This window comes from Mesorhizobium sp. M1143, assembly GCF_040318435.1.
Classification (GTDB): Bacteria; Pseudomonadota; Alphaproteobacteria; order Rhizobiales; family Rhizobiaceae; genus Mesorhizobium.
This window is the reverse complement of record NZ_JAMYMJ010000024.1, coordinates 1-55765: the sequence shown is the minus strand read 5'-3', so window position 1 is coordinate 55765 and position 55765 is coordinate 1. Positions and strand designations below refer to the sequence as shown.

At 62.7% G+C, this 55765-nt stretch carries 56 protein-coding genes and 1 tRNA gene (1 of these 57 cut by a window edge); 28 read left to right on the top strand and 29 right to left on the bottom strand.

What is annotated here, in order from left to right; all coding sequences use genetic code 11:
- From NKH35_RS17665 to NKH35_RS17630, 8 genes are all read right to left on the bottom strand, one after another.
- Window positions 1–14, bottom strand: the start of a protein-coding gene (locus NKH35_RS17665) for a DUF3303 domain-containing protein (RefSeq protein ID WP_352915573.1). It extends 259 nt beyond the left edge of the window; 14 of the gene's 273 nt are visible here — the first part of the coding sequence; the start codon lies at window positions 12–14; its stop codon lies off the left edge, out of view.
- Window positions 15–52: 38 nt separating this feature from the next.
- A complete protein-coding gene (locus NKH35_RS17660; RefSeq protein ID WP_023692866.1) occupies window positions 53–1516 on the bottom strand; it encodes a RimK family ATP-grasp domain-containing protein in 1464 nt (487 codons plus the stop codon).
- Between the two features lie 5 nt (window positions 1517–1521).
- Window positions 1522–2619: a peptidase C39 family protein gene (locus NKH35_RS17655; RefSeq protein ID WP_023692865.1), complete on the bottom strand. Its 1098-nt coding sequence runs from the start codon at window positions 2617–2619 to the stop codon at window positions 1522–1524.
- 159 nt (window positions 2620–2778) lie between these two features.
- Complete coding sequence (locus NKH35_RS17650) at window positions 2779–3570, bottom strand: anti-sigma factor family protein (RefSeq protein WP_023709777.1); 792 nt, start codon at window positions 3568–3570, stop codon at window positions 2779–2781.
- Window positions 3567–4085: an RNA polymerase sigma factor gene (locus NKH35_RS17645; protein WP_023670250.1), complete on the bottom strand. Its 519-nt coding sequence runs from the start codon at window positions 4083–4085 to the stop codon at window positions 3567–3569. The genes NKH35_RS17650 and NKH35_RS17645 overlap by 4 nt, the downstream gene beginning before the upstream one ends.
- A 162-nt stretch (window positions 4086–4247) precedes the next feature.
- Window positions 4248–4664 (bottom strand): type II toxin-antitoxin system VapC family toxin, encoded by a 417-nt coding sequence (locus tag NKH35_RS17640; RefSeq protein ID WP_023692861.1) that lies wholly within the window; start codon window positions 4662–4664, stop codon window positions 4248–4250.
- Window positions 4664–4906, bottom strand: coding sequence for a type II toxin-antitoxin system VapB family antitoxin (locus tag NKH35_RS17635; protein ID WP_023687289.1), 243 nt, complete (start codon window positions 4904–4906; stop codon window positions 4664–4666). The genes NKH35_RS17640 and NKH35_RS17635 overlap by 1 nt, the downstream gene beginning before the upstream one ends.
- 47 nt (window positions 4907–4953) lie before the next feature.
- On the bottom strand, window positions 4954–7728 hold the full coding sequence (locus NKH35_RS17630; RefSeq protein WP_352915569.1) for a DUF2339 domain-containing protein: 2775 nt from the start codon (window positions 7726–7728) through the stop codon (window positions 4954–4956).
- A 247-nt stretch (window positions 7729–7975) separates the two neighbouring features.
- Here NKH35_RS17630 and NKH35_RS17625 point away from each other — a divergent pair, with 247 nt between their 5' ends.
- Window positions 7976–8440, top strand: a complete 465-nt coding sequence (locus NKH35_RS17625; protein ID WP_023670246.1) for an NUDIX hydrolase — start codon at window positions 7976–7978, stop codon at window positions 8438–8440.
- 101 nt (window positions 8441–8541) lie between these two features.
- On the opposite strand, the gene recO is transcribed toward NKH35_RS17625, so the two are convergent.
- The 11 genes from recO to rpoZ all read right to left on the bottom strand — a co-directional run bounded on the left by recO (window position 8542) and on the right by rpoZ (window position 17937).
- Window positions 8542–9333 (bottom strand): DNA repair protein RecO, encoded by a 792-nt coding sequence (gene recO / locus NKH35_RS17620; protein WP_352915567.1) that lies wholly within the window; start codon window positions 9331–9333, stop codon window positions 8542–8544.
- 102 nt (window positions 9334–9435) lie between these two features.
- A complete protein-coding gene (locus tag NKH35_RS17615; protein WP_352915564.1) occupies window positions 9436–10329 on the bottom strand; it encodes an aminoglycoside phosphotransferase family protein in 894 nt (297 codons plus the stop codon).
- A gap of 44 nt (window positions 10330–10373) precedes the next feature.
- Window positions 10374–11300 (bottom strand): GTPase Era, encoded by a 927-nt coding sequence (gene era / locus NKH35_RS17610; RefSeq protein ID WP_023670243.1) that lies wholly within the window; start codon window positions 11298–11300, stop codon window positions 10374–10376.
- Window positions 11297–12013 carry a ribonuclease III gene (gene rnc, locus NKH35_RS17605; RefSeq protein ID WP_023684493.1) on the bottom strand — a complete coding sequence of 239 codons (717 nt, stop codon included), beginning with the start codon at window positions 12011–12013 and terminating at the stop codon, window positions 11297–11299. Before rnc ends, era begins: the two co-directional genes overlap by 4 nt.
- Window positions 12013–12762 carry a signal peptidase I gene (gene lepB / locus NKH35_RS17600; protein WP_023670241.1) on the bottom strand — a complete coding sequence of 250 codons (750 nt, stop codon included), beginning with the start codon at window positions 12760–12762 and terminating at the stop codon, window positions 12013–12015. Before lepB ends, rnc begins: the two co-directional genes overlap by 1 nt.
- A 90-nt stretch (window positions 12763–12852) precedes the next feature.
- Window positions 12853–13266 (bottom strand): holo-ACP synthase, encoded by a 414-nt coding sequence (gene acpS, locus NKH35_RS17595; protein ID WP_023670240.1) that lies wholly within the window; start codon window positions 13264–13266, stop codon window positions 12853–12855.
- Window positions 13263–13847: a DUF2062 domain-containing protein gene (locus NKH35_RS17590; RefSeq protein WP_023670239.1), complete on the bottom strand. Its 585-nt coding sequence runs from the start codon at window positions 13845–13847 to the stop codon at window positions 13263–13265. Before NKH35_RS17590 ends, acpS begins: the two co-directional genes overlap by 4 nt.
- A gap of 264 nt (window positions 13848–14111) precedes the next feature.
- Window positions 14112–14492: a VOC family protein gene (locus tag NKH35_RS17585; RefSeq protein ID WP_352915561.1), complete on the bottom strand. Its 381-nt coding sequence runs from the start codon at window positions 14490–14492 to the stop codon at window positions 14112–14114.
- Window positions 14493–14503: 11 nt separating this feature from the next.
- A complete protein-coding gene (pyrE, locus tag NKH35_RS17580; protein WP_023687283.1) occupies window positions 14504–15082 on the bottom strand; it encodes an orotate phosphoribosyltransferase in 579 nt (192 codons plus the stop codon).
- Between the two features lie 94 nt (window positions 15083–15176).
- Window positions 15177–17408: a RelA/SpoT family protein gene (locus tag NKH35_RS17575; protein WP_023670236.1), complete on the bottom strand. Its 2232-nt coding sequence runs from the start codon at window positions 17406–17408 to the stop codon at window positions 15177–15179.
- Window positions 17409–17535: 127 nt separating this feature from the next.
- Window positions 17536–17937: a DNA-directed RNA polymerase subunit omega gene (gene rpoZ, locus NKH35_RS17570; RefSeq protein ID WP_023670235.1), complete on the bottom strand. Its 402-nt coding sequence runs from the start codon at window positions 17935–17937 to the stop codon at window positions 17536–17538.
- Between the two features lie 330 nt (window positions 17938–18267).
- Here rpoZ and NKH35_RS17565 point away from each other — a divergent pair, with 330 nt between their 5' ends.
- From NKH35_RS17565 to NKH35_RS17555, 3 genes are all read left to right on the top strand, one after another.
- The gene (locus NKH35_RS17565) at window positions 18268–18849 is read left to right on the top strand and encodes a LabA-like NYN domain-containing protein (RefSeq protein ID WP_023670234.1); all 582 of its coding nucleotides are present in this window, start codon (window positions 18268–18270) and stop codon (window positions 18847–18849) included.
- The gene (locus NKH35_RS17560; protein WP_352915558.1) at window positions 18846–19511 is read left to right on the top strand and encodes a uracil-DNA glycosylase; all 666 of its coding nucleotides are present in this window, start codon (window positions 18846–18848) and stop codon (window positions 19509–19511) included. The genes NKH35_RS17565 and NKH35_RS17560 overlap by 4 nt, the downstream gene beginning before the upstream one ends.
- Before the next feature lie 82 nt (window positions 19512–19593).
- A complete protein-coding gene (locus NKH35_RS17555) occupies window positions 19594–19728 on the top strand; it encodes a helix-turn-helix domain-containing protein (RefSeq protein ID WP_156935552.1) in 135 nt (44 codons plus the stop codon).
- Between the two features lie 56 nt (window positions 19729–19784).
- On the opposite strand, the gene NKH35_RS17550 is transcribed toward NKH35_RS17555, so the two are convergent.
- From NKH35_RS17550 to dapA, 3 genes are all read right to left on the bottom strand, one after another.
- Window positions 19785–20492 carry a glycoside hydrolase family 25 protein gene (locus NKH35_RS17550; protein WP_352915555.1) on the bottom strand — a complete coding sequence of 236 codons (708 nt, stop codon included), beginning with the start codon at window positions 20490–20492 and terminating at the stop codon, window positions 19785–19787.
- A gap of 82 nt (window positions 20493–20574) precedes the next feature.
- The gene (gene smpB / locus NKH35_RS17545; protein ID WP_023687280.1) at window positions 20575–21054 is read right to left on the bottom strand and encodes an SsrA-binding protein SmpB; all 480 of its coding nucleotides are present in this window, start codon (window positions 21052–21054) and stop codon (window positions 20575–20577) included.
- A 25-nt stretch (window positions 21055–21079) separates the two neighbouring features.
- Window positions 21080–21961: a 4-hydroxy-tetrahydrodipicolinate synthase gene (dapA, locus tag NKH35_RS17540; protein WP_023687279.1), complete on the bottom strand. Its 882-nt coding sequence runs from the start codon at window positions 21959–21961 to the stop codon at window positions 21080–21082.
- A 277-nt stretch (window positions 21962–22238) separates the two neighbouring features.
- On the opposite strand from dapA, the gene NKH35_RS17535 reads away from it, so the two are divergent.
- On the top strand, window positions 22239–24272 hold the full coding sequence (locus NKH35_RS17535; RefSeq protein WP_352915552.1) for a lytic transglycosylase domain-containing protein: 2034 nt from the start codon (window positions 22239–22241) through the stop codon (window positions 24270–24272).
- Between the two features lie 300 nt (window positions 24273–24572).
- Window positions 24573–25493 (top strand): alpha/beta fold hydrolase, encoded by a 921-nt coding sequence (locus NKH35_RS17530; RefSeq protein WP_352522268.1) that lies wholly within the window; start codon window positions 24573–24575, stop codon window positions 25491–25493.
- 40 nt (window positions 25494–25533) lie between these two features.
- Here the strand turns inward: NKH35_RS17530 and NKH35_RS17525 are convergent, their stop codons facing one another.
- Complete coding sequence (locus NKH35_RS17525) at window positions 25534–26610, bottom strand: tyrosine-type recombinase/integrase (RefSeq protein ID WP_352522269.1); 1077 nt, start codon at window positions 26608–26610, stop codon at window positions 25534–25536.
- 241 nt (window positions 26611–26851) lie between these two features.
- Window positions 26852–28066, bottom strand: coding sequence for a porin (locus NKH35_RS17520; protein ID WP_023731410.1), 1215 nt, complete (start codon window positions 28064–28066; stop codon window positions 26852–26854).
- A 464-nt stretch (window positions 28067–28530) separates the two neighbouring features.
- Between NKH35_RS17520 and NKH35_RS17515 the strand changes: the two genes are divergently transcribed.
- The 13 genes from NKH35_RS17515 to NKH35_RS17455 all read left to right on the top strand — a co-directional run bounded on the left by NKH35_RS17515 (window position 28531) and on the right by NKH35_RS17455 (window position 40079).
- Window positions 28531–28621 (top strand) — tRNA-Ser (locus NKH35_RS17515).
- Between the two features lie 271 nt (window positions 28622–28892).
- Window positions 28893–29135, top strand: a complete 243-nt coding sequence (locus NKH35_RS17510; protein ID WP_352521909.1) for a GIY-YIG nuclease family protein — start codon at window positions 28893–28895, stop codon at window positions 29133–29135.
- Between the two features lie 121 nt (window positions 29136–29256).
- On the top strand, window positions 29257–30429 hold the full coding sequence (locus tag NKH35_RS17505) for a porin (RefSeq protein ID WP_023684506.1): 1173 nt from the start codon (window positions 29257–29259) through the stop codon (window positions 30427–30429).
- Between the two features lie 260 nt (window positions 30430–30689).
- A complete protein-coding gene (locus NKH35_RS17500; RefSeq protein WP_352744926.1) occupies window positions 30690–31802 on the top strand; it encodes a pyridoxal phosphate-dependent aminotransferase in 1113 nt (370 codons plus the stop codon).
- 156 nt (window positions 31803–31958) lie between these two features.
- Complete coding sequence (locus NKH35_RS17495) at window positions 31959–32243, top strand: acylphosphatase (protein WP_352915547.1); 285 nt, start codon at window positions 31959–31961, stop codon at window positions 32241–32243.
- Between the two features lie 67 nt (window positions 32244–32310).
- Complete coding sequence (locus NKH35_RS17490) at window positions 32311–32955, top strand: TetR/AcrR family transcriptional regulator (RefSeq protein WP_023702168.1); 645 nt, start codon at window positions 32311–32313, stop codon at window positions 32953–32955.
- Entirely contained in the window at window positions 32924–34087 is a 1164-nt protein-coding gene (locus NKH35_RS17485; protein WP_352744932.1) for an isovaleryl-CoA dehydrogenase, read from the top strand. The genes NKH35_RS17490 and NKH35_RS17485 overlap by 32 nt, the downstream gene beginning before the upstream one ends.
- A gap of 9 nt (window positions 34088–34096) precedes the next feature.
- Window positions 34097–35002 (top strand): hypothetical protein, encoded by a 906-nt coding sequence (locus NKH35_RS17480; protein WP_155922473.1) that lies wholly within the window; start codon window positions 34097–34099, stop codon window positions 35000–35002.
- A gap of 8 nt (window positions 35003–35010) precedes the next feature.
- A complete protein-coding gene (locus NKH35_RS17475) occupies window positions 35011–36618 on the top strand; it encodes a carboxyl transferase domain-containing protein (RefSeq protein ID WP_352741773.1) in 1608 nt (535 codons plus the stop codon).
- A gap of 1 nt (window position 36619) precedes the next feature.
- Entirely contained in the window at window positions 36620–37150 is a 531-nt protein-coding gene (locus NKH35_RS17470) for an O-acetyl-ADP-ribose deacetylase (protein WP_023670208.1), read from the top strand.
- A gap of 120 nt (window positions 37151–37270) precedes the next feature.
- Window positions 37271–37645 (top strand): hypothetical protein, encoded by a 375-nt coding sequence (locus NKH35_RS17465; RefSeq protein WP_023670207.1) that lies wholly within the window; start codon window positions 37271–37273, stop codon window positions 37643–37645.
- Window positions 37646–37690: 45 nt separating this feature from the next.
- Window positions 37691–38068 carry a hypothetical protein gene (locus NKH35_RS17460; protein WP_023684512.1) on the top strand — a complete coding sequence of 126 codons (378 nt, stop codon included), beginning with the start codon at window positions 37691–37693 and terminating at the stop codon, window positions 38066–38068.
- Window positions 38069–38117: 49 nt separating this feature from the next.
- Window positions 38118–40079 (top strand): acetyl/propionyl/methylcrotonyl-CoA carboxylase subunit alpha, encoded by a 1962-nt coding sequence (locus NKH35_RS17455; RefSeq protein ID WP_352915541.1) that lies wholly within the window; start codon window positions 38118–38120, stop codon window positions 40077–40079.
- Window positions 40080–40145: 66 nt separating this feature from the next.
- On the opposite strand, the gene NKH35_RS17450 is transcribed toward NKH35_RS17455, so the two are convergent.
- Together NKH35_RS17450 and NKH35_RS17445 are read right to left on the bottom strand one after the other, a co-directional pair.
- A complete protein-coding gene (locus tag NKH35_RS17450; RefSeq protein ID WP_023670204.1) occupies window positions 40146–41267 on the bottom strand; it encodes an ABC transporter substrate-binding protein in 1122 nt (373 codons plus the stop codon).
- A 386-nt stretch (window positions 41268–41653) separates the two neighbouring features.
- Window positions 41654–41920: an SEL1-like repeat protein gene (locus NKH35_RS17445; RefSeq protein WP_006199745.1), complete on the bottom strand. Its 267-nt coding sequence runs from the start codon at window positions 41918–41920 to the stop codon at window positions 41654–41656.
- Window positions 41921–42357: 437 nt separating this feature from the next.
- On the opposite strand from NKH35_RS17445, the gene NKH35_RS17440 reads away from it, so the two are divergent.
- The 5 genes from NKH35_RS17440 (at window position 42358) to NKH35_RS17420 (ending at window position 46205) form a co-directional block, all read left to right on the top strand.
- On the top strand, window positions 42358–42699 hold the full coding sequence (locus NKH35_RS17440) for a DUF2147 domain-containing protein (RefSeq protein WP_023687258.1): 342 nt from the start codon (window positions 42358–42360) through the stop codon (window positions 42697–42699).
- A 226-nt stretch (window positions 42700–42925) separates the two neighbouring features.
- Entirely contained in the window at window positions 42926–43078 is a 153-nt protein-coding gene (locus NKH35_RS17435) for a hypothetical protein (RefSeq protein WP_023692826.1), read from the top strand.
- Between the two features lie 39 nt (window positions 43079–43117).
- The gene (locus NKH35_RS17430; RefSeq protein WP_352915537.1) at window positions 43118–43312 is read left to right on the top strand and encodes a hypothetical protein; all 195 of its coding nucleotides are present in this window, start codon (window positions 43118–43120) and stop codon (window positions 43310–43312) included.
- A gap of 278 nt (window positions 43313–43590) precedes the next feature.
- Entirely contained in the window at window positions 43591–45051 is a 1461-nt protein-coding gene (locus NKH35_RS17425) for an AMP nucleosidase (RefSeq protein WP_023731828.1), read from the top strand.
- Between the two features lie 152 nt (window positions 45052–45203).
- Complete coding sequence (locus NKH35_RS17420) at window positions 45204–46205, top strand: endonuclease/exonuclease/phosphatase family protein (RefSeq protein ID WP_245262529.1); 1002 nt, start codon at window positions 45204–45206, stop codon at window positions 46203–46205.
- 25 nt (window positions 46206–46230) lie between these two features.
- On the opposite strand, the gene NKH35_RS17415 is transcribed toward NKH35_RS17420, so the two are convergent.
- Together NKH35_RS17415 and NKH35_RS17410 are read right to left on the bottom strand one after the other, a co-directional pair.
- Window positions 46231–46977, bottom strand: a complete 747-nt coding sequence (locus NKH35_RS17415) for a DUF922 domain-containing protein (protein ID WP_348524273.1) — start codon at window positions 46975–46977, stop codon at window positions 46231–46233.
- Window positions 46974–48653 (bottom strand): electron transfer flavoprotein-ubiquinone oxidoreductase, encoded by a 1680-nt coding sequence (locus NKH35_RS17410; protein ID WP_023687254.1) that lies wholly within the window; start codon window positions 48651–48653, stop codon window positions 46974–46976. Before NKH35_RS17410 ends, NKH35_RS17415 begins: the two co-directional genes overlap by 4 nt.
- 302 nt (window positions 48654–48955) lie before the next feature.
- Between NKH35_RS17410 and NKH35_RS17405 the strand changes: the two genes are divergently transcribed.
- The 3 genes from NKH35_RS17405 to NKH35_RS17395 all read left to right on the top strand — a co-directional run bounded on the left by NKH35_RS17405 (window position 48956) and on the right by NKH35_RS17395 (window position 51574).
- Window positions 48956–49510 carry a hypothetical protein gene (locus NKH35_RS17405; RefSeq protein ID WP_023698594.1) on the top strand — a complete coding sequence of 185 codons (555 nt, stop codon included), beginning with the start codon at window positions 48956–48958 and terminating at the stop codon, window positions 49508–49510.
- Between the two features lie 141 nt (window positions 49511–49651).
- Entirely contained in the window at window positions 49652–50530 is an 879-nt protein-coding gene (locus NKH35_RS17400; RefSeq protein WP_352915532.1) for a uracil-DNA glycosylase, read from the top strand.
- Window positions 50531–50761: 231 nt separating this feature from the next.
- Window positions 50762–51574, top strand: coding sequence for a helix-turn-helix domain-containing protein (locus tag NKH35_RS17395; protein WP_023731034.1), 813 nt, complete (start codon window positions 50762–50764; stop codon window positions 51572–51574).
- Window positions 51575–51593: 19 nt separating this feature from the next.
- Here the strand turns inward: NKH35_RS17395 and NKH35_RS17390 are convergent, their stop codons facing one another.
- Window positions 51594–52496: a DMT family transporter gene (locus tag NKH35_RS17390; RefSeq protein ID WP_352915607.1), complete on the bottom strand. Its 903-nt coding sequence runs from the start codon at window positions 52494–52496 to the stop codon at window positions 51594–51596.
- Window positions 52497–52915: 419 nt separating this feature from the next.
- On the opposite strand from NKH35_RS17390, the gene pepN reads away from it, so the two are divergent.
- A complete protein-coding gene (gene pepN / locus NKH35_RS17385) occupies window positions 52916–55555 on the top strand; it encodes an aminopeptidase N (RefSeq protein ID WP_352915529.1) in 2640 nt (879 codons plus the stop codon).
- Window positions 55556–55765 lie beyond the last annotated feature (210 nt).

Below are 55765 nucleotides of genomic sequence, written 5' to 3'. Positions count from 1 at the left end.
ACGATGAACTGCATTTTTCCCCCTCGGTTGAATTACCGCCCGGGACCGCAAACTAACGCCCGGGACGGTCCAGCCGCTCCAGGAACCATTGCGTCAGCCGCACCCAGACTTCGTCCTTTTCGCCGGAATCCTCCCAGCCATGGTCGAGGTTCGGGTTGTCGTTGACCTCGATGACGAAGACGCCATCCTTGGTTTCCTTGAGATCGACGCCGTAAAGCCCGTCGCCGATGCAGCGCGCCGCCTTCACCGCGGTGTCGACGACATGCGGCGGCGTCTCTTTCAGCGTGAAGGTCTTGATGCCGCCCTGGTCGGGCTTGCCGCTGGCCTTGTGGTTGACGATCTGCCAGTGTTTTTTCGCCATCAGATAATGCACGGCAAACAGCGGCTGCCCACCGAGCACGCCGACGCGCCAGTCATATTCGGTCGGGATGAATTTCTGCGCGATCAGGAGATCGGAATCCTCCAGCCACTCGGTGGCGAGCGTCTTCAGTTCTTCGAAGTTGCCGCATTTCTTGACGCCGCGCGAGAACGATGAATCCGGGATCTTCAGCACCAGCGGAAAGCCCAGCGTCTGCGCCGCCAGTTCGAGGTCCGAGGTGCCGGCTATCATCACCGTCGGCGGCACCGGCACCTTGTTGTAGGCCATCAGTTCGTTGAGATAGACCTTGTTGGTGCAGCGGATCATCGACAGCGGGTCGTCGATCACCGGCATGCCTTCCTGCTGGGCGCGGCGCGCGAAGCGGTAGGTGTGGTTTGAGATCGAGGTGGTCTCGCGGATGAACAGCGCGTCGTAATTGGCGAGCTTGGCCAGGTCCTTCCTGGTGATCGGCTCGATTTCGACGCCCATCTTTTCGGCGATCTTGGCCCAGTAACGCAGCGAGGAAATCTCCGACGGCGGCAGTTCCTCATGCGGATCGACCAGCGTGGCGAAGGTGTACCGTGCCGGGGTGCGGCCCTTGGTGTCGCGCCACTCGCGGTTGGTGTACGTCTCGAGCGCCTGCACGAATAAGGCTTCTTCCTCCTCGGCCATCCTGGCCAGCGGCAGGAATCCGATCTTGCGGATCGAAGCCCATTCGGCGCTGTCCTTGATGTGAACCTCAAGCGCCGGAGCGCGGAACCAGTCGAACAACAGCTTGGCGAAGCGGTCCCAGACCTTCGACGGTCCGATGCCGAAGAAGATGCAGATTTTTTGCGGGAAAACGCCTCCGAGATCCTTGCGGCATTTGTTGAGCGCCAGCTCCAGTTCCGGCAGCGCGTGCTCGTAGAGCTTGCGCTCGGACAGGTCGATCATCGTCTCGACCGTCGGGATGACCTTGTGGCCGCGCGAACCGGCGAGCAGAGAGGCATAATAGCCGCGGCTCTGGTAGGCGTAATTGTTCGACAGGTTGATGACCTTCGGCTGCTGGCCGCGAAACAGCGCCGGATGCGCAAGATAGTCACGGTTGGTGATGATCTTGTGCGGCGTCGCCGCCGGGTCGAGATCGTTCTGACGGCCGGTGAGGATGACCCAGGTCATTGTTATCAGCGTTTCCCAAGAGTGATGGCAGCACGCAGTCCGTCGCGGCCAAATTGCGCCATGTTCATGAAGATGCCGTGCGGCACGGGAATGTTGGCGGCATCGAGGATGGTCTCCTGTCTTTCGTCCTCGACCCAGGGATCGTGGATCAGGATGTGGTCGCCATCGTCGCCGATAGCCAGCACCCAATGCGGCACCTTCTTGCCGAACATCAGGAAGCCGCTGATCAGCACAAGCACCAGTTTTCCCTGAGCCAGGGCGCCGCGGATATCGTCGATGGTGAATGGACGGTAATTCACCGGGATGCCGTAAAGTTCCGCGCGGCGGCGAAAGTCCACCTGGGCAAGTTCCATCACCCGGCGCTTGTCGTCGCTGCGCACCGATTGCAAGAACAGCGCGCCATAGAAGGACACGAAGATTTCCGCCGCAAGCCCGCTTTCGTAGCCGGAAACCGCAAGGCCGAAGGGCTCGCAGCCGCCCGGGCCGGACATCATGAACACGGTCGTTGCCTCGCGCCATAGGCGGATTTCCATGACCGGATCGGGCACGAAGCCGGAATCGAAATTGGCCATCGCCATCATCAGGCAGCATGGACCGCAGGTGAACTCGCAGGTCTGCTGGTAGAACGGGACTTTGGTGGCGACCGGAATATCGCCGCGCAAGGTCTTTTCGTAGCGCAGCGCGGTGGCGCCATCCTCGTAATAGTGAGGCTCGCGACCGATCTTGCGGTAGCCGCTCTGCTCATAGATGCCGATGGCGCGAAGATTGTCCTCGCGCACTTCGAGGCGCAACATCATGCGGTCGTGCTCGAAGGCAGCTTCTTCGGCCGCTGCAAGCAGCATGCGGCCAATGCCGCGGCCGCTGAAAAACGGGCTGGTGGCAAGCGAATAGAGCCGGGCGACGCCGCTGCCCTTGCGAAACAGCACGATGGCGTAGCCGGCGACACGGCCATCGCTTTCGGCGACCAGCATCTCGGCTGTCTCGCGTTCGATCAACAGGCGGAAGGAGCGCCGGGAAATGCGGTCACTGGAAAAGACCGCCTTCTCGATGGCGGCGAGGTCATCGACGTCGGACGCGCGGGCCTTGCGAATCTCGGCAGGCATGCGGGTTTGGAAAACCTCGATTGGGTGGAGGAAAAGGCCGCGGTCAAAAACGTCGCAAACATCAGCCGAAACGCTGATATCCATCAAGCGCTATCGCACTTCGAATAGGGCCGAATTGTGACACTTTCTACCCAGGCGCATTCCCGAAACGGAATGCGCTTAACTGGCGATACCCGCCAGAAGCTGACCGTAGGCGCGCTTGGCGACCGCAGCCAGTTGCTCGCGCGGCAGCGAGCCGACGACGGCGCAGGCATAGCCCTTGTCCAGCCAGTAGACCGCCTCGGGGCCGTCGGCCTCGGCCATGTAGGTGCCCTTGGACTTGGCTGAGGAATCAGCGGTAACGAACAAGGAGATGCGCTGACCCTTGGCGTCCTCGTAAAGCAGCATCGCTGCCTTGCCCTGGCCGGCGGGCAGCAGCCGGCCGCCAACCAGCTGGAAGCCTTCCGCCACCAGATCCGGCGCCACCAGTTTCAGGCCGACGCGGTTGGACAGCCAGGTCTGCAGGTGATCCTTGTCGCTTGCCGGCACTTCCACCGCATGGCGCTGTTCGGCGGCATAGATGACATGGGCGGCGATCGCCTCTTCGGCCAGTTGGTCATCGGCGCCATCTTCCCTGCCGATGCCGTCGATGCCGGCAAAATAGCCGCCAAGACCGCCGATGACGAGCACTGCGGCCGCCGCGGGCGCAAGCCACCAGCGCGACTGCCGCGCCGCCGCTTTGGTCGCGCCTTCACCGCTAACGATCTGCTTGAACAGCACCGGCACGGGCTCGTCGAGCACACCGGCAAAGGCGGCGCGCAACGCGGTGCGGTCGGCGGTGTAGCGGGCGCTTTTGGCCTTCATTTCGGGATTGGCGTCGATCCAGGCGTCGTAGGCGGCGCGCTCGTCGCCCGGCAGCTCGCCGTCGAGAGCCATGTGGATATCGCGTTCGGAAAAATCGCGGCGGGTCATTTCTCGACGATCCTTATCGAGCGGCGGCGCGCCGTGTCATCGAGCAAGCTGCGCAGCTCCTCGCGTCCGCGCGCTATGCGCGACATCAGCGTGCCGGCGGGCACGCCGAGAATGTTGGCGGCTTCGGCATAGGAGAATCCTTCGATGGCGACCATGACGAGAGCGGCGCGACGGTCGGGGCTGATCGCCTGCAATGCGTCGATGATCTCGCGCGAGGCGGCGTTCTCCGCCTGCTCGGCGGGGACTGCCTGCGCCTCGTTTGCGTCAAGCGGCAGGATCGCCGCCTCACCGCGCCGGTTCACCTTGCGCATCTGATCGATGAACAAATGATGCATGATCGTAAACAGCCACCTCCGGGGGCTTTCTCCTGTCTGCCAGCTTTCAAGCCGCAAGAGCGCTCGTTCGAGGCAATCCTGGACGAGATCGTCGGCGGATTCGCGGTCGCGCAGAAGCGAGCGTGCGTAGCGGCGCAAGCGCGGTATTTCGCCAAGGATTGCTGCCTTCTTTTCGTCCATGACCGCTGGTTCTGAGGTCGCCCTTGTTTAACCCGATTGAACGCGCCTTCCCGGCGCGGCGCAAGCGGCCAGCGCGAAGCGGTCTGCCGCCCCGGTCACCCAAGCAGTGAGATAACGAGTTGATCGGCTAAATTATTCCCCGCAATCAACAAAAGGGCCGAATTATCCTAAATCGGTCAGTGCGAAATCATGGCCTTTGTACAGCAGTGGAAGATCGCGGCTTTTCGCGCAGGCGTAAGCAAAACAGTCCCCGAGATTCAGATCCGCCTTGTGGCCAACGGCTTTGCCGTAACGGGCGCTCGCGTCAATGGCCCGAGAGCCGATGTTGTCGTCAATGGCCAGACTCTCTCCCATGATCTCCACAATGAACTCATCGATCAGATCGCGGGCATGGAGAAGGGCTTCAGCGCTGGGTCTGCGCGGGCCGGCGCCGGCCCTTGCCAATGCCTGTGTTGCTTCGAAGTGAACCAACGGAGAAACCCAGACCTGCCCGGAAAAACCGGATAGCTGCTTCAGCAATTCCTCCCACCCAGGTTCCTGGTTGAGAATGGCGACGATCACCGACGCGTCGACAAACATCAGTCTTCCCACAGCTCGTCGGTGAACTTCTTCATATCGAAATCGGGATTGGGCAGGCCAAGCTTCCTGGCCCTGTCCTGAAGACTGGCGATCCGATCGCGCAGCGGCACCTTCGCCCGATTGCGCTCAAGTTCGTGCACGAGCGCGACCCGCACCGCCTCCGTTTTGCTCGGAGCGTTCGTCTCGCGTTGCAATCTGCTGGCCAGCGCATCCACTTCGTCGTCGCGGATATAGAGCGGCATCGAATATCCTCCGTTGGATATTCATATATTCCACCTCGTATATCACTTCAAGTTGCAGCGTTGGCCTCCCTCGCCGCCCGCGTCAGCAGCCGCTGGTAGAACAAGCCTATGCCGATCAGCACGGCGCCAAGACCGATGAAGGACAGCGCCCTGAGCACGCCTTCCAGTTCCGACATGTCGAACAGGAAGACTTTTACCACGGCGATCGCGATCAGCGCCGCCGAGGCAATGCGCAGCACCTGCGACTTCAGCCAGACGCCGGCGGTCAGCAGCACGACGCCGATGATCAGCCAGAGCGCCGAATAGGTGTAGGTCTCAAGCTGCCCGAGGCCGCTCCACAGGCCGATGAACTCGCCCTTGAACACGCGCCTGACCGACAGTGTGGCGTAGGCGAAGACAAGCAATGCCGCCACTACCGCCAGCATCTGCGCATACCATGGCGGCCGCTTGTCCCTGGCATAGAGCGCCAGCCCGCCGGCGGCTATGGCCGGCAACAGGTAAGCCAGGAACAAGAGGTTGAACACCGAGATCTGGCCGGTCGATTCGTCGGTGAACAGCGGATTGAGCACCAGGAAATGCTGGAGGACGATGAAGGCGACCGAGAGCACGCCGGCGGCCATCGAGCCGTAGCGCAGCACAGAGCTTGGCGAGCGCATGTCGATGGCCACCAGTATCGCGCCGGCACCGATGGCGATCAGCGTATAGATCGCCTGTTCGGCGAGCGTCACCGGGCCGGTGTCGATGACGCCGCCATGCATGGCGTGGCGCACCAGCATGGCGACGGTGAGCAGCGCAAACAGGGCTGCACCCGCCTCCATCGCAAGGCGCGGCCGGCCATTGCCAGTTGTTGGTAGTGCGGGGGTGGTACGCGCGAGTTGCCAGGCGGCAAAGCCGAAGGCCAGCGCCGGTACGCCGTATCCCGGCAGCAGCCAGTTGAACACCCGCGTCGTCGTCAGGAACTCGGCGCCGACGATGGTCGGATCGAAGGCGACGCGGCCGAGCACGGCAACGACCGCGCCGACCGAAATCCAGCCAAGCACCGGATAGCTGCGCCACCGCGTCGCCAGCGCCGGCACGATGGCGGCAACGCCGGCAAGAATGGTCGTCCAGCCGGATCCGAAGGCCATGTGCAGCATCAGCAGACCGGCCAGAGCCGAGCCGCAAAGCGCGAAGGAGACGGCGATGTCGCCCTTGAGCGGCGGCTGTTCGGCGCGCGCGATCCATTCGCCACCGGCAGCGAAGACAACAACCAGAAGGGCAGCTATCGCTGCGTAGACAAGGTCGCGGTCGAGATTGCCGTAGGCAAGCCACAGCGTCAGCAGAATAAGCAGCGGCGCAGCGACGCCCCATGCCGCCCAGCATGCCGCGCGGACCCGTGCTGAGGCGGCGAAGCGGCGTGCGGCCCAGAAGCCGGCGCCGATGAAGACCAGGCCGAGGCCAATGCCGATGCGCAGCGTCAACGGATTTCCGGCCGCCACCGGCATGCCGTCAAAGCCGATATTCCCCTGGGTTATGTCGGAGCCGATGGTGGTGGGCGGAATGATGCCGAGATGGATCATCACGCTCACCACGCCGGCGGCATGCAGCAGCGGCAGCGCGCGCGGCCGGTAGAGTGCGGTGGCGACAAGGGCGACGAGGACGAAGGCGCCCGGCAAGGCGCCACCGGCGGCGACCAGCGTCGTGTCGACGGACAGGCCTAGCGCTGAAAACGCAACGAAAACGCCTGGCACGATCGAGGGCCAGTCGAAGCCGGTCTTCGCCGTCTCCGCTTCGCTGTCACGTGTGCCCAGCCAGACAAAGGCAAGCACCGCCAGCGTCACCGCGTCGATGAACAGGATGACGCCAAGGTCGGCGACTAGCGTGCTCATCATGTAGACGATGGTCCAGGCGCCGGTGCCGAAGAAGGCCGCCGCAATCAGGAATTTCCAGTCGCGAATGCGGGCGATCACGGCTGTAGCGGCAAGCACGATCGCCAGGTAGACGAACAGCGCCCATGGGTTGGGCGCCTGCGAGGACACAAGCGCCGGCGTCGCCATCGAGCCGACGAGACCGATGCCGGCCAGGGCCTGGCCGTGGACGAGGGCGGCGACAATGGTCGCCACGCCGATGGCGCCGAGCACGGTGAAGGCGAAGGCCGGCCCGACGAAACCGTAAATGGCATGCGCGGCATAGACCGTACCGAACAGGATGAAGGCGCCGGCAGCCGTCAGGATCGCCGGAATATAGGCGCCTGCAGCCCCTTGCACCGGCACCTTGAAGCCGGTGCGGCGGATGAACTCGCCGCCGCCGATCAGCATCAGGCCGAGCAGCGCCGCCAGGGACAGCCGCACTTCAGGGCCGAAAATGCCGGCCTCGATGGTGTAGCGGATCAGGAACAGGCCGCCCAGGGCCAGCGCGACGCCGCCGACCCAGACCGCCCAACGGGTGCCGAGCGCCGTTTCGACCTCTGACTGGCGGGCTGCCTTCGCCGTGGCGGCAGGCGCGGATCCGGTGAATGCCGCCTTGGCCGCGGCCGACAGTTCTGGCACGGCCTCGCTGGTGGCCGCATCGGCTTCGGCGGCCGGTGCCTGGGCATGTGCCGCGTCTGCTGTTGTTGGCGAAGCTATGTCGGCAACTGGTGCGCTAGCGTGAGCGGCATCCGCCGGTGCGCTTGCAGCCTGCTCGGCCGGTTTGGCAACGGGCGGTGTCGCATGCACTCCGGACAGAACCAGGCTGCGCAGCGCTCCGAGCTCGCGCTCGATCAGACTGACGCGGCCCTGCTGGCGCAAGACGAGGACAAAAAGCACGATAACGACGACGGCGCCAATCAGGCTTTCAAACATGGCGGTTCCCCCAAACCAGGCCAGTTTTCACTGACAATTGCGGCGGCCACACGGCCACCCCAGACGGCTATTCAAGTCACGCCACCGCAATGGTGGCCGAAAAGAAGTTATCGAGCATGTTTCGTCGGCAAATTCCAGCGGCCTACGGTCTTTATCCTCACCCATCATCTGAGATAGCCAGGAATGGCATGCCGCCGCCACTTGCCCAGGAGCCATGCTATCCTCGGATGAACTACGAGGAAATCGAATGCCGAAACGAAGTGCAGGGCTGCTGATCCACCGGACAAGGGCCGGCATTCTCGAATTTCTGCTCGTCCATCCCGGCGGCCCGTTCTGGGCAAGGAAGGATGAAGGCGCTTGGTCGATCCCCAAGGGCCTCGTCGAGGACAATGAAGATGAGTTGGCCGCCGCCCGGCGCGAGGCTGGGGAAGAACTCGGAGTCAGCATCGATGGCGATTTCGAACCTGTCGGCAGCTATCGGCAAGCCGGCGGCAAGATCGTCATCGCCTGGAGTGTCGAAGCCGATTTCGATCCCGATGCCGTTAAAAGCAACATGTTCACGATGGAATGGCCGCCCAGGTCAGGCGTGACGAGGGAATTTCCCGAAATCGACAGGGCCGGCTGGTTTTCCTTCGCCGAGGCCAGCCTCAAGATCCTCGGCGGTCAGCGCGCCATCCTCGATGATTTCATGGAGCATCGCAAAGCCGGCTGAGGCTCTTGCCCTACGAGTACCCCCACCCTAACCCTCCCCACAAGGGGGAGGGAATGCTGCCGCATGCAGCTTTTGGTGTGAACCTGGACGGTTTGCGGAGGTCAGCACCCACCGAGTCTCCCTCCCCCTTCTGGTGCAGCGTCTGCCGTAAGGGCGGCCTTGCCGCCCGAATGATGCTTGCGCAAGGCGGCGAGGAAGCCGGCACGGGCATCGGGCTGTTCGATGCCGCGCGGCTCGTAGACATGGCGGGTGAAAAAGAAACCGGTCAGATGGAAGGCGTCCTCGAGTGCCGCGTGGTCCGCCCGCAAGCCGGAGCCGCGCCGCAGGAAGGCCGGCAGCGCCAGCATCTTGTCGCGCCATGGCGCGCCGGCCTGGCGCGAAACCGCGCGGCCGGATTTCGGCGAGACATAGGCCAGATCCTGCCTGGCGCCGGTCGCCGCGCACTGGCTGAGATCGAGGCCGAAGCCGAGTTCGTCGAGGATGAGCAGTTCGAAGCGCGCCACCAGTTCGCCGGCGGCATCCGAATCGTCCAGATGGGCGATCATCACGGCAAGCGTCTCATACAGGCCGCCATGGGCGTCGCGCTCCGGCAGGAGCCTGAGATGCGCGACCATGGTCTGCAGGCCGTAGACGGCGACTGCGCTGTCCATCAATCGGGCGGCATTCATCTCGATCGCCTCGGCCTGGAAGGTGCCGAGATGCTCGTCGAGGCGTGCCCGCCACAAAAGGTCGACGCGGTTGCCGGGCTGCAGCACCGGCTGCTGCTTGCGCGAGCGCCCGCCGCGCACCAGGCCGAGATGGCGGCCATGCGCACGCGTCATTACCTCGAGAATGGCGCTGGTTTCGCCATGCTTGCGGGTGCCGAGTATGATTCCCTCGTCGCGCCATTCCATGGCAGGAGCTTGTCACCGGTTGCGTGGCTAAATCAAGATTTTGGCGCGCCGCGTGCGATCTGTGCTGACATTGGATCCCCACACATCGTCGAAAGGCTCTGATCACGCGAATTCCCGGTGATCGGCCAGGACGTCGTCGATGACGCGGCGCGATCGCTCGGCTTCGGCTTGGTTGGCGTCGTGTCCGGCAACCGTGATCAGCGCCTTCCACAGCGTCCAGCCGCGGCCGCGCGCCCAGGTCGCTTCATCGACGTCGATGGCGGCGCGGAACGCCTCCCGGCTCTCGCCCTGGAAGAACGTCCAGGCGATCGCCAGGTCGCAAGAGGGATCGCCGATGCCTGAGGTGCCGAAGTCGATGATGGCGCTCAAACGGCCGTTTTGGACCAGAAGGTTGCCCCAGGCGACGTCGCCGTGAAACCAGACGGGCGACCCTTGCCAGGTGGCGGCAAGGGCCGCATCCCAGACAGCGGTGGCCGCCTGGGTGTCGATCTGCCCCTCCAGCGCCTGGAGTGCTTCCCTTGTCTGGTTGTCATACACACTCGGCGATCCGCCGCGGAAGAAATTGTGCTGGCCCGCGGGCGGCCCGCCCGCCGGATCGATCCGCCGGAGCGCAATGAGGAACTTGGCCAGATCGACCGCGAACTGTGGGCGATCGGCGATTTCGGCGGTCTTGGCTGTTTCGCCGTCGATCCAGCGGTAGACGGACCAATGCCAGGGGTAGCCCTCCCCGGGCTCGCCCATCGTCAGTGGAACCGGGATCGGCAGCGGCAGAAGCGGCGCCAGCCTGGGCAGCCAGCGGTGCTCTTTTTCGACCTGCAAGGCATATGGTGCGGCACTCGGCAGCCGCAGAGTCATATCATTGCCGAGGTGGAAGGTTCGGTTGTCCCAACCGCCAAACGTCACCGGGCTCACCGGCAGATGCCGCCATTTCGGAAACTGCGCGTTGACCAGCCGGCGCACGAGATCGGTATCGATGGTCGGTTTTGGATCAGGCATGTCATCGTCTCAAACTGCCGGGCGGCACTTCTAGACGATGAAGCTCAATGGGGAAACTCAAGCCCCATCTCACGGTAGCGCTCGGGGTCGTCGCCCCAGTTTTCACGCACTTTGACGAACAAGAACAGGTGCACTTTCTGCTCGAGAATGCCGGCTATCTCCATGCGCGCCGACTGGCCGATGGCGCGGATGGTCTCGCCCTTGTGGCCGAGCACGATCTTCTTCTGGCTGTCGCGCTCGACATAGATGGTCTGGTCGATGCGCACCGAGCCGTCCGGTTTCTCTTCCCATTTCTCGGTCTCGATGTGCGAGGAATAGGGCAACTCCTGATGCAGCCGCAGATACAGCTTCTCGCGGGTGATCTCGGCGGCCAGTTGGCGCATCGGCAGGTCCGAGATCTGGTCTTCCGGATAGTACCAGGGGCCGACCGGCAGCGCTTGCGCGAGATAGTCGAGCAAATCCTTGCAGCCGGAGCCGGTCAGCGCCGAGACCATGAAGGTGCGCTTGAACGGCACCTTTTCGTTTGCTGCCGCAGCCAGGGCCAGCAGCGCCTCGTGCTTGACCCGGTCGACCTTGTTGAGGATCAGCACCATCGGCTGGCGGACGTCCTTCAGCCGCTCGAGGATGGCGTCGGCGTCACCCCTGATGCCGCGCTCGGCATCGATCAGCAGCAGCACGATATCGGCGTCCTTGGCGCCACCCCAGGCTGTGGTCACCATCGCGGTGTCGAGCCGGCGCTTCGGCTTGAAGATGCCGGGCGTATCGACAAAGACGATCTGCGCGTTGTCATGCGTGGCGATGCCGCGCACGATGGCGCGGGTGGTCTGTACCTTGTGGGTGACGATCGACACCTTGGCGCCGACCAGTTGGTTGACCAGCGTCGACTTGCCGGCATTGGGCGCCCCAATCAGGGCAACGAAGCCGGAATGCGTGGCCTCCGCTGCCGGAGGGAGATCTTCGCTGCCGGTCATGCCGCACTCCCTTGGTTGGCCCAGATGCCTTCGCGCGTAAGAAACGCCGATGCCGCCGCTTCTTCGGCTGCGCGGCGAGAGCCGCCCGTGCCGCTTGCCGGCGCAAAACCGCCGACCTTCACGGACACCGTGAAAACCGGTTGATGTTCAGGTCCTTCTCGTTTCTCGATCGCGTATTCGGGCCTGACATCGCTGGTCTTGGCGATCCATTCCTGCAGGTCGGATTTCGGATTGGGCGGCTTGGCCACCACCTTTTGCGAGCGCGGCTCCCAGTAACGCAGGACGAATTGCCTTGCCGCATCGAGGCCGCCATCGATATAGACCGCCGCGATCAGCGCTTCGACTGCATCCGCCAGATAGTTTCCGCCCGAGCCACGCGAGCGCGCCTTCAAGGCAGCGTCGGCCCGAACCAGATCTTCGAGCTGCATTTCAATGCCGATCTCGGAGCATGTCCGCGCATCGACCAGGGCATTGAAGCGCGGGGCGATTTCACCTTCCGGCGCCTCAGGAAACTTTTCAAAAAGCAGGTCGGCAACGATCAGGCCGAGCACGCGGTCGCCAAGGAATTCGAGGCGCTGGTTGTTGCTGCTTGCCTTGACCGCGCTGGAATGGGTCAGCGCGGTCTCGAGCAAACGGACGTCCCGGAAGGAATGGCCGGTTTTGGCTGTCACCAAATCGGCCAGAGTTTCACCCGTCGGGCGCTTCAAAGCCATCAATTCACGAAATGGAACAGGCGCGACAGGCGCACCAGCGACGGCCATTTCCAGATCTCGAGCGGGCTCGCCTTCCCGGCGATCGAGAAGAAGACGATGTTGGCGCGGCCGACAAGGTTCTCCGCCGGCACGTAGCCGACGCTGAGGCGGCTGTCGGAGGAGTTGTCGCGGTTGTCGCCCATCATGAAATAGTTGCCGGGGGGCACGACGAACTCGCGGGTGTTGTCGGTGATCGAATTCGGTGTCAGGTCGAGCGTGTCGTAGCTGACGCCGTTGGGCAGGGTCTCGCGATAGACGTCGACCGGCTCAGGCACTTCCGTGATATCAGGATTTTGGATCTGGCCGGTTTTCACACGAGGCACGCCCTGGCCGTTGATGAACAATTGGCCGTCCTTCATCTGGATCTTGTCGCCGGGCAGGCCGACGACGCGCTTGATGTAGTCGAGCGACGGATCCGGCGGGAACTTGAAGACCACCACGTCGCCGCGCTTCGGATCGGAACCCCAGATGCGGCCGGAAAAGATGTCGGGGCCGAATGGCAGCGAATAGCGCGAGAAGCCGTAGGACCATTTGGTGACGAACAGATAGTCGCCTTCGAGCAAGGTCGGCCGCATAGAGCCGGACGGAATCGAGAAGGGCTGGAACAGCAAGGTGCGGATGACCATGGCCAGCAGCAAAGCCTGGATGATGACGCTGACGATTTCGCCAAGCCCGCCGGATTTCTTCTCGGATTTTTCAGCCACGCTCATGTCGTCCTCGATTGTGCGTTGGATGGTATAGAGTCTCGGCGCGCGCTGGGCAACGTCAAGTCGGCGTTAGATAGCGGTCGTCTGATGCAATCAATGTGGCGCTTGTTCGGCGGGCAACGCCTCGATGATCACAAAGGCTTGAGCAAGCGGGAAATCATCGGTGATTGTGAGGTGGATCGCCGCTCTGTGCCCCTGTGGCAGGATTTTGGCCAGCCGTGCCGCCGCTCCCCCGGTCAGCGCCATCGTCGGCGCGCCGCTGGGCAGGTTGGCGACCCCCATGTCGCGCCAGAACACGCCCTGCGCCAGGCCGGTGCCAAGCGCCTTGGCGCAGGCCTCCTTGGCGGCGAAGCGCTTGGCATAGGAGGCGGCGCGGCCCTTGCGGCCTTCCGAGCGGACCTGTTCGACCTCGGTGTAGATGCGCTGGATGAAGCGCTGACCATGCCGTTCCAGCGACTTTTCGATGCGTCTGATGTCGATCAGGTCGCTGCCGATGCCGATGATCATTCCGCCGGAACTTCCCGTCCGCGGTGCCCGGCCTTATGCGCCCGCTCTGCCATGCGCTTCCTGCGCTGCTCGCGAAAGGCTGTCATCCCCCAGCGGGTAATGCCGTAGAAGATCAGCCCGAAGATCAGGCCGAGCGGCACAGCGCCGATCAGCATCGGCTCGAGCACCGGGTGCCACAGCTTTGCAAACGACAGCGTGTGCATCATCTCACCAAGATGCGCAGGCGGTCCGTTCTTGGGCAGGCGTTCATGCAGGATCAGCTTGCCGACTTCCCAGGACGCTCCCCACAGCAGCGGGAAAGTCAGCGGATTGCCGAAGAATACCGCGCCGAGGGCGGCGGCCACCAGATTGCCGGCGACCACCCAGCAGAGCACGGCGGCGACGGCGAAATGGAAGCCGAGCGGAAAGAAGGAGGCGAAAACGCCGGCCGCGACGCCGGCCGCCACTGCATGCGGTGTCGCCTTCAGCCGCAGGATGCGCTTGGAGAAATATTGCAACGAGCGCGAAAACGAGCGGCGCGGCCACAGATAGGTACGCACCCGCTCCAGAATGCCATCAGGCTTTCGGCGTCGAAAAAGCACTCTGTTCCAGTTCCCGGTTCATCACGCCCAAATTGCAACCATCCCTGGCCGGGCGCGGTCGCTCCATCTTGCGCTTCGAGGGCGCAGAAAGGCAACACCGACTTTGATATAGCGACTGCCTTGCGGCGGAACAATGAAACGCCGCCGCGATGGTCTGCCGCAGGCGGGTAACAAGAGCCCCATTGGGGCGAAACTGAGGACAATATCGATGAAAGCTCCCCGACGACGGCAAGGCCCGCGCGAGACGACGCCGAGGCGGATAGATTATTCCCGATATTCGCTGACTTCGACCAAATTGCTGTCCGGATCGCGGAAATAGACCGACATCATCTTACCGCGGGCGCCGATGCGCTCGACCGGACCGACTTCGATGGCAACGCCATTGGCTTCCAGACGGGCGCAAATCTCGGCAAGCGGCCTTGCGGCGACCAGGCAGAAATCGCCGGAGCCAGGCATCGGCACCTTGGCCTTGGGCTCAAAGGTGCGGCCCACCTGATGCAGATTGATCTTCTGCGATCCGAACAGCAACGCCGTCGGCCGGTTCGGCTCGTCGAGGCGCTTGAGGCCAAGCACCCGCTGGTAGAAGGCGCAGCTGTCCTCCACAGAGCGGACCGTCAGCACGAAATGATCGATGCCGGCGATCATGGTGATGTCCCCTAGATGTTGCGGCTTCCTGGCTTAACGGCGGGAATGGCGGCAAGTTCCGGCGGCAGGCGGTCGGCGGGATAAGCCGGGACCTCGTATTCGGCAAGCGCGATCAGCGGCACGCCGACATTGGTCTTGCCGGCCGAGCGGTCGATGATGCAGGCCGCCGCCACCACCTCGGCGCCAATCGCGCGCAGGCAGTCGATGGTTTCGCGGATCGAGAGACCAGTGGTGACGATGTCCTCCACGATGACGACGCGCGATCCCGGCGCGATCTCGAAGCGGCGCAGCCTGAACTCGCCGCCTTCGCGCTCCACCCAGATTGCTGGCACACCGAGATGGCGCGACGTCTCATAGGCCGGGATCAGGCCGCCGATCGCCGGGCCGACGACGTAGTCGATCTTGCCCGGCACCGCCTTGCGGATCTTTTCGGCCAGCGCCTTGCAAAGCCGCTCGGTCTTGTCGGCATGCATGAAGACGCGCGCCTTCTGCAGGAAGACCGGGCTGCGCAGACCCGACGTCAGGATGAAATGTCCCTCCAGAACAGCGCCCGCCTCGCGGAAAATGCCCAGAACTTCGTCGGTATTCATAACTCGCCCCATGTCCATGGTGAATGGTGAATGGTGAATGGTGAATGGTAGTGAGAGCGCCTTCTTTCACTATTCACTATTCACTATTCACTATTCACCCATTCACACGCCGCGCATCGCTGACGCTCGAATTATCCTTGAGCTGCGACAGCAGCCGGTTGAGGTGCTTCAGATCCCAGACTTCGAGATCGATCAGCATTTCGGTGAAGTCGGGCGCGGTGCGCACCATCGACAGCGTATGAATGTTGGCGTCGTTGGAGGCAACGACCTGGGCGATGTCGGCGAGCGAGCCCGGCGCGTTGATGGCGGTAACCGAGACGCGCGCCGGAAAGCGCTCCTTGGTCTGCTCGTCAATGTCCCAGCGCACGTCGATCCAGCGCTCCGGCTGGTCGTCGAAGGCCTGCAGCGCCGGCGACTGGATGGGATAGATGGTGATGCCGGTGCCCGGCTGGACGATGCCGACGATGCGGTCGCCAGGCACGGCCCCTTCCGGCGCGAAACGCACCGGCAGGTCGCCGCGCACGCCGCGGATCGGCACCGCGCCATCGCGCGGCTGGTCTTTGTCCTTGCGCGCGGCTCGGGTGCCGGGCATCTGGAACAGCATGCCGGCGGCGTTGCGGATCTTCGACCAGCCCTCCTCGCGCTGCTTAGGGGCGCTGACGGTGACGCGCTCGTCCTTGTAGTCTGGGAAGACCGCCTTCATGACGTCGGTCGAGGCAAGTTCGCCGCGCCCGACCGAGGCCAGCACATCTTCGATGTCCTTGCGCGCCAGCCGGTGCAGCACCGGCTTCAGGCTTTCCTTGGTGAAGGTCTTGCCGGCGCGCTCGAAGGCGCGCTCGAGAATGCGGGCACCAAGACCTGAATATTGCTTGCGAATGGCGTTCTTGGTGGCGCGGCGGATGGCTGAACGCGCCTTGCCGGTGACCACCACCGACTCCCAAGCCGCTGGCGGCACTTGCGCCTTGGAGCGGATGATCTCGACCTCGTCGCCGTTTTTCAGTTCGGTCATTAGCGGCATGATGCGGCCGTTGACCTTGGCGCCGACGCAGGTATCGCCGACGTCGGTGTGCACGGCATAGGCGAAGTCGATGGGGGTGGCGCCGCGCGGCAGAGCGATCAGCATGCCTTTCGGCGTGAAGCAGAACACCTGGTCCTGGAACAGCTCCAGCTTGGTATTTTCGAGGAAGTCTTCCGGGTTGTCGCCTTCTGCCAGTTGCTCGATGGTGCGCCGCAGCCAGGCATAGGCGTTGGTCTCCTTCGAGATCGCATGGGCGGCGCCGTTCGTCTTGCCGCCGGTGTCCTTGTAGATCGAATGGGCGGCGACGCCATATTCGGCGATCTTGTTCATCTCGCGGGTACGGATCTGCAGTTCGACGCGCTGGCGCGAGGGGCCGACAATGGTGGTGTGGATCGAACGGTAGTCGTTCTGCTTGGGCGTCGAGATGTAATCCTTGAAGCGGCCAGGCACCATCGACCATGTGGTGTGGATGGCGCCGAGCGCGCGGTAACAGTCTTCGACGCTGTCGACGACGACGCGGAAGCCGAAGATGTCTGAGAGCTGCTCGAAGGACAGCGCCTTGGCCTCCATCTTGCGGAACACCGACCACGGCTTCTTCTGCCGGCTCTTCACGCCGGCGTTGATGGCATGCTTTTCGAACAGCGCCGACAGCGCCTTTTCGATGTCGGTCAGCACGCCCTTGTTGCGCTCGAATATCTCGGCAAGCCGCGCGGTGACGGCGCGATAGGCTTCCGGATTGATGAAGCGGAAGGCGATCTCTTCCAGCTCCTCACGCATGCCTTGCATGCCCATGCGCCCGGCGAGCGGCGCATAGATGTCCATCGTCTCCTCGGCGATGCGCAGGCGCTTGGCCTCGGGCATGTGGTCGAGGGTGCGCATGTTGTGCAGACGGTCGGCGAGCTTGACCAGCAGAACGCGGACATCCTCCGAGATGGCCAGCAACAGCTTGCGCAGGTTTTCCGCCTGCTCGGCCTTCTTGGAGACGAGATCGAGCTTCTTCAGCTTGGTCAGGCCTTCGACCAGCTTGCCCATTTCGGGGCCGAACAGATCGTCGATCTCGGCCCGCGTCGCGGTGGTGTCCTCGATCGTGTCATGCAGCAAGGCGACGGCGATCGTCGCCTCGTCCATGTGCATTTCGGTGAGGATGGCGGCGACTTCGAGCGGATGCGAGAAATAGGGATCGCCGGAAGCGCGCTTCTGGTGGCCATGCTTCTGCATGGCGTAGACATAGGCCTTGTTGAGCAGCGCCTCGTTGACGTCAGGCTTGTAGCGCGCGACGCGCTCGACAAGCTCATACTGACGCATCATGGGCGGGTTCTCACGGTGCTGAAATGATTGATGCGCCGCACTGATGTACGGCGCATCTCATAGATAGCCACGAAACTCACGGGACGGAAGTGCCGGAACCATATTCCCGGCAGGTCCAGGGCAGCGATTAGTAGTCGTCGCTCTTTTCCGGGGGAACCAGGCCCTCGATGCCGGCCAAAAGGTCTTCCTCGGTCATGCGATCGAAGGTGACGTTTTCTTCGGCGTCGTCGGCATCGGTAGCTGCAACTGCGTTGCCGGTCTGGTCGGCGATCGCCTCGCCGTCGGCCTCGGGCTCGTCGACCTCGACGTGCTTCTGCAGCGAGTGGATCAGATCTTCCTTGAGGTCGTCGGGCGACAGCGTCTCGTCGGCGATCTCGCGCAGCGCTACGACCGGGTTCTTGTCGTTGTCGCGGGGCACGGTGATCGGCGCGCCCTGGCTGATCTGGCGGGCACGGTGGCCGGCGAGCAGCACGAGCTCGAAGCGGTTGTCGACCTTGTCGATGCAGTCTTCAACGGTTACGCGGGCCATTGATTGCCCCTTTCATGCCTGGATTTGATGGAAAACAGGCGCGGTCCATAACCCGAACGCCGCCAAAATACAAGCATTATGGCGCCGTGGCCCCATGGGCTGGCGAATGCCAGTCTCTGGCGCCGGTGAATGCCTTGCCGGCAAAGCCCGCCTACCGGCGACGACACGGCTCCGATCACAATTGCTTGCAGTGCGCCCCGGCACCCTTGGATTGCCGTAAAACTGGCGCTATCTCGGTTGACGAAAGGTCAGCCGGTTTATTTACGAGCCGACCGATATAACGACCCATTTCGATTAGTCCGCCACCTATTTCGAAAAAGGAATATTGCCATGTTCGACCCCCGTGAAAAAATCGCTCTTTTCATAGACGGCGCCAATCTCTACGCCACCTCGCGCGCACTCGGCTTCGACATAGACTACCGCAAACTGCTGTCCAGCTTCCAGAAGCGCGGCTATTTGCTGCGCGCCTATTACTACACCGCTCTGGTCGAGGATCAGGAATACTCTTCGATCCGCCCTTTGATCGACTGGCTCGACTACAATGGCTTCAAGGTGGTGACCAAGCCGGCCAAGGAATTCACCGACTCGACCGGCCGCCGCAAGATCAAGGGCAATATGGACATCGAACTGACCGTCGATGCGCTCGAACTTGCCGATGTTGTCGACCACTATGTCATCTTCTCCGGCGACGGCGACTTCCGCACACTGGTCGAAGCGCTGCAGCGGCGCGGCCGCAAGGTCTCGATCGTCTCCACCATGGCCTCGCAACCACCGATGATCTCGGACGATCTGCGCCGCCAGGCCGACCATTTCATCGATTTGACCTCGCTGAAGAACGAGGTCGGCCGCGATCCCTCCGAACGGCCGGTGCGCAGGCCCGAGCCGGCCGAAGTCGAAGAGGAAGACTATTGACGGCGGCGGCCTTGGACGCCGCTCCCGAACCCGACCGCGACTGCCCGCTCTGCCCGCGCCTGCATGATTTCATCGCAGACTGGCGGCAGCGCGAGCCGTCGTGGTTCAATGCGCCGGTGCCGACTTTCCTGCCGCCTGATGGCGAGGACGCCGTCGAGCTGCTGATCGTCGGGCTGGCGCCCGGCCTGCGCGGCGCCAACCGCACCGGGCGACCGTTCACCGGCGACTATGCCGGCGACCTGCTCTACTCAACGATGATCGCTCACGGTCTTGCCCGCGGCGAGTTCAAGGCGCGGCCGGATGACGGGCTCGAACTGATCGGCACCGCGATCACCAATGCGGTGCGCTGCGTGCCGCCGGAGAACAAGCCGGTCGGCGCCGAGATATCCACTTGCCGCAGCTTTCTGGTGCCGACGATCGCGCGCTTTCCAAAATTGCGCGCCGTGCTGGCGCTGGGCTCGATCGCCCACCAGTCGACCGTCAGGGCGCTCGGTCAGCGCGTCGCTGCCTATCCGTTCAAGCACGGCGGTCGGTTGCCGGCCGGCGGCGTCACGCTGTTTTCCAGCTATCATTGCTCGCGCTACAACACCAACACCGGTGTCTTGACGGAGACGATGTTCGTCAAGGTTTTCAGCGACATCGCTGAGTTCCTGCGCAATTAACGCCTTCAGAACCCCGCCAGCACGATCTTGCCCCTGGCCTTGCCCGGGCGCAGAACATGACTAAGCTTGCCGAGAGGCAGGCATGACGAGACAGGCGCTCTCCAAAGCCTTGAGCGGCGACGGGAACCCGGAATTTGCGACAATCATGAAAATCCCGGAAGCGCTCGGTCTGAACCTGACCTTCGTTAGCGCGCAGACTGGCCGGAACGCTGGGTAGGGCCGATCAGCGCCGCGATGTTTGGTTCCAATCTCGCGCCGGTCGAGCACGCCAGGTCAAGGCGCGGCAAACAACTCAGCCAGCTTCTCCTGCCCGCCCTTCAGCACATTCAGATCGACATCGCCGACGATGCCGTCGACGCGGCCCATATTGTGGTACTGCCAGTAGATCCAGTCGTTGCGACCTGGCTCCAGGAGCAACGAGCGACGCCAGAGCGGGCGAACGTCGATTTTCCCGGCATAGGCGTCCTCGGCCTCGTCGGTCAGGTAGATGATCGCCGGCTTGCCGAACGCAGCTTCAACCGGTCCGAGGAAGGCCTGGAGTTCCGCGCTCAGCTGCTCCGGCGACGGGCGTTGCGGGCAGTTGCCGCCGAATTCGATGTCGACGACCGGCGGCAGCAGCGGCTGGTCGTGCGGCACCACCGCGATGAAATTTTTCGCCTGGTCGGCGCCCGGCCGGCAGAAGGTGAAGAAGTGATAGGCGCCGACAGCGAGGCCGGCCGCGCGCGCCTCGCGCAGGTTTTTGGCGAAGGCATCGTCGACATGGTCGCCGCCCTCGGTCGCCTTGATGACCGCGAAGGCGACATCGTCGGCGGCAACGCGCCGCCAGTCGATCTCACCCTGATGATGGGAAACGTCGATACCCCTGACCGGATAGCTGTCACGATCCGGCGAGAAGGTCCGGAAATAGAAGATGCCGCCTGCGACGACGATGCCGGCGAAGACCAGACTGGCCGCACCCCAGAGGATGATCCGGTTCTTCAAGCCTTCCCCCGTCGTGTTTTGCTGTTGCAGCTGTTCGAAACTTGAAAGCCGATGTCTGGCTTTTCTGGGGCTGCCTGAGATTCTAGCCGCGTTCCTTCATGAGCCGGCCCTTTTCGCGCGACCAGTCGCGCTGCTTTTCGCTCTCGCGCTTGTCGTGCAGTTTCTTGCCGCGGCCGACGGCGAGCAGCAGCTTGGCACGGCCCTGGTCGTTGAAGTAGATTTTGAGCGGCACCAGCGTCATGCCTTCGCGGTCGATGCTCTGCGCCAGTTTTGCCATCTCGCGCTTGTTGAGCAGCAGCTTGCGGCGCCGCCTGGGCTCGTGGTTGAAGCGGTTGGCCTGCAGATATTCCGGCAGATAGGAGTTGATCAGCCAGATCTCGCCGCCCTCGACCGAGGCGTAGCTGTCCTGGATGTTGGCCTGACCCTGGCGCAACGACTTGACCTCGGTGCCGGTCAGCACAAGGCCGGCCTCGACCGTGTCGAGCACCTCATAGGAAAACCGCGCCTTGCGGTTTTCCGCAACGGTCTTGTTGTTGGGATCGGCTTTTCTGACCTGGTTCATGATGCGGAGAGGTGGCGCCTCATCCTTAATTTATCAAGCCGGCGTGTTTCATCGCCGCATCGATCTTCTCGGCGGTCGACGCCTCGATGGTCACCAGCGGCGAGCGCACCACGTTCTCGACCTTGCCAATTTTCGACAGCGCGTATTTGACGCCGCACAGGCCGGGCTCGAGGAAGATCGCCTTGTGCAGCGGCAGCAGACGGTCCTGCAATTCCAGCGCCTTGGCGCTGTCACCGGACAATGTGGCTTCCTGGAATTCGGCGCACAGCCGCGGCGCGACATTCGACGTCACCGAGATGCAGCCGACGCCGCCATGGGCGTTGAAGCCGAGCGCCGAGGCATCCTCCCCTGAAAGCTGGATGAAATCCTTGCCGCAGGTGGCGCGCTGTTCGGACACGCGCTCGACCTTGCCGGTGGCATCCTTGACGCCGACGATGTTCTTGAAGTCGTGCGCCAGCCTGCCCATCGTCTCCGGCATCATGTCGATCACCGAGCGCGGCGGGATGTTGTAGATGATGATCGGCAGCTTGGTCGCCCTGGCGACGGCGGCGAAATGCTCGTACAAGCCGCGCTGTGTTGGCTTGTTGTAATAAGGCGTGACCACCAGAGCGGCGTCGGCGCCCGCCTGCTCGGCATATTGCACCAGACCGACCGCTTCAGCGGTGTTGTTTGAGCCGGCGCCGGCGACGACCGGAGCGCGGCCCTTGGCCACCTCGATGCAGACCTTGACGACATGGCGATGCTCGTCATGCGACAGCGTCGGCGACTCGCCGGTGGTGCCGACCGGGACGAGGCCCGTCGTGCCCTCGCCAAGTTGCCATTCGACGAAGGCGCGAAAGGCTTTCTCGTCGAAACGCCCGCTCTTTTCGAACGGTGTCACGAGCGCAGTAAGCGAGCCTCTCAGCATGTCGTCCAACTCCTTGGAACTTGTTTGTTTATGCATGTCGTCGTCCCAAAACCGGTTCCCACTTTTGGGCGACTGCATCGGGCGCCTTCTAGCCGAAAGCGAAGCCGCGCACCATAGTCTCGACACTGTTGCGCGGCAAGCATGCCGATGGTGCCAGCAAGCGCAATTCGAAGGGCCTCGATAACCCTTTGTTTACGGGCTCTTCACGACCTAAGTCTAGGCTCTCGGGCACCTGGGCTTGCCATCTAAAGTGCCGCAACAGGGAAAGATCAGGATCATGCCGGCCAGTCGGCCACTCCGCTTCATATTGCTTGGCGCCGTTGCCCTGCTGATAGTGGGAACGGCGGCAAACGAGAGCGTCGACGAGCAGACGACCTCATCGATCCCGATGCCTGACATGCAAGATGGAGCGCAGACCGATGCGCCCTCCGCCAATATCGCCGTGTTGAAAGGCAGTCTCGACGCGTTGGCGACCGGCGATATCGCCGCGGCACGAGCGGTGCGCGAAACATTGCCGGCCAGTTCGCTGGACCGCCATATCCTGGCCTGGGCAATCGCGCTCTATGGCGGCGACCGTGTGCCGAGCAGCGAGATTGCCGATACCGCAAAGATGCTGCCGAACTGGCCGGGCACCATGGCCTTGCGCAAGAACAGCGAGCGCGCGCTCTACCGCGAAAACCCCTCGCCGCAGACCGTGGTGAAAGCCTTTGACGGCAGCCAGCCGCTGACCTTTCAAGGCGTGGTCATCCTTGCCCGCTCCTATAGAGCTCTTGGCAACACCAAGGCGGCGCTTTCCGTGCTGTCGCCGTTCTGGCGCACCGAGAAGCTGGAAGCCAGGGACGAGGTGGCCGTCATCAAGGAGTTTGGCGCCATCATTCCGGCTGCCGACCATCGTTTCCGCATGGAGCGGATGTTTTATGCCGACCGGGAGAATTCGGCGCTGCGGGTCGCAACCCTTGCCGGCGCGCAACCGCTGGCCGATGCCTGGGCCGCCGCCTCGCGTGGCGACAAGAACGCGACCAAGCTGTTGAAAGCAGTGCCTGCCGCGCAGCAATCGGCCGGCTATTTCTTCGCGCAAGCCGAATATCTGCGCAAGCAGCGGAAGTTTGCAGACGCCGCCGCGGTGATGATGAAAGCGCCAACGAACCGCGACGCGCTGGTCGATCCCGATACCTGGTGGGTCGAGCGCCGCGTGCTGTCGCGCGCACTGGTCGACCAGGGCGACTGGAAGACCGCCTACAAGATCGTTGCCGCGCACGCCGCCGAAAGTCCCGCCAGCGCCGCCGAGGCTGAATTCCACGCCGGCTGGTATGCGCTGCGAGGCCTCAACGATCCTGCGACGGCCTCGACCCATTTTGCCCGCATCGCCGATCTCGCGCAGGGACCGATGTCGCTGTCACGCGCCTATTACTGGCTTGGCCGCGCGGCGGAAGCCGGCGGTCCCGGCAATGCGAAGGATTATTTCACCAAGGCGGCAGCCTATGGCACCACTTTCTACGGGCAGCTGGCGGCGGAACGGGTTGGCTTGCGCACGCTGAACATCGTCTATCCCGAGCCAAGCACTGACGACCGCCAAAGCTTTGACGGCCGCGAAGCCGTCAGCGCCATCAAGCGGCTGCAGGAGGCGGGCTACGACCGCTATGCCGAGACGCTTTACCGCGACCTCGCCGGGCAGTTGACCAGCCCCGGCGAGCTGGCGCTGCTTGCGGTGCTGGCGGAAAAGCAGGGCAATCATTTCATGGCGCTGAAGATCGGCAAGATCGCCGGCGCGCGCGGCATCGATGTCGGCGCGCTGTCGCATCCGCTGGGCGTCATTCCCGACACCGCCGACATATCCGGCTCGGGCAAGGCGCTGGCCTATGCGATCGCCCGCCAGGAAAGCGAATTCAATGTCGGCGCCGTCTCCAGCGCCGGCGCGCGCGGCCTGCTGCAGCTGATGCCGGGCACCGCCAAGCAATTGGCGAAGAAGGCAGGACTGAGCTTTTCCCAGGATCGGCTGACCAGCGATGCCGGCTACAATGCGACGTTGGGGGCTGCCTTCCTCGGCGAGCAGCTCGACCGCTTCGGCGGCTCCTATGTGCTGACCTTCGCCGGCTACAATGCCGGCCCCAACCGCGCCAGCCAATGGGTAGCCAAGTACGGCGACCCGCGCGGCAAGGGCATCGACGCCGTCGTCGACTGGATCGAGCGGATTCCCTACACCGAAACAAGAAGTTACGTGCAGCGCGTGATGGAGAATTACGAGGTCTACAAGATGCGTATTTCGGGGAAGTACGACATCGTTGGGGATTTGGTGAACGGGCGGGGTTGAGGCGGCAGAGCTGTCGCCATGGGCAGACGTTGGCGATCCTTCGCGCCCCCCTCTGGCCTGCCGGCCATCTCCCCCACGAGTGGGGAGATCAGCTGTCGTTGCCGATTTCGCCAATCTCCAACGTCGAAGGAAGGGCGTAGCGCCTGAACCGCCAATCTCCCCCCTCGTGGGGGAGATGTCCGGCAGGACAGAGGAGGGCGACATTTCCAAGAGTGTCAGCTTGCCGACAACCCTCGATTTGACCGCTCCCACCCTCGCCTGTAGCAGACGGAGACAATCCGGCCAGGGAGTCCTTTTAATATGTCGAGCACCGACGGCTTTTCCGATTTCTTCTACACAGCGCCGGACGGCCTCAGACTTCACGCTCGCATCTACGGTGAGACAAACTCGGGAACCTGGCCGGTGGTCTGCCTGCCTGGACTGACCCGCAACGCGCGCGACTTTCATGAGTTGGCGCTTTATTTGTCACAGCGGGCCGACAATCCGCGCAAGGTCATCGCCTTCGACTACCGTGGCCGCGGCCAGTCCGCTTACGACCCTGACATCGGCCACTACAATGTCGGCATCGAGGCCGGCGATGTCCTCGCCGGACTGGCCGCTCTGAACGTCGAGGAAGCGGCCTTTATCGGCACATCGCGCGGCGGGCTGATCATCCACGTGCTCGGCCCGCTGCGGCCAGCCGCGCTGAAAGCCATTGTGCTGAACGACATCGGACCGGTGATCGAGGCCGCGGGGCTCGCCCATATCCAAACCTATCTCGACCCGGCACCGAAACCGAAGAGCCGCGCTGAGGCGATCGATGCGCAACGCGTCGCGCACGGCGCGGATTTTCCCGCTCTGACCGAGGGGGATTGGGAGCGGATGGTGTCGGCCCTCTACCGCGAGACGGACGAAGGCCTCCTGCTGCCGGATTTCGACACGCAGCTGGTCGAGACGGTGGCGGGCCTCGACCTCAGCAAGCCGTTGCCGGATCTGTGGCCGCTGTTCGAGGCGCTGGCGGCGATACCTTTGCTTGCCATTCGCGGCGCCAACTCGAAACTCTTGTCGGCCGACACACTCGACGAGATGCAAAAGCGTCATCCCGGCATGGAAGCGACCACCGTCGAGGGCCAGGGTCATGCCCCCTTCCTGGAGACAGGCAATTTGCCGGGCGCTATCGCGGCTTTCCTGGATGAAGCGGAATGTTTGGATAGGATAAGTAAACCCCAAGATCAAATCTGATCCTGGGGTTGTCGTGGCAGTATATGAAAGCCTTGGGTAACTATTTGGCTTTCGAGCTTTTCCGGGGCGCCTTGGGTGCCTTCGCCGCTGCCGTTTTGCTTTTTTGAGCAGGCGCTGGCACTGAGGCCGTGGTCAGCGGCGATGCGAAGGCCGAGCTTTTTCCATCGCCGGACAGCCCTTCGCCGCGTGGTGTCTCCAGCACGACGACGCAGCCGTCGAGATCGTTGGTGGCCAGATGTGCGTAGCGCATGGTCATCGAAAGCGTCTGGTGGCCAAGCCACATCTGCACGCGGCGGATGTCGATGCCGCCCTGGACCAGACGTGAGGCGCAGGTGTGACGCAAGATGTGCGGCACCACCTGGTCGTCGGCGCCGAGACCGACTTCAGCCTTGGCATCGTTCCAGATGGCGCGAAACTGTGCCTGGCTGAGTTTGGTGAACGGGCCCTTGGGCCGGCGGCCCTCTGACGGGGGCAGTTTGATGACCTCCTTGACCCGCTCGGTCATCGGGATGGTGCGGCTGCGGCCGGATTTGGTGATCCAGAACGAGACGCGGTGTTCCTGGATGTCGTTCCAGATCAGTCCGAGCGCCTCGCCGAGACGGCATCCGGTGTCCACGAGAAAGCATGAAAGACGGTAGGCATCCTCGCTGCGGGTCCTGATGGCGGCGAACAGCCTTGCTTCTTCGTCCCTTTCGAGGAAACGTATCCGTCCCGCCCGCTCCTTCTGGCGGCGGAACTCGGGCAGGCTGTGGATATCCCCCATCTTGTAAGCCTTGCGCAGCAGTTTGCTGAGGGCAGCCATCTTTCGATTGATGGTTGCGTTGCTGTTGCCGCGCTGGCGCAAGGTGCCGATAAGGTTGTCAAGGGTGCTCTGGTCGAAGGCGCTGAACCGTTCTCCGAGGAGAATCTCGTCTATTTCGCCGATGAAGGAGCTGACATTGTACTTATGTCGCCCATCATCCCAGAGTATGTCTCGGTATGCTGAAAAAAGCTCTCCGACCCGGTGCGACTTTACTTCTCTGATCTTGTTGTAGCTGTATTTTATCTTCGCATTTTGAGAAGAGAACATTGAGAAATGTTCGGAGGGGTCGCCCTCTTGTATCGCGTCGATGGTCATAAATTGCCACACCCCCGAGTGGATAGAGTCAGACCTACCCGCTTGGAAGCGTCCTTTCAAGAGATTTAATCACGCAGTTGTGAATTCATCCGCCCATCAGCGGATCCCACGAACTCACCCTACGGACTGTTCAGCTGCCGATTCCCCCTGTTCCTTCTGCTTGCCTTGTTCCAGTCACGAAACAAAAACAGCCCGGGCGTAGATGCGCCCGGGCTGGTATTCACTTGCCTAAAGCCAGACCTTAGAACGAGCGCTGGAAGCGGAGCATGCCGCCGATGGCGTCGTCGCCATCAGTAATACCGGTCCAGTTGTGGTTCGTGCCAAGGGTATCGACCTCATCGATCTTGCCTGCATTGACGTAGTCAACTTCGGCAGTGATCGTGAACCCGGGAACGACGTCGTAGGCGATGTTGGCTGCGATGCCGAGGTTTTCACCTTCGTCATACGAAACCTGAGCGTTGAACGAGGTCTTCTCGTTGATGGTGTAGGTGCCACCACCCCAGACTGCCCAGTTGCCATCCCACGGCTTGTAGAAGCCGCGGCCGCCGGCCGGGAACGCGTAGCCCGTATCCGTCAGGTTGTCGTCGGTGCCGTAGCCGCCCATGATGAAGAGCGACAGGTTCTGCATCGGGGTGATGTCCAAACGAACCTTGCCGGAGACTTCTTCATAGTTGCTGTCGTAAGCGATGACGCCGGTGATGGCGCCCCAGCCCTGCGTGTACTTCAAGCCGCCGACGACATGCGGAACGTAGCTGTCGATCGTGCCCACGCCGTAGGAACCGGGAGTACCGCCGCCCGCGCCTTCTTCGAGCGAGATCACGGCCGAGAAGCCGTTGCCCGCATCGAAATAGTACTGGATGACGTTGGTGTCGAAATCGCCGTAGGGAACCAGCGTATCCTGAATGACGTTGCCGGCGTAGCCGATGAACGTGTTGAAGGCCGATTCGTCCTTACCGACGCGCAGGCCACCGAGCTGGATCCAGGCGAAGTTCAGCGAGACAGTGTCGCCGTTGCCAGCAGCATTGGGCGAGCCAAAGAGGGGGCCGGCTCCGTCCGGATCGAAGCCCGAATCACGGTTGTTGTTCTGGAAGTTGAAGCGGGTCTCGGTGTAGGTCTTCAAGGTGCCGAGCTCGGTTTCCTGGCCGGTCCAGGTCTTCAGCGAGAAACGGGCGTGCTTGAACCAGGTGTCGTTGCTGCCACCGTCCTCAACGTCGGCAGACGTCGCACCGTCGAACGAGCCGACGTCGCCGGCGCCGATATCGTAGCGGATATAGCCGCCGATGCGCAGGCAGGTTTCGGTGCCGGGGATGTAGAAGTAGCCCGAGCCGTAAACGTCGCAAATCTTGACGTATTCAGCCGGTTCCGGCTCGGCGACGACGACGGCGTCGGCGGCGCGCGCACCGGAAACTGCGATCAGGGCCGCAGCGGAGCCGAGAAGAAGGCTCTTAATGTTCATTTTCTGACCTCCAGTCAAAAGTTAAAAAACGGGTCTGGGTATTCTTTGCTGAAGGACAGCGTTCCCTGCCCCATCCCCACTACCGAAAAAGATGCGCACCGCGCCGCTCCTTCGAAATTGACATTACCCATGAGGCGGCGGCGTTCAACCATGATCGTACCGGCAAAAGGGCTGTGCGGGTGCTATCCCCCGGCGTTGTTGCACAAATGACACGATTTGGCCTCAGTCAGAAAGCTCTCATTAACTATCGAAGGGCCCGGAAGCCTTGTCCAGCGCGCCGCATTGCGGCCGAATCCGGCGATCGCCGGCCGGAATTGCGGCGCTGCTGCCGACTCGCCGGCCAGGGAGCGGCCGCAGATTCGCCGCATGCAAAAGGCGGCGCTGCGGCCAAATCCGGAATTTTCAGAGATAATGGCGCCGGCTTGTTGATTGTGCCCGCGCTTTTCTTTATCCAGCGGCGCAACGGAGAGGTGGCCGAGTGGTCGAAGGCGCTCCCCTGCTAAGGGAGTAGAGGTCAAAAGCTTCTCGTGGGTTCGAATCCCATCCTCTCCGCCATCCTGCTTCGCTCTTCGAGCTTCGCAGGACAAACCCAACCCTCAGCGCGAAGCAGGATGGCGGAGAGGATGCCCTCCGAAGCCTTGGCGTAGGAGGGCCGGACCGTGTGGCGTGCTACGTGCCGCACAGCGTAAGCCCAAAGCATCCCTTGCAAAATTCGATTGGCAGTCCTGCTTCGCTCTTCGAGCTTCGCAGGACAAACCCAACCCTCAGCGCGAAGCAGGATGGCGGAGAGGATGCCCTCCGAAGCCCCGGCAAAGGAGAGCAGCTCATGTGGTATGTGTATCTCCTGGAGAGTGCGGCTGCCGAAGGCGAACGCTATATCAGCATAACGACGGACCTGAAACGACGGCTTGTCGAGCACAATGCGGGGAAATCCAGCCATACATCCAAGTTTCTGCCGTGGCGGATCGTCACCTATATGGCCTTTTCGAACCAGGCCAAGGCAGCTTCATTCGAGCGCTATCTCAAATCCGGTTCAGGGCATGCTTTCGCAAACAAGCGCCTGTGGTGATGGCCGCATCACCCGCAGCAAAGTCCATTTTTCAATAAACCTCAACAATAACAACTGATTACAGCGAAAACGCCTGTCGCCGGCTTCACTATCTTGTTCGATTCTGACTGGAGGTCAGAAAATGAACATTAAGAGCCTTCTCCTCGGCTCCGCTGCGGCCTTGATCGCAGTTTCCGGTGCGCGCGCCGCCGACGCCGTCGTCGTCGCCGAGCCGGAACCGGCTGAATACGTCAAGATCTGCGACGTCTACGGCGCCGGCTACTTCTACATTCCCGGCACCGAAACCTGCCTGCGCATTGGCGGCTATGTCCGTTACGACATCGGTGCCGGCGACGTCGGCTCGTTCGACGGTGCGAGGTCCTTCGACCATAAGGATGGCGACGAGCAGGATACCTTCTACAAGAACGCCCGTTTCACGCTGAAGACCTGGACCGGCCAGGAAACCGAACTCGGCACCTTGAAGACCTACACCGAGACCCGCTTCAACTTCGGCAACCGCAACGGCTACCCCTCGGCAGACGATCCGACGACCGAAGCAGACGAGTTCAACTCCAACCCTGCCGGCAACAAGAACGTTTCGCTGAACTTCGCCTGGATCCAGCTCGGTGGTCTGCGCGTCGGTAAAGACGAATCGGCCTTCGACACGTTCATCGGCTACGCCGGCAACGTCCTTCAGGATACGCTCGTTCCCTACGGCGACTTCGACACCAACGTCGTCCAGTACTACTTCGATGCGGGCAACGGCTTCTCGGCCGTCGTCTCTCTCGAAGAAGGCTCGGGCTTCGACACCATCGACAGCTACGTTCCGCATGTCGTCGGCGGCGTGAAGTACACGCAGGGCTGGGGCGCCATCACCGGCGTCGTCGCTTATGACAGCAACTATGAAGAAGTCGCCGGCAAGGTTCGGTTGGACATCACCCCGATGCAGAACCTGTCGCTGTTCATCATGGGCGGCTACGGCACCGACGACAATTTGACGGACTCGAGCTATGCGATCGACGCCGGCGGCCGCGGCTTCTACAAGCAGTGGGGCGGCAACTGGGCATTCTGGGGTGGCGGCACCTACACCATCAACGAGAAGACCTCGTTCAACGCCCAGGTCTCGTATGACGAATGGAAGAATCTCGGCGTCGCCGCCAACATCGCCTACGACGTTGTTCCCGGCTTCACGGTCACGGCCGAAGTCGACTACCTCAACGCAGGCAAGTTCGACGACGCCAACTTCTCCAACTTCACCAACGCCGACAAGAAGAGCAGCATTGGCGGCCTGCTGCGCTTCCAGCGCTCGTTCTAACAGGCTCTGACTGGCTCAAAATCGAACCCGGCGGGCAACCGCCGGGTTTTTCTTTTTGAAGCATCCGTCGCCATAGTCATTGGCTGCAGTGCTGGCCTTCAAAAGGTTGCCGCCTACCGGCAGTCAGGTCGTAGAGCGTGGCCACCCGCGCCGATTTCATCCCGGGCGTCATGGCCGCTATTTCCAGCCGCGCCAGAACTTGCGCCGTCCTATCGGGCACGCTAGCAAGAAGGCCCCTCTTCTCGTCGTGAGCCTTTGCCATGCGCCAGCGCCCTGCCCTCACGCCGCTTGTCGGCGCACTCCCCTCGACGGTGCCGTTTGTCGGCCCGGAGGCGCAGGAGCGCGAGCGCGGCCGCGCGTTTCGCGCCCGCATCGGCGCCAATGAGAGCAGTTTCGGGCCTTCACCGCGCGTTATCGCCCGCATGGAGAGCGTCGCGCGTGACCAGTGGATGTATTGCGATCCCGACAATTACGATCTGAAGCAGGCCACCGCCCGCCATCTCGGGGTCGGCGCCGAAAACGTCGTGGTCGGCGAAGGCATAGACGGGCTGCTCAGCCTGGTGGCGCGCATGTATGTCGCGCCGGGCGACGCAGTGGTCACCTCGCTCGGCGCCTATCCGACCTTCAACTTCCACATTGCCGGCGTCGGCGGCCGGCTGGTCACGGTGCCTTACGAGAACGACAAGGAAAGCCTGGACGGCCTGCTCAAGGCAGTCATCAAGGAGAAGGCGCCGCTGGTCTATCTCTCCAATCCGGACAATCCGATGGGCAGCTGGTGGGAAGCAGGAGATATCACCCGCTTCGTCGAAGCGTTGCCGGAAACCACCATGCTGGTGCTCGACGAGGCCTATGGCGAATTGGGGCCGGCCTCGGCGCTGCCGCCGATCGATGTCGCGCGGCCCAACGTCATCCGCATGCGCACCTTCTCCAAGGCATACGGGCTGGCCGGCATTCGCTGCGGCTATGCGGTGGCCGAGGCTGAGGTGATCCGCGATTTCGAGAAGATCCGCAACCATTACGGCGTCAGCCGCATGGCGCAGATCGCCGGCGTCGAGGCGCTGGCCGACCAGGACTGGCTGCACAGCGTGGTGGCGCGAGTTGCTGCCGGCCGCACACGTATAGCCGGGATTGCCGAGACGAACGGGCTGAAGCCGCTGCCATCGGCGACCAATTTCGTCACCATCGATTGCGGCAAGGACGGCGCCTTCGCGCTGAAAGTGCTGCAAAATCTTTTGTCGCGCGACGTGTTCATTCGCAAACCGATGGCGCCAGGGCTCGACCGTTGCATAAGGGTCAGCGTCGGCCTCGATCATGAGCTCGACATCTTTGCCGAGGAACTGCTCGGCGCGCTCGCCGCTGCGCGGGGAAATTAGCCCGGCCGATTGCCATCGCAACAGAGCCTGCCGAGGCCGCCAAGGCCAAAACAGAATCAGCCGCGACCCCGACTCCGTCGATCCAGCAGCAATCCGACACTCAAGCCTGTTGCTTTCGTCCGATTCCGCGCCAGTTTCTGTGCATGGGAGGCAACGATGGATGACCGGCAAAGGGCAGTGCAGGCGCGTGTGCATGGCAAGGTGCAAGGCGTCGGCTACCGGACGTGGGCGCGAGGCGAAGCGACAGGGCTTGGCCTCGTAGGTTGGGTACGCAATGAACGAGACGGCACCGTGACGGCCTGGATTGCCGGTGCCGATGCTGCGGTTTCCACAATGATCGAACGGCTCCGGCAAGGGCCAAGGGGAGCTTCGGTTTCGAAGGTCGAGACCGAGGAATTCGAACTCCTCGACGCGCCCATCGACTTTCGGATCATCGTCTAGACGGAACCACTTTATTGCCGCTTGAATTAATTGAACGTTCGTTTTATTACTGGTTCGGGAGACGTTCATGGCACGCACAACGGGATCCGACGGCGAAAAAACTGAAGCGGCCGTCCGGGAGGCTGCGGTCAGCCTGATCGCCCGCTTCGGCTACGAGGCAATGTCGATGCGGCAGCTTGCCGCCGAGGTCGGCGTCCAGGCGGCCGCGCTCTACCGCTATTTTCCGACGAAGGAAGACCTGCTGTTCACGCTGATGCGCGAACATATGGAAGGGCTGATCGAAGCGTGGGACGCCGCACGCCCCGACGCAGCCGATCCGGCAATGCGGCTTGCCGCCTATGTCGAAAACCACATCGCTTTCCACATCGAGCGCCGCCACTCCACCCATGTCTCGAACATGGAATTGCGCAGCCTGTCGCATGACCGGCTGACGCAGATCCTTCGCATGCGCACCGCCTATGAGAAGGAGTTGCGCGCCATCCTGCGCGACGGCGCGGAGGCCGGCGCCTTCAGTGTCGATGACACCGGGCTCACTGCCATGGCCCTGATCCAGATGATGACCGGCGTCATCGTCTGGTTCCGGCCGGGCGAGCGGCTGTCGATGGCTGAAGTCACGGCGACATACCTTTCAATGACAATGCGCCTGGTTGGCGCGAAGATCGAAATCGGGGAGGAACGGCATGTACACGAACACACTCAGCTTCGGGCATGACGAAGACATCGAGGCGCTGCGCGATCTGGTGCGCCGCTTTGCCCAGGAGAAAATAGCGCCGATCGCCGCCGAGATCGACCGCAGCAATCAATTCCCCGCGCATCTGTGGAAAGAACTCGGCGCGCTCGGCCTTCTCGGCATCACCGCCGATCCCGATTTCGGCGGCAGCGGCATGGGCTATCTTGCCCACGTCATTGCGGTGGAAGAGATTTCGCGCGCCTCGGGCTCGGTTGGTCTCTCCTACGGCGCCCATTCGAACCTCTGCGTCAACCAGATCAACCGCTGGGCGACGCCGGCTCAGAAGGAGAAATTCCTGCCGGCATTGTGCTCGGGCGAAAGGGCAGGTGCGCTGGCCATGTCGGAATCGGGCGCCGGCTCCGACGTCGTCTCGCTCAAGCTGCGCGCCGAAAAGCGCAACGACCGCTATGTGCTCAACGGCTCGAAAATGTGGATCACCAACGGCCCCGATGCCGAAACGCTGGTGGTCTACGCCAAGACCGATCCCGAGCGGAAATCGCGCGGCATCACCGCCTTCATCGTCGAAAAGACGATGGCCGGCTTCTCGGCATCGCCAAAGCTCGACAAGCTCGGCATGCGCGGCTCCAACACCGGCGAACTGGTGTTCGACAATGTCGAGGTGCCCTATGACAATGTGCTGCATGAGGAGGGCCGCGGCGTCGAGGTCCTGATGTCGGGCCTCGACTACGAGCGCACCGTGCTCGCCGGCGGACCGCTCGGGCTCATGGCGGCCTGTCTCGACGTGGCGATCCCCTATGTGCATGAGCGCAAGCAGTTCGGCCAGCCGATCGGCGAGTTCCAGCTCGTGCAGGGCAAACTTGCAGACATGTATTCGACGATGAACGCCGCGCGCGCTTACGTTTATGCTGTCGCGGCTGCCTGCGATCGCGGCCAGACGACACGCAAGGATGCTGCCGGCTGCGTGCTGTTTGCCGCCGAAAAGGCGACGCTGATGGCGCTCGACGCCATCCAGCTGCTTGGCGGCAACGGCTATACCAACGAGTATCCGACCGGCCGGCTGTTGCGCGACGCCAAGCTCTACGAAATCGGCGCCGGCACCAGCGAGATTCGACGCTGGCTGATCGGGCGCGAGATCATGGCGGAAGGGGTGTGAGCGATTTCAATGCCTGGTTTGCCAAAATACCTTGGAGTATTAGCACGGACTATCGTCGCATTGATCCCATTGTCGGGATTCGCGAATGCCGCCTCTTCAGATATGCCGCAATTTCGAGACGTTGCAGCACTGCGGGTTGAAGTCATTTCCCGCCTGAAGGCTGACAGCCGAGTCAAGCAAGCAATTCCCAACCCCGCCGATCCGGCGCGTCTTGACGTAACCAGGGTCGGTTCTACCGGCAAGGATATTCATCTTCAGGTGGACGTTACGAACCTGCTAGGCCGCATTCGCGACCTGCCGGCGGGAGAGGCGGAAACCGAAATCGAACGTTTTCTAACCACGCTCGTGCTCAGCGATAGCGAAAGCGGCTTCCAGGCCGATCTACTGATTGCCAACATTCGACCGCGCGAACATCTCGACGCTTTCAAAGGCGATGGCACAGAGCCCGACAAAGGACCGGCGTTTGAAACCTTGGCGGGTGACGTCGTGATCCTTTACCAAATCGACAATGAGGACTCGCTCGCCAGCGTCCGGCTTGACGATGTTGGAGACCGCTCACTCGCACAGCTTCGCCAGCTTGCTCTGGAAAACATCAACAAGCAGATTACGAAGGTCAAGCAGGAGCGTATCCTCGACGGGATATCGATCTTCACCGTCGAAGGGGATGAGGCCATCTCACCCGCTCTCCTCCTGACCGAAAAATTCTGGGCCACGCTTGGACCGCAATTCCCCAACGGCGTTTTCATAGCCATTCCAAAACGCGATGCCATCGTCGTTGTAGACAAGCGGCTTCCCAATGCGGTTCAGTTTGCTCGCTCATTTATCGACAAGGTTTTCAAGACCGAACCTGATCTTCTCTCCGAGTACATTTTCGAGCGCCGTGACGGCAAGCTGCAAGTCGTGGCAGAGCAATAGGAACCGATGTGGCCGTACTCCAAACCCAGATCTCGCCCTCCTCCGAAACCTACCTCGCCAATGCCGAGCGCATGCGGGCGCTGGTTGCCGACATTGCGGACAAGGCGGCAACCGTCGAGCGCGGTGGCTCGGAGGAGGCGCGCGAGCGTCATGTTTCGCGCGGCAAGCTGTTGCCGCGCGAGCGGCTGGCGCAATTGCTCGACACCGGCTCGCCTTTCCTCGAGATCGGCCAGTTCGCGGCATGGTCCATGTATGGCGAGGAGATTTCCTCGGCCGGCATCATCGCCGGCGTCGGCCGTGTCGAAGGGACCGAGGTGATGGTCGTGGTCAACGACGCCACGGTGAAGGGCGGCACCTATTATCCGCTCACGGTGAAGAAGCATTTGCGCGCGCAGGAGATCGCGCTGCAAAACAATCTGCCTTGCGTCTATCTGGTCGACAGCGGCGGCGCCAACCTGCCCAACCAGGACGAGGTGTTTCCCGACCGCGAGCATTTCGGCCGCATCTTCTACAACCAGGCCAACATGTCGGCGGCCGGCATTCCGCAGATCGCCTGCGTCATGGGCTCATGTACTGCGGGCGGCGCCTATGTGCCGGCAATGTCGGACGAGACGATCATGGTGCGCAACCAGGCGACCATTTTTCTCGGCGGCCCGCCTCTGGTGAAGGCGGCTACGGGCGAAGATGTCAGCGCCGAGGAGCTTGGCGGCGCCGACGTGCACACCAGGCTGTCCGGTGTCGCCGACCACTATGCGCTGGACGACGAACATGCGCTCGCGATTTGCCGGCGCATCGTCAAGAACCTCAACCGGCGCAAGACCGTAAGCCTGAGCTTACAGGAACCCGCGCCGCCGCTTCACGATCCGCGTGAACTCTATGGCATCGTGCCGACGGATTTGCGCCAGCCCTATGATGTGCGCGAGGTGATCGCGCGCGTCGTCGACGGCTCCGAGTTCGACGAGTTCAAGCAGAATTACGGCACCACGCTGGTCACCGGCTTTGCCCATCTTCAGGGCATGCCGGTCGGCATCATCGCCAATAATGGCGTGCTGTTTTCCGAAAGTGCTGTCAAGGGCGCGCATTTCATCGAACTGTGCTGCCAGCGCAAGATCCCGCTGATCTTCCTGCAGAACATCACCGGCTTCATGGTCGGGCGGAAATACGAGGCCGGCGGCATCGCCAAGGACGGCGCCAAGCTGGTGATGGCGGTCGCCACCGCTCGCGTGCCGAAGGTGACCATGATCATCGGCGGCTCGTTCGGCGCCGGCAATTACGGCATGTGCGGACGCGCCTACTCGCCGCGGTTCCTGTGGATGTGGCCGAATGCGCGCATTTCGGTGATGGGCGGCGAACAGGCGGCGACCGTGCTGGCGGTGGTCAAGCGCGAGGGCATCGAGCGCAAGGGCGGTGAGTGGAGCGCGGACGAGGAAGCGAAATTCAAGAAGCCGATCCTGATGAAATACGAGCATGAGGGCCACCCGCTCTACTCCTCGGCGCGGCTGTGGGACGACGGCATCATCGACCCGGCGAAAACGCGCGAGGTGCTGGCGCTCAGCCTGTCGGCCGCGCTCAACGCCGGAATCGAGGAAACGAAGTTCGGCGTGTTCAGGATGTGAGATGAGCAAGTTCGGCGAACGGATACATGTCCACACCGGCGACATCACCAGGCTTGCGGTCGATGCCATCGTCAACGCCGCCAATTCCTCGCTGCTGGGCGGCGGCGGCGTCGACGGCGCCATTCACCGCGCCGCAGGCCCGGAGCTCGAATTCGAATGCCGGATGCTGAACGGCTGCAAGGTCGGCGAAGCAAAGCTTACCAAGGGCTATCACCTGCCGGCACGTTACATCATCCACACGGTCGGACCTGTCTGGCAAGGCGGCGGAAAAGGCGAAGCCGGGCTGCTCGCCTCCTGCTATATCAGGTCGCTCGAAATCGCCGCCGCCAGGGATTGCCGGACCGTGGCATTTCCGGCGATCTCCACCGGCATCTACCGTTATCCGAAAAATGAGGCGACGCAGATTGCCGTTGGCATCGCAGGTACCTTCGTCGGACAGAACTCAACGCCCGAAACAGTTATTTTCTGCTGCTTCGACGAGCCAACAGCTCAACTATACCGACAAGCCGTTGCTGCCATTGAAGGATGCTAGTCTGCATGGATAAGATGGTTTATCCACCTACGCAAAAGAAATTTTTGGTGAGCAGGCTGGCGGCACTGGAGAATAGACGCTATTGTTCATCCCGCATTGGGCAACGGGGATGGGGTAAAGATGAGGCCGAAATATTCGGGAAAAACGACTGCGTCGGTACTTGCAGTCTTGCTTATATTTGCGGTACCCGGCGTTGGCGCCGCGGCATCGCTGGCGGGAAGCAAAGGCGACATCCATTTCTATCCGTATTTGCCGAAAAGCCCGAAAGACCAGTGCACCATGGCTTACAACGCCTATGTGGCCGCCGGCGGCCATTCGGCCTATGCGACCACGCCCTATGCCCGGATCCGTTCGTTGTACATCATCTGCGGCTCGGGCTTGAATGCACCGTCACAGAAGGCTGCCGAAGAACGGGCGATGAAATCCTGCGAGTCCGCCCGCAGCCATTACAAGGTCATTACAGGTGCGGGCTGCGAAGTTGCGGCATCGAAGTAGGCCGACAAGCATCGGCTTGGGCATTTTTCAAATGGGCGGCGCAAGATGAAATCGACACGCATCAAACGAATTACTGTATCGATGCTTGCCGGCCTGCTCGTATTTACGGCACCCGGTATCGGGGCGGCTGGATCGCTGGCGGGCAGCAAGGGAGACACCCGGTTCTGGCCTCCGTTGTCACTGAATCCAAAGGAGCCCTGCACGAAGTCGTACAACGCCTATGTCGCGGCGAGTGGCCACTCGGCCTACGCGACCACATTCTACTCGCGCGTCGACGATCTTTACATCATCTGCGGTGCGCGGCTGAACGCGCCATCTCAGAAGGCCGCGGAAGAGTTGGCGTTGCGAAGCTGTCAGGTTGGCCTGAAAAAGTGGAAGGTTCAGACCGCGAGCGGCGGCTGCAAAATCGCGGCTTCGAAATAGGCTCATTCCTGCCAGACCGGCGCTGCCCGAGACAAACCCGGGAGGCTCCATGTTCGCCAAGATCCTGATCGCCAATCGCGGCGAGATCGCCTGCCGGGTGATACGCACGGCCAAGAAGATGGGGGTGCGCACCGTTGCCGTCTATTCCGACGCGGACGCCAAGGCTCTGCATGTCGAAATGGCCGACGAGGCGGTGCATATCGGCGCTTCGCCCGTCGGTGAAAGCTATCTGCGCGGCGACAGGATTGTTGCGGCGGCGCTGGCGACGGGCGCGCAAGCAATTCACCCCGGCTATGGCTTCCTCTCGGAAAACCCCGATTTCGTCGACCAGGTGGTGGCGGCAGGGCTCACCTTCATCGGCCCGTCGGCCGCCTCGATCCGCGCCATGGGGCTGAAGGACGCGGCCAAGCGGCTGATGGAAAAGGCCGGCGTGCCGGTGGTGCCGGGCTATCATGGCGAGGCGCAGGAGATCGTGCTGCTGGCGTCCAAGGCGCGTGAGATCGGCTATCCCGTTCTGATCAAGGCGCGCGCCGGCGGTGGCGGCAAGGGCATGCGCCGGGTCGAACATCCCGACGATTTCTCCGAGGCGCTGTCGGGCGCACGGCGCGAGGCCAAGGCCGCGTTCGGCGACGACCGCGTGCTGGTCGAAAAATATGTCGACAAGCCGCGCCACATCGAGGTCCAGGTATTCGGCGACAATTTTGGCAATGCCGTGCATCTCTACGAGCGCGACTGCTCGGCGCAGCGCCGCCACCAGAAGGTGATCGAGGAAGCGCCGGCGCCCGGCATGACGCCGGCGCTGCGCGAGGCGATGACGGAAGCGGCGGTCAAGGCCGCCAAGGCGATCAGCTATTCCGGCGCCGGCACCATCGAATTCATCGTCGATGCCTCGCAGGGGCTGAAGGCCGACCGCTTCTGGTTCATGGAAATGAACACCCGCCTGCAGGTCGAGCATCCCGTCACCGAAACGGTCACCGGCACCGACCTCGTCGAGTGGCAGTTGCGGGTAGCCGCCGGCGAAAAGCTGCCGAAGACGCAGAGCGAAATCACGCTTTCCGGCCACGCCTTCGAGGCGCGCATCTATGCCGAGGACGCGGCGAAAGGGTTTCTGCCGGCGACCGGCACGCTGCATCACCTGGCGTTTCCCGACAACGCGCCCGAAGGCGCCAGCATGCGCATCGAGACCGGCGTGCGGGCCGGCGATGCGATCTCGCCCTTCTACGATCCGATGATCGCCAAGCTGGTCGTCCACGCCAAGGACAGGCAGGCGGCACTCGATGCGCTCGGGACTGCGTTGTCGCAGACCGAGATTGCCGGCTCGACCGTCAACACCGCCTTTCTCGCGGCACTTGCCGCGAACACCGATTTTTCGGCCGGCGACGTCGATACCGGCCTGATCGGCAGGCATCAGGAAGCGCTGACCGCGGTCGCCCCGCCGCGCAGCGAGATCGTTGCCGCGGCGGCCCTTGCCGCGGCGGGCGCCGGTGCCTTGCCGCCGTCGAACGATCCGTGGTCGTCGCTTGCCGGCTATGCGCATTTCCATAGCATTGCGCGCCGCACGCGCCTGCGCCATGGCGAGGACGATATACTGGCGCGTGTTTCAGTGCGGCCGGACGGGCGCTTCGAGGTGGCGCTGGACGCGCCCTATGACAGCGTCAATTCGCATGATCTTCGCGCCGCCCCTCGCCTTGCCCGCTGGCCAGGCCACGTCACCGTATTCGAAGGCGCGGTCGGCTACAGTTTCCTCGTCCCGGATCCGCTGGCGCGCACCGACGAGGCGGCCGCCGCTTCCGGCAGCCTGCGCGCGCCGATGCCAGGCGTGGTCAAGCTGGTGCGCGCGGCAAAGGGCGAAAGGGTGATCAAGGGCCAGCCGCTACTGATCCTGGAAGCGATGAAGATGGAGCACACGATCGCGGCCAGCCATGACGGCGTGATCGCGGAAATCGCGACCGAGGGCGAGCAGGTCACCGACGGAACGGTGCTGGTGCGCTTCGTTGAAGAGGCTTCATAGCCGGCTGGAGGCTTGAATGAAAAATGGCCGGGACAAGCCCGGCCATTGCCATGAGTACGCGGCCGCTTACTGCGCGATCGGTGCGTATTTGCCGTCGTGCCACTGGTTGATGTCGTAGCTGGCGTTCTTCAGATCGCCCTTCTCGTCGAAGGTCACGTCGCCGACCACGGTGCTGAACGGCGTGCCGTTCTTCAGCGCTTCGGCTACCTTGACCGGATCGTCCGTTCCGGCGCGCTTGACGCCCTCTGCAAACGCCTGAACGACGGCGTAGGAGAACAGCGTAAAGCCTTCCGGCACGAAGCCGCCCGCCTTGATCTTGGCGATGGCCTCCTTGGCTTCCGGCTTGGCCTGCGGGTCCGACGGGAAGACGAACAGGGTGCCTTCACCGGCGGGGCCGGCGACCTGCCAGAATTCTGGCGAGGCGATCGAATCCGGCATGATCAGCTGGAACTTGACGCTCTGCTCGGCCGACTGACGCAGGATAAGCCCGGCTTCCGGGTGATAGCCGCCGAAATAGACAACGTCGGCCTTGAGGTCCTTCAGCTTGGTGACGAGAGCCGAATAATCCTTCTCGCCGGCATTGATGCCTTCATAGTCGATCTCCTTGAGGCCACCGGCATTCATCGTCGCCTTCACGGCATCGGCAACGCCCTGACCGTAGGCGCTCTTGTCATGCAGGATAACGACATTCTTGCCGGCATATTTCTTGGCGATCCACGGGCCAATGAAGGCGCCCTGCGCATCGTCACGCGTATAGAGACGCATGATCGTCGGCCAGCCGGCCTTGGCGGCGGCATCGGTCAGCTCGGGATTTGAAGAGGCCGGGCTCATCATCAGCGCGCCGGCCTCGGCGTAGACGGCGGAAGCCGGGATGCTCGAACCTGAACAGGCATGGCCGTCAATAAACTTGACGCTGTTGGCAACGATCCGGTTGGCCACCGAAACCGCCTGCTTGGGATCGCACTGGTCGTCCTCGATGTCGAGCTTGATCATCGAGCCGTTGACACCGCCGGCGGCGTTGATCGCGTCGGCGGCTGCCGTTGCGCCCTGCTTGAACTGGTCGCCGATCGTGGCGAGCTGTCCGGTCATCGGGCCGACCACCGAAATGGTGATGTCATCGGCAAAGGCAACCGGCGCGCTCATCATCAGGCCAAATACGGCCGCGCTCAAAATACCCATTTTTTTCATGGTGATAGAACTCCTCCCACACTCGCGCAGCCGCTCTGGCCGCGCTTCTTTCCGAAGGCGGGACAATTTCATCCTTCATTGGGCCTGTCTAGGCGCATCGGCGCCGCTCGATTGGGCCTCATCAACGCAAAAAGCCACGCCAGCCTGTTCCGGCCGGTCGTGGCTTTTTGCTCGTAGCAGTCCCCATGCGCCCCCGCGCCACGAAAACCTGCCCGCCGTCCCCATTGTGCACGACTGGACCGTGCCGGCCTGCCGCGTTCTTGTTCTTTCATGGTCGGCCGTCTTGTCGCGGCCTTGTCGTTTCACCGGTTCCGACCGTCTTTGCGGTCTTGATCCCGGGGCTTCCCTGTTTTCGATAATCTGCCTGCGATAATCTGCTCGCGATCTCAGTGCATCGTCATCCATTCGCGGGCTTCGCGCAGCGCCTTGGCGATCTCGACCTTGGACATTGCGGCCGACAGTTCCGAGCGCAGTTCCGCGGCGCGGACCGAGCCCTTGATGGCGGCGATGTTGAACCATTTGTGGGCGGCAACGACATCGGTCTCGCAATCGCGGCCGGTCGCATACATCATGCCCAGTTCGAAAAGAATGTCGGCCTGGGCAGTTGCCCCCATGGCGCCGAAGCCGGCTTCAAGCATTTCAAAACGTGCCATTTTAGTCCCCTGTCTGGCTCCCGAGAGCGGGCCTCTTCTGTCCCCCGGTGTTCCCTGGGGAGCCGCTCTTTCGATGCTTCCGAGAATGAGGCCGAGCCTTGAATCCGTCGTTAAATGGCGTGCTTAATTTGGAGAAAACAAAGCTAAAACAAGAGGTAAACGCGGAAATTCGTTAAGGATACAAAGTCAGCAATCCCGCCGTTTCTCGACCGATTTGACGAAAATTTGCAAGGCGCCGATCAACACTCTGCTAACCACGCGAACCAAAGCCAACGCCTCGATCGTTTCATTTCCACGGGCTGCACTCTCCCGACCCTGCATGAAAATTGCGAAACCTTCCGTCGCGGTACGCTTTTGTTTTGCCAGGAGCTGGATTAGCTTACGTTTGCGTAAGGGGCAGAGAGGCGGCTGCCCCATCTAAACCAGGGAGGACAGATATGTTTCGCAAAGTGAGCTTGGCCCTGGCGGCCGCCGTGATGATGGCTGGTGCGGCTTGGGCCGATCCGATCGAAGGCAATTGGAAGACACAAGCCGGCGACACAGCAGTTATCGGCGGCAGCGGTTCATTCTCCATCACCCTGAAGACCGGCAAATATGCCGGGAAGACCATCGGTTCGCTCAAGGCGGCCGGGGCCAACAAATATGCCGGCAACATCACCGATCCGGCAAACGACAAGACCTATTCGGGCAAGGCAACACTGTCGGGCACCTCGCTCAAAATGAGCGGCTGCGTGCTCGGCGGGCTGATCTGCAAGAGCCAGACCTGGCACAAGCTCTGATCTTGCTGCTTTGAGTTGACCAACGGGGCCTTCACAGGCCCCGTTTTCTTTTGCAGGACGGTCCGCGCCATAGCGACGACCGTGCCGTTTGCGGCGGCACAAACCCGAACCGACGCTCTCTCTAAGACCTCGTCAATCACTTTGAACCGCAGATGAACGTCGGCATCAGCGCCGGTTCAGTCGCATCAGGGCATTTTGATGGCGTGTTCAAGGAGACACTACGCAAATGCTCGCTCGCCGCTTCACCATCGTCTGCCTGTTGATGAGCCTGTTCGGGATGCTCTTCGCCATCCTCGTGGCCGAAGCCGGCCGCCCGGCCCGTTCCTGGGATGCAGCCAGTTCCTGCCAATTCGATTGCATGAACCATTTTCGCCCCTGAGACGACAAAGACATAGATCCAAACAGAAAAGCAAAAGCCATGAACCGCATCGCCATCAACGCCCTCCAGACCCTTCGGCTCCTCCCGCGGGCGGCGCTCGTCCTGGTCGTGCTGTCGGCGCCGGTCCTGGTCATGCCGATGATGCGGGCCAATGCCGACACGATGATCGACGCGCCGGCGACGAAGAAGCATGGCGTCGGCTTTGTCTTGCTGGTCAGTCTGCAGCGCGGGTAAGGTGTGCCGGTATTAAGGTGATGCCGGCCTGCAAGTGGCGGCCTTTGGTGCTCACATGCTTCGAGTACGCTCCGCTCCGGTTCTCGAAGCCAACCAGTTTGGTCGCTTCGCGCCCGTCTTCGACTCCGGCTCAGCCTTACCTGAATCTCAGCACACCTTGGGCGTGGACGAATAAATCGACCACTTGGCGGCCATCCTCCCCTCCCAAGTGCGGCCTCAAGTCTCTATATTGAGCCATGGAAAAGCGAATCTACCCACAAGCTATCGAATCGGTCGTCATGCCGGAGCCTTTCGGCAAGCAGAGCTTCGACGACGCCAAAAAGGCCGTGGCCGCCTTGCAGGTGCTCTACGACCGCAACACCAAGTTTCTGCGCGACTCCTTTGCCACGCTTGCCGCCGGCGGCGACGAAAGCAAGCGCTACCGCGCCTTCTACCCAGAGATCGGCGTCACCACCAATTCGTTCACCCAGATCGACTCGCGCCAGGCTTACGGCCACATGCCGACCCCCGGGCATTTCTCGACCACCATCACCCAGCCGGTGCTGTTCGAACGCTATCTCGTAGAGCAGCTTCGCCTGATCATGCGCAATCACGGTGTGCCGGTAACGGTTTCGGAATCGACCACGCCGATCCCGCTGCATTTCGCGTTCCTTGAAGGAACCCATGTCGATGGCGCCGCCGCCGACCGCATCAAACGGCCGATCCGCGACCTGTTCGACGTGCCGGATCTTGACGGCACCGACGACCAGATCGCCAACGGCACCTTCGAGGTCGCGTTCGGCGAACCAAGGCCGCTGGCGCCGTTCACGGCGCAGCGCATCGACTATTCGCTGCACCGCATGACGCACTACACGGCGACCAGCCCGCAGCATTTCCAGAACTTCGTGCTGTTCACCAACTACCAGTTCTACATCGACGAGTTCGTCGCCCGCGCGCGGGCCCAGATGGCTGAAGGCGGCCACGGCTATACCGAATTCGTCGAACCGGGCAATGTCATCACCAAGGCAGGGCAAAACGCACCCAGCGAAGGCGTGGCGGCGCCGCGCCTGCCTCAGATGCCAGCCTATCATCTGAAGAAGCCGAACCATGGCGGCATCACCATGGTCAACATCGGCGTCGGCCCGTCCAACGCCAAGACGATCACCGACCATGTCGCGGTGCTGCGGCCACATGCATGGCTGATGCTCGGCCATTGCGCCGGCCTGCGCAACACTCAGGCGCTGGGCGACTATGTGCTGGCGCATGCCTATGTCCGGGAAGACCATGTGCTGGACGATGACCTGCCGGTGTGGGTGCCGATACCGCCGCTGGCCGAGATCCAAGTGGCGCTGCAGGAGGCGGTCGCCGAAGTCACCGGACTTTCCGGCTACGATCTCAAGCGCATCATGCGCACCGGCACCGTCGCCACCATCGACAACCGCAACTGGGAACTGCGCGACCAGCGCGGACCGGTGCAGCGGCTGTCGCAGTCGCGCGCCATCGCGCTCGATATGGAATCGGCCACGATCGCCGCCAATGGCTTCCGCTTCCGCGTGCCCTACGGCACGCTGCTTTGCGTCTCCGACAAGCCGCTGCATGGCGAGTTGAAGCTGCCCGGCATGGCGACCGAATTCTACAAGCGGCAAGTGGCGCAGCATCTGACCATCGGCATCAAGGCGATGGAGAAGCTGGCGGAAATGCCGATGGAACGGTTGCATTCGCGCAAGCTGAGAAGCTTTTCGGAGACGGCCTTTCAGTAGACCGGCTTGCCGTAAATGTTTGCCGCGAGGCGTTTCGTCATCTTGATTGGGCCGCATTTCAGCCGATAAAGGCCTGATACCTCGGCAATGTATTACCCGGTCTATGGGCAAAACCCGGTCTGATGGCACGCGTGCGAAAGATGATGGCTTCAATGGCGTTCCTGGCAATGCTCGGCCTCTCGGCCGCGCTTGTAGCCGGGTTCTTTGGCGCACTGCATCCGGCCTTCGATTCCTTCGCCCATTTCCGCATCCATTTTGCCGTGCTGATGGGGCTGATTGCGCTGCCGCTGCTCGCCACCTCGTTTCGCCTGCAGGCGGGCGTGGGCCTGCTGCTGGCCGTGGCCGCCTTCGCCAGCACGTTGAGCACCTTGCCGCGCCTGTGGCCGGTGCAGGCCGCCAATGACGCCGCGCCCGGCAACGAACCGGTCTACCGGCTGCTGCAGATGAACCTGCGTTTCAACAATCCGACACCCAAGAAGGTTCTTTCGCTGATCGCCAGGACCAACCCGGACGTGATCACGCTCGACGAAGTATCGGCCATGTGGGCGACCGAACTCGGCTATATCGAGAACGCCTATCCCTATCGCATCCTGTGCGCCCATCCCGACGGCGTGTGGGGCGTGGCGCTTTTGTCCCGGCGACCCTTTGCGGCCGGCACCGAGCCGCATTGCGAACCGCGCGGCGCGATGGCGGCCGCCACCGTCGATTTCGGCGGCACTCCGGTCGATGTCGCGGCGATCCATTTGAGCTGGCCGTGGCCGAAGGAACAATACTGGCAGATCGGCGAGTTGACCGAGACGCTCACCTCGCTCGGCGAGACGGCGATCATGGCCGGCGACTGCAATGCCGTGCCGTGGAGCGCCGCGGTACGGCGCGTTGCCTCGCTCGGCGGACTGACCGTGATGCCGTCGGCCGGACCGACCTGGATCCACCGGACCCTGCCCGATTTCCTGCGGCGCTATGTGGGCCTGCCGATCGACCAGGTGTTTTCGAAGGGCGGGGTGACCATCCTGTCGTCGACGCAGATGGAAGAGACCGGCTCCGACCATCTGCCGGTGATGGTGGAATTTTCATTGATGCGCGACGAGACCAAGCCGGTCGACGAGGATTCTACCGCGACTGTGTCGCTGACCCAGCCCAGCATGGGCGGCTAGATCGTACGCCACGGGGCTTACGGTTTCACAAGCCTACCAAGGCCTCGATGATGCGCTCGACATGGCCGCCTTCACTGTGCTCGCGCGCGTCGAACGCGATCTGTTTTGCCTCATAGAGCTTGGAAGTGGCTTGCAAGCGCCGCGTGGCTTCGACGCGCGTTTTGTTGCATTGCGGATCGTTGGCAAATTTCAGGCCGCGAACCGACCGCTCGGCAGCCTGCATCATCTGCCCGGCGATACGGCCATGGGTTCCTTCATGAGCGAGAACGCCTGTGAAAAACCGGTTCCAGCGTTTGCGCAGCGCCGGCGTGACGGCCGAGGCGACGCGCGGGTAGGTGTAGGCGATGTTGAGCGTTCCATTGGCCTGGCGCAGGCGGCAGACGCCGTTGACCTGACCCACGTCCAGGCTCCAGTCGGCGGTGTAGCTTGTCTGCGCGATGGCGTGGGTCATGAAACCGTGCTTGGGGCCCCTGCGGTTCATGGCGATAACCAGACCGGCACCTGTCATGCCGGTGATGTCATAGGTTCGCGTCTTGACGACGGTTTTCACCCCCGCCGACGCCGTCCCGACGACGCCGCAGGCCGCGCTTATGACGGCGACGCAAAACAAGACCAACACGCGCATGCCATTTTCCCCATGGACGCGGCAATGAGACCACAAGCAGACGACGGTTTCAACAATCTTTGGCGCCGAGCGCCTTACATGCATTGGTAAACCCGGCCATCGCCGCCATTTTTGCTGGTTGAGACGGCCCCGGTCGGTGAGGCTCACATGCTCTGATAGACCGGGCCTTCGCCGCCTTGTGGCGGCATCCAGTTGATGTTCTGGTTGGGATCCTTGATGTCGCAGGTCTTGCAGTGCACGCAGTTCTGCGCGTTGATGACGAAGCGCACATCCTTGGCAGACGGATCGGCGGCGGCGTTGCCGTCCTTGTCGACCCATTCGTAAACACCGGCCGGGCAATAGCGGGTCGAAGGCCCGGCAAAGACATCATGCTCGGAACGCTTCTGCAACTCCATGTCGCCGACGATGAGATGCACCGGCTCGTTTTCCTCGTGATTGGTGTTGGACAGGAACACCGAGGACAGGCGGTCGAAGGTCAGCACGCCGTCCGCTTTGGGATAGGCGATCTTCTTGTGCTTGGCCGCGGGCTCAAGCGTGGCATAATCGGCCTTGCCATGTTTCAGCGTGCCGAAGGGCGAGAAGCCGAACAGCGTGTTCAGCCACATGTCGAGACCACCGAGGCCGACGCCGATAATGGTGCCGAAGCGCGACCAGAGCGGCTTGACGTTGCGGACCTTCTTCAAATCCTTGCCGATATCGGTCGCGCGCCAGGCGTCCTCATAAGAAGACAGCTCGTCATTGGCGCGGCCGGCGCCGATCGCTTGCGCGACATGCTCGGCCGCCAGCATGCCGGACAGCACCGCATTGTGCGAACCCTTGATGCGCGGCACGTTGACGAAGCCCGCCGCACACCCCATCAGCACGCCGCCGGGGAAGGAGAGTTTCGGCACCGACTGCCAGCCGCCTTCGGTAATGGCGCGCGCGCCATAGCCGATGCGCTTGGCGCCCTCGAAGGTGCGCGATATCGCCGGATGCGTCTTGAACCGTTGGAATTCCTCGAAGGGCGACAGCCAGGGGTTCTTGTAGTTGAGATGCAGGACGAAGCCGACCGCGACCTGGTTGTCCTCCAGGTGGTAGAGGAAGGAGCCGCCGCCTGTCTTCAGGTCGAGCGGCCAGCCGAAGGAGTGCTGCACCAGGCCCGGCCGGTGGTTCTCGGGCTTGACCTGCCACAGCTCCTTAAGGCCGATGCCGTACTTGCCGGGCTCACGGCCGTCGGACAGTTTGTATTTTGCGATCAGCTGCTTGGACAGCGAACCGCGCGCGCCCTCGCCGATCAGCACGTATTTGCCCATCAGCGCCATGCCCGGCGCAAAGCCCGGGCCATGTGTGCCGTCTTTTTCGACGCCCATGTCGCCGGTGACGACGCCCGTGACCGCGCCGGCATCGTTGTAGACGAGGCTGGCGGCAGCAAAGCCCGGATAGATTTCGACGCCTAGCGCTTCAGCCTTGGTTGCCAGCCAGCGGCAGACATTGCCGAGCGAGACGATGTAGTTGCCGTGATTGTTCATCAGCGGCGGCATCAGGATATTGGGCAGACGGAACGAGCCGGCGGGGCCGAGCACCAGGAAATCGTCGGCCGTAACCGGCGTCTTGAAGGGGTGGCCATCTTCCTCGCGCCAGCCCGGCAACAGGCGGTCGATGCCTATGGGATCGACGACGGCGCCTGACAGAATGTGGGCACCAACCTCGCCGCCCTTTTCCAACACCACGACGGAAAGCTCGGGATTGACCTGCTTGAGACGGATCGCTGCGGCAAGGCCCGCCGGGCCGGCCCCGACGATGACCACGTCGAATTCCATGCTCTCGCGTTCGATCTCGCTCATCAACCCCTCCGCTCTGGCCAACCGTTTCCGGCATTTTGCTGGCTCCTGCGCTGCATAGCGCATCAATCAGCGACAGGAAACCGGCGCTGACGTGACAATGCCGATTTCGACAAAAAGTCGCGGATGACAACTCTGCCGCAACCGTTTTGCGCGCGCCCGCGCTCAGCGTCCCATATTTTAATTGTTCGACGGCTCTCTTATCGGCCATACTTATTTCCATGCGCACGCCGTCCGGCTATTCATTGACGCGCTTCCCCCTTCCGCCCGGCCGGACCTGCCGAGCGATCCTTCTCGCCCTTTCAATGCTTACGCCGGTTCGCGCTCAGGCCGAGCCGGTGAAGGTGTGGGCGACCGGCGCCTATTCCTTTTCCGACGAGCTTGGCGGTTTCCACATCACCGGCGCCTCGGGCACCGGCACCAAGGAAGATCCGTTGGTCATCTCCGAGGAGCTGAATTCGTCGACGCCGGTGACGCTCACCATCCGCACCACCAAACCGATCCAGCCGTTCAGCACCAACGGCGAATTCGCCAACGGCATCCTGTACATGCGTATCGAGGTGCTCAACAACAGCGGCCAGGCCTGGGTCGAATTCCAGTTCGAGCTGCAGGAGATACTCAACCAGCCGAGCGTGTTCGGCGACGGCCTGTCCTTCGACCAGCGCAACAAGACGCCCGACAACATCCTGTCGAGCGCGTACGCCGATTTCGACCGCGATTTCGAACCCTATGACCGGCTCTTGTTCAAGAGTGGACAGATCGACCCGCTGAAGAGGGGACGCTTCGAGTTTCTGATCACCGACTACACGCCGCGCTGGACGTTCTATCTGGTGCAGGATCCGCGGATACCGACGGGGTAAGCGGCAGACGCCGTGAAAATCGCCACGAAATGCCCTTCGTGATTGGCGAAAGCCGACGAGCGCGTAATCTCCCTCCTTGAGGGGGAGATTACTAACCGCCCAACCTTGCAAATCGTCTCTCGGCGGACGAATGTGCCCGGCATGACTGCCGCCTCCCCCAACAACCGATCCGACCTGGCCGAGTTGCTCGCCTTCTACGCCTCTGCCGGTGTCGACGAAGCGTTGGAGGACGCGCCGGTGAACCGGTTTGCCGGGGCAGCACCGGAGCGCCCCGAGCGCACAACGGCGCCTGCCGCGCCGCCTCGCGAAAACAAGTTTCCGGAACAAGCCGCCGCCAGCCCCGGGCTGGACGCAAGCCGGGTGCCGGACGCGCCGGCGCGTTCCGTTCCGGCCATGGCGACGGTGCCCGACGAGGCACAGGCGGCCCTGGCCCGGCAAATGGCGGCAAGTGCCTCGACGCTCGACGAACTGCGCCAGCACATGGCGTCGTTCGATGGCTGCAACCTCAAATTCACCGCCAAGAACCTGGTCTTTGCCGACGGCAATCCGGAAGGTTTGGTGATGTTGGTCGGCGAGGCGCCCGGCCGCGACGAGGATATTGAGGGCCTGCCCTTCGTCGGCCGCTCCGGCCGGCTGCTCGACCGCATGCTGGAGGCGATCGGGCTTGACCGGACTTCGGTCTATATCGCCAACGTCATTCCCTGGCGGCCGCCCGGCAACCGCACGCCGACGCCGCACGAGACCGAAATCTGCCGCCCCTTCATCGAGCGGCAGATCGAGCTGGTCAATCCGAAGGTGCTGGTCAATCTCGGCGGCCCTTCGGCCAAAACCCTGCTCAACACGACCGAGGGCATTCTGCGCCTGCGCGGCAATTGGCAGGTGCACACGACGGTGTCGGGCACTGCCATTCCGGCCATGCCGACGCTGCACCCGGCCTATCTCTTGCGGACGCCGGCGCACAAGAAACTGGCGTGGCGGGATTTTCTCGAGGTGAAGGCGAAGTTGCGGGAGCTGGGCTAGCTGATCTCCCCCTTGAGGGCCCTTGGAGGGGGAGATGTCGCCGAAGGCGACTGTGGGGTCGTTGCGCGTGGAGCGCCAACGTCCATTTCCGTAAGAAGGTCGCATCCCGTCGAACCCCTTCTGGCCTGCCGGCCATCTCCCCCTCAAAGGGGGAGAATAGATTTCGCCTCGGCCTCCGCTATAACCTCCGACGTAATTGAAATCCCTCTCCCGCCGCCTTAATCCTGCCCGATGACAACAGTCCAAACCTCCGCCGGCAGCCTGATCCGCGAATGGCGCACGCGCCGGCGCATGAGCCAGCTTGATCTCGCAATGGAGGCTGAGATTTCGCAGCGTCATCTCTCCTTCGTCGAAAGCGGCCGCGCCGCGCCCTCGCGCGAGATGGTGCTGCATCTGGCCGAGCAGCTTGAGATTCCGCTGCGGCAGCGTAATCAGCTGTTGCTGGCTGCCGGCTTTGCGCCGAGCTTCAGCGAGCGGCCACTCACAGACAAGACGCTGGCGCCGGCGCTTGCCGCGGTCGAGAGCGTGCTCAAGGGGCATGAACCGTTCCCCGCGCTCGCCGTCGACCGGCACTGGAACCTGATTTCCGCCAATGCCGCCATCGGCCCATTTCTGGCCGATGTTGCCGAGCCGTCGCTGCTCCAGCCGCCGGTCAATGTGCTGCGCCTCAGCCTGCACCCGAACGGCATCGCACCGCGCATCGTCAATCTCGCGGAATGGCGGGCGCATCTGCTGGAGCGGCTGAAACACCAGAACGATGCCGCCGGCGATCCCGTCCTGGTCGAGCTGGAGCGCGAATTGCGAACCTATCCGTCCGGGCTCAAGGGTGCGCGGCCGGTGCCGGTCGAGCCCAACGGCATCGTCCATCCGCTGCGGCTGGCGCATGGCGACCAGGTGCTGTCCTTCATCAGCACCATCACCGTCTTCGGCACGCCGCTTGACGTGACGCTGTCGGAACTGGCGATCGAGTCTTTCTTCCCGGCCGACGAGCAGACGCGAGCGGTGCTGGTGCGGCTGGCGAAGGAACGTGCGGAAGCTAACTGAGCCAACCCCGCGGACCTCCTCACCCCTGTGGTGGCGCTGCCTTGCGCGTTCGGGTGCGTTCCAGGCCGAGTTGGCGCTCGCGCCAGATGATGAACATGCCGGCGGCAACGACGATCACACCGCCGACGAGCGTGTTGATGGTGGCGATATCGCCAAAGGCGAAATAGCCGACGACCACGCCGAGCATCATCGAGGTGTATTCGAACGGCGCCACCACCGAAGCTTCGGCATGGCGGTACGCCGCCGTCATCAAAATCTGCGCCAGCCCGCCACAGAACCCTGCTGCGACCAGCAGACCGGCCTGCAGCGGCGTCAGCGCCTGCCAGCCGAAGGGCAGCGTAAGCAGCGCCATGACACTCGCCGTCGCCGAGAACCACAACACGATGGTCGCTGTTCGTTCAGTCTGGACAAGATTGCGCACGAGCAGGATGGCATTGGCGGAGATTGCTGCAGAAACAAGAGCAGCGATGACGCCCAGCACCTCCTGGTCGCCGAGCGCGACGCCCGACGTGAGCAGCGTCAGCTCCGGCCAGGAGATGATCAGCACGCCGACCAGACCGACCGCAACCGCGCTCCAGCGATAGACGCGAATGGCTTCGCCGAGGAATAGCGAAGAGAACACCACCACCAGCAAAGGCTGGGCATAGTTCAGCGTGATCGCCTCAGGCAGCGGCAGCCGGGTCAGCGCAAAGAAGCCGAGCCCCATGGCGCAAACGCCGACGACACCGCGCGCAATGTGGTTCAGCGGGCGTTTGGTGGCGAACGCCGTACCGAGTTTTCTCTTGAAGGCCAGGAAGGCGATGATCGGGAAGATGGCGAAGAAGGAGCGGAAGAAGACGATCTGGCCGGCCGGCAAAGTGCCGGCGGCCTTGATGCAGGTTTGCATGCCGACAAAGACTGCCACCGACATGACCTTGAGCATGATCCCGGTGAGAACATTAGAGCGCCGCGCGTCGTCTTCGACGCGTAAAGGACGCTCTGACACTTTAAATCTGCGCATCGTGCTTTCCAAAAATCGACATTGATTTTTGGGCCGATGCGCGCCGGGATGATCGGACAGTTTCCCGCCCGCTTCGTCTCCAGGCTCGCCTTTCACTGTTTTGTTGCTTCCCGGATCTCCGCTGAGATGCGCGTCGAACGACGCGGTACACAGGCGCCCATGCCGAACTTCGATCTGACGACGGTCATCAAGGCCTCACGATGATGGCGGAAGGGGAACGCCCCGAAATAGGCATTGGCGCAGTTTTGTCGAGTGACCGTTTCGTGTAAAGAGCGCGCAACTTTAGATTAATGGGCCAGGACACGTCAGCGGCTCCGATAGCGACAGGGAAACCCAAGGGAATGCGAACCGATACCGGCCAGGTCTTCAAGCTCGAAGACTACCGCCCCAACGACTTTTCCATCCCGCAAACCGGCCTCACCTTCCGCCTTTCGCCAGACGCAACGCGTGTCACCGGAGTGCTGACGATCGAACGCCGCGATGGCGCCGCCGCCTCGACGTCGCTGGTGCTGGACGGCGACGGGCTGGTGCTCAAGCGCATTGCCATCGACGGTCGCGAGCTTGCCCCGGCCGAGTATCTCGCCACGCCGGACCAGCTGACCATTTTGAGGCCGCCGGCCCGTTTCCAGCTGCTGCTCGAGACCGAGATCGCGCCGGCCAGCAATGAGGCGCTGATGGGCCTCTACCGCTCCAGCAATGTCTATTGCACGCAATGCGAGGCCGAGGGCTTTCGCCGCATCACCTATTTCCTCGACCGCCCCGACATCCTGTCGGTCTATACCGTGCGTATCGAGGCGAGGCTGGACGAAGCGCCGCTGTTGCTTTCCAACGGCAATCCGGTCGAAAGCGGCGCGCTTGCCGACGGCTGGCACTTTGCAGTCTGGGACGACCCTTTCCCCAAGCCGTCCTATCTGTTTGCGCTCGTGGCCGGCAATCTCGGCAAGGTTGCGGACAGTTTCGTCACCATGTCCGGGCGCGAGGTCGAACTCGGCATCTATGTCGAGCCAGGCAAGGAGGGGCTTGCCGGCTACGCCATGGATGCGCTGAAGCGCTCGATGCAATGGGACGAGCAGGCCTTCGGCCGCGAATACGACCTCGACGTCTTCAACATCGTCGCCGTTTCCGACTTCAACATGGGGGCCATGGAGAACAAGGGCCTCAATATCTTCAACGACAAGTATGTGCTGGCCGACCGGGAAACCGCCACCGATGCCGATTTCGCCAATATCGAGGCGATCATCGCGCATGAGTATTTCCACAACTGGACCGGCAACAGGATCACCTGCCGCGACTGGTTCCAGCTCTGCCTCAAGGAAGGGTTGACGGTCTTTCGCGACCATGAATTCTCCGCCGACCAGCGCTCGCGCGCGGTCAAGCGCATCGCCGAAGTGCGCACGCTGAGGGCACACCAGTTCCCCGAGGACCAGGGACCGCTGGCGCATCCGGTGCGGCCGCGCCGCTACCGCGAGATCAACAATTTCTACACGGCGACCGTCTACGAAAAAGGCTCGGAAGTCGTGCGCATGATCCGCACTATCCTCGGGGCCGAGGCTTTCCGCGCCGGCATGGACCTCTATTTCGAGCGCCATGATGGCCAGGCCGCGACGATCGAGGACTTCCTGAAGGTGTTCGAGGACGCCTCCGGGCGCGACCTGTCGCAGTTCGCGCTCTGGTATCACCAGGCGGGCACGCCGAACCTGACCGTCAGTTCGACGCACAATCCGGCGACGCGCGAGTTTACGCTTGAGATCGAGCAGTCGGTGCCGCCGACACCGTCGGAGAGCCGCAAGCGCTTGATGCACATTCCGCTCGCCTTCGGGCTGGTCGGCGCGGGCGGTGAGCCGGTCGCCTATGATGGCGTCGAGGGAGCCACCGTCGAGGACGGCGTTATCCACATCCGCAAGCGCCGACATATGGTGCGCTTCTCAGGCGTTGCGGAGCGGCCGGCGGTGTCGCTCAATCGCGGCTTTTCGGCGCCGATCACGCTTTCGGTCGAGCAGAAGGCCGACGACCAGTTCTTCCTCGCCGGCCATGACAGCGATGCCTTCGCGCGCTGGCAGGCGTTCAACACGCTGCTCACAGATGCGCTGATAGCGGCCTTCCGCCAGATCCTCGGCGGCGCGAAACCGGTTTTCACCGCCAGGCTGACCGGACTTGCCGGGAAGATCGCCGGCGACGAGACGTTGGAGCCTGCCTACCGGGCACTGGCGCTGTCACTTCCCGGCGAGGCCGACATTGCCCGCGACCTCGGCACTAACATCGATCCCGACGCCATCTTTGCCGCTCGCGAGGCGTTGGCGCTGGCAATCGCGCGCGCCAACAAAGACAGCTTCGCCAAGCTCTACGGCCGCCTAGCCGACGACGGGCCGTTCAGCCCCGACGCGGCAAGTGCGGGACGCCGCGCGCTGCGCAACATCCTGCTCGACTACCTCTCGCTGCTGCCGGAAGGTGCTGCGCTCGCCGCCCGGCATTTCGAAACCGCGACCAACATGACCGACCGCGCCGCAGCGCTGACCGTCCTTGCGCACCGCCATGACGGTTCGCCGGAGGCGATCAAGGCGCTGGCCGATTTCGAGGCGCGTTATGGCGCCGATCCGCTGGTCATGGACAAATGGTTCCAGATCCAGGCCAGCGTGCCGGGACGCCGGACAGTCGACACGGTACGCGAGCTGACTGGTCACGCAGCTTTCTCGATGGCCAATCCGAACCGGGTGCGCTCGCTGGTCGGCACATTCGCCAGCGCCAACCAGACCGGCTTCCACCGCGCCGATGGCGAAGGCTACCGGTTTTTTACCCAGACCGTACTCGAGGTTGAAAAACGCAATCCGCAGGTGGCGGCCAGGCTGGCGACAGCGCTGCGCTCGTGGCGCTCGCTGGAGCCGGGCAGGCAAGCCAAGGCCAGGGAAGCGCTGCTGGCCATCGCCGGTGCCGAGAACCTGTCGGCGGATTTGCGGGACATTGTGGAGCGAACGCTGGCCTGATCCCTCCCCCTTGAGGGGACGGTGGACAGCCGCCGAAGGCGGATGGACGGGTGGGGTCGTTGCGGCAGTGCGCGACCTCGACCAACTTCGACCGTGATTGAGAGAGTCGAGCGCTTCGCCGAGGCCCCCCCCCCCGCCCCCGCGGCCCCCCCCCCCCCCCGGGGGGGTGGGTGTGAACAAAGGCACCGCGCCCGAGGGGAGAGGGGGGTG

What these genes read in the sequence shown, in the direction of transcription:
- NKH35_RS17460 (WP_023684512.1), top strand. Translation starts at nt 37,691, where the DNA reads ATGAAATCGACACGCATCAAACGAATTACTGTATCGATGCTTGCCGGC.
- NKH35_RS17390 (WP_352915607.1), bottom strand. Translation starts at nt 52,496, where the DNA reads ATGCTCAAGGTCATGTCGGTGGCAGTCTTTGTCGGCATGCAAACCTGC.
- era (WP_023670243.1), bottom strand. Translation starts at nt 11,300, where the DNA reads ATGACCGGCAGCGAAGATCTCCCTCCGGCAGCGGAGGCCACGCATTCC.
- NKH35_RS17585 (WP_352915561.1), bottom strand. Translation starts at nt 14,492, where the DNA reads ATGATCGCCGGCATCGATCATTTCGTGCTGACGGTCCGCTCTGTGGAG.
- NKH35_RS17655 (WP_023692865.1), bottom strand. Translation starts at nt 2,619, where the DNA reads ATGCCTGCCGAGATTCGCAAGGCCCGCGCGTCCGACGTCGATGACCTC.
- dapA (WP_023687279.1), bottom strand. Translation starts at nt 21,961, where the DNA reads ATGCTGAGAGGCTCGCTTACTGCGCTCGTGACACCGTTCGAAAAGAGC.
- NKH35_RS17470 (WP_023670208.1), top strand. Translation starts at nt 36,620, where the DNA reads ATGAGCAAGTTCGGCGAACGGATACATGTCCACACCGGCGACATCACC.
- NKH35_RS17630 (WP_352915569.1), bottom strand. Translation starts at nt 7,728, where the DNA reads ATGTTTGAAAGCCTGATTGGCGCCGTCGTCGTTATCGTGCTTTTTGTC.
- NKH35_RS17450 (WP_023670204.1), bottom strand. Translation starts at nt 41,267, where the DNA reads ATGAAAAAAATGGGTATTTTGAGCGCGGCCGTATTTGGCCTGATGATG.
- NKH35_RS17495 (WP_352915547.1), top strand. Translation starts at nt 31,959, where the DNA reads ATGGATGACCGGCAAAGGGCAGTGCAGGCGCGTGTGCATGGCAAGGTG.
- NKH35_RS17425 (WP_023731828.1), top strand. Translation starts at nt 43,591, where the DNA reads ATGCCGGAGCCTTTCGGCAAGCAGAGCTTCGACGACGCCAAAAAGGCC.
- acpS (WP_023670240.1), bottom strand. Translation starts at nt 13,266, where the DNA reads ATGATCATCGGCATCGGCAGCGACCTGATCGACATCAGACGCATCGAA.
- NKH35_RS17485 (WP_352744932.1), top strand. Translation starts at nt 32,924, where the DNA reads ATGTACACGAACACACTCAGCTTCGGGCATGACGAAGACATCGAGGCG.
- NKH35_RS17525 (WP_352522269.1), bottom strand. Translation starts at nt 26,610, where the DNA reads ATGACCATCGACGCGATACAAGAGGGCGACCCCTCCGAACATTTCTCA.
- NKH35_RS17435 (WP_023692826.1), top strand. Translation starts at nt 42,926, where the DNA reads ATGCTCGCTCGCCGCTTCACCATCGTCTGCCTGTTGATGAGCCTGTTC.
- NKH35_RS17395 (WP_023731034.1), top strand. Translation starts at nt 50,762, where the DNA reads ATGACAACAGTCCAAACCTCCGCCGGCAGCCTGATCCGCGAATGGCGC.
- NKH35_RS17575 (WP_023670236.1), bottom strand. Translation starts at nt 17,408, where the DNA reads ATGATGCGTCAGTATGAGCTTGTCGAGCGCGTCGCGCGCTACAAGCCT.
- lepB (WP_023670241.1), bottom strand. Translation starts at nt 12,762, where the DNA reads ATGAGCGTGGCTGAAAAATCCGAGAAGAAATCCGGCGGGCTTGGCGAA.
- NKH35_RS17555 (WP_156935552.1), top strand. Translation starts at nt 19,594, where the DNA reads ATGACGAGACAGGCGCTCTCCAAAGCCTTGAGCGGCGACGGGAACCCG.
- NKH35_RS17490 (WP_023702168.1), top strand. Translation starts at nt 32,311, where the DNA reads ATGGCACGCACAACGGGATCCGACGGCGAAAAAACTGAAGCGGCCGTC.
- NKH35_RS17615 (WP_352915564.1), bottom strand. Translation starts at nt 10,329, where the DNA reads ATGCCTGATCCAAAACCGACCATCGATACCGATCTCGTGCGCCGGCTG.
- smpB (WP_023687280.1), bottom strand. Translation starts at nt 21,054, where the DNA reads ATGAACCAGGTCAGAAAAGCCGATCCCAACAACAAGACCGTTGCGGAA.
- NKH35_RS17500 (WP_352744926.1), top strand. Translation starts at nt 30,690, where the DNA reads ATGCGCCAGCGCCCTGCCCTCACGCCGCTTGTCGGCGCACTCCCCTCG.
- pyrE (WP_023687283.1), bottom strand. Translation starts at nt 15,082, where the DNA reads ATGAATACCGACGAAGTTCTGGGCATTTTCCGCGAGGCGGGCGCTGTT.
- NKH35_RS17430 (WP_352915537.1), top strand. Translation starts at nt 43,118, where the DNA reads ATGAACCGCATCGCCATCAACGCCCTCCAGACCCTTCGGCTCCTCCCG.
- rpoZ (WP_023670235.1), bottom strand. Translation starts at nt 17,937, where the DNA reads ATGGCCCGCGTAACCGTTGAAGACTGCATCGACAAGGTCGACAACCGC.
- NKH35_RS17520 (WP_023731410.1), bottom strand. Translation starts at nt 28,066, where the DNA reads ATGAACATTAAGAGCCTTCTTCTCGGCTCCGCTGCGGCCCTGATCGCA.
- NKH35_RS17505 (WP_023684506.1), top strand. Translation starts at nt 29,257, where the DNA reads ATGAACATTAAGAGCCTTCTCCTCGGCTCCGCTGCGGCCTTGATCGCA.
- NKH35_RS17635 (WP_023687289.1), bottom strand. Translation starts at nt 4,906, where the DNA reads ATGCCGCTCTATATCCGCGACGACGAAGTGGATGCGCTGGCCAGCAGA.
- NKH35_RS17465 (WP_023670207.1), top strand. Translation starts at nt 37,271, where the DNA reads ATGAGGCCGAAATATTCGGGAAAAACGACTGCGTCGGTACTTGCAGTC.
- NKH35_RS17640 (WP_023692861.1), bottom strand. Translation starts at nt 4,664, where the DNA reads ATGTTTGTCGACGCGTCGGTGATCGTCGCCATTCTCAACCAGGAACCT.
- NKH35_RS17445 (WP_006199745.1), bottom strand. Translation starts at nt 41,920, where the DNA reads ATGGCACGTTTTGAAATGCTTGAAGCCGGCTTCGGCGCCATGGGGGCA.
- NKH35_RS17530 (WP_352522268.1), top strand. Translation starts at nt 24,573, where the DNA reads ATGTCGAGCACCGACGGCTTTTCCGATTTCTTCTACACAGCGCCGGAC.
- NKH35_RS17625 (WP_023670246.1), top strand. Translation starts at nt 7,976, where the DNA reads ATGCCGAAACGAAGTGCAGGGCTGCTGATCCACCGGACAAGGGCCGGC.
- NKH35_RS17405 (WP_023698594.1), top strand. Translation starts at nt 48,956, where the DNA reads ATGCTTACGCCGGTTCGCGCTCAGGCCGAGCCGGTGAAGGTGTGGGCG.
- rnc (WP_023684493.1), bottom strand. Translation starts at nt 12,013, where the DNA reads ATGGCTTTGAAGCGCCCGACGGGTGAAACTCTGGCCGATTTGGTGACA.
- NKH35_RS17645 (WP_023670250.1), bottom strand. Translation starts at nt 4,085, where the DNA reads ATGGACGAAAAGAAGGCAGCAATCCTTGGCGAAATACCGCGCTTGCGC.
- NKH35_RS17400 (WP_352915532.1), top strand. Translation starts at nt 49,652, where the DNA reads ATGACTGCCGCCTCCCCCAACAACCGATCCGACCTGGCCGAGTTGCTC.
- NKH35_RS17480 (WP_155922473.1), top strand. Translation starts at nt 34,097, where the DNA reads ATGCCTGGTTTGCCAAAATACCTTGGAGTATTAGCACGGACTATCGTC.
- NKH35_RS17410 (WP_023687254.1), bottom strand. Translation starts at nt 48,653, where the DNA reads ATGAGCGAGATCGAACGCGAGAGCATGGAATTCGACGTGGTCATCGTC.
- recO (WP_352915567.1), bottom strand. Translation starts at nt 9,333, where the DNA reads ATGGAATGGCGCGACGAGGGAATCATACTCGGCACCCGCAAGCATGGC.
- NKH35_RS17565 (WP_023670234.1), top strand. Translation starts at nt 18,268, where the DNA reads ATGTTCGACCCCCGTGAAAAAATCGCTCTTTTCATAGACGGCGCCAAT.
- NKH35_RS17440 (WP_023687258.1), top strand. Translation starts at nt 42,358, where the DNA reads ATGTTTCGCAAAGTGAGCTTGGCCCTGGCGGCCGCCGTGATGATGGCT.
- pepN (WP_352915529.1), top strand. Translation starts at nt 52,916, where the DNA reads ATGCGAACCGATACCGGCCAGGTCTTCAAGCTCGAAGACTACCGCCCC.
- NKH35_RS17650 (WP_023709777.1), bottom strand. Translation starts at nt 3,570, where the DNA reads ATGACCCGCCGCGATTTTTCCGAACGCGATATCCACATGGCTCTCGAC.
- NKH35_RS17510 (WP_352521909.1), top strand. Translation starts at nt 28,893, where the DNA reads ATGTGGTATGTGTATCTCCTGGAGAGTGCGGCTGCCGAAGGCGAACGC.
- NKH35_RS17660 (WP_023692866.1), bottom strand. Translation starts at nt 1,516, where the DNA reads ATGACCTGGGTCATCCTCACCGGCCGTCAGAACGATCTCGACCCGGCG.
- NKH35_RS17455 (WP_352915541.1), top strand. Translation starts at nt 38,118, where the DNA reads ATGTTCGCCAAGATCCTGATCGCCAATCGCGGCGAGATCGCCTGCCGG.
- NKH35_RS17420 (WP_245262529.1), top strand. Translation starts at nt 45,204, where the DNA reads ATGGCGTTCCTGGCAATGCTCGGCCTCTCGGCCGCGCTTGTAGCCGGG.
- NKH35_RS17535 (WP_352915552.1), top strand. Translation starts at nt 22,239, where the DNA reads ATGCCGGCCAGTCGGCCACTCCGCTTCATATTGCTTGGCGCCGTTGCC.